We start from the raw sequence: 54744 nt of genomic DNA, 5'->3' as shown, positions 1-54744 counted from the left end.
TATCAAAAGAATAGTGATTCGACGGGCGCTCAGGCCGCGGCAGGCACTGCCAGCGCCGAACCGGCCGCCCGCGCCTTGCGCGCCGCGCGCAACAACAGCATCAATCCCGCGAACTGGAAGGCCGCGCCCACCCAGCCCACCGCGCTGACGCCGACCAGGTCGATCGCCGCGCCGCCGAACACCGAGCCCGCCGCAATGCCGAGGTAGATTGCCGAGGCGTTGAGCGACAGCGTCATCGGCGCGCGCTCAGGTGCCAGCCGGATCAGCCGCACCGCCTGCGCCGGCCCGAAGCCCCAGCCAGCGAAGGCCCACAGCGCCGACAGCCCCACGATCAGCGGCAGCGCCAGGCCGCGCGGCAGCATCTGCGCCGAGAAAGACAGCCCGCCAAGGATCACCACCAGCATCAGCGCGAAGCCCTGCGCCGTGCGGTCGGCGCCGAGGCGGTCGGTGGCCCAGCCACCGGCGGCGGTGCCGATGGCCGCCGCCACGCCGATGGCGAAGAACATCGCGCCCACGCCCTCGGTGCCGAAGCCCACTGTGCCCGAGAGGAACAGCGCGATGTAGGTATAGAAGCTGAAGCCGCCCGTGGTCCACAGCATGGTGGTCAGCAGCGCCGGCAGAACGCCCGGCTCGCGGGCCACGGCGAACGCCGGCGTGCGCTTCGTTGCGACGACTGGCGCTTGCGTCAACTGCCGCGGCAGTCCGAGCGCGAGGCCCCAGGTGGCGAGTGCCGCCACCGCCGCGATCAGCAGATAGGCCGTGCGCCAGCCGCCCCAGCCCGCAATCCACGCGCCCAGCGGGACGCCGAGCGCGACCGCTACCGTGCCGCCGCCGGTCACGATGGCCAGCGCCCGGCCGCGCAGCGCGGGTGACACCATCGCGGCCGCCACGGCGCTCGCGGTCGGCAGGAACACGCCGGCCACCAGCCCCAGCGCGACCCGCGCCAGCGCCAGCTGCGCAAAGCCGTGCGCCATCGACGCCGCCAGCGTCAGCGCCGAGAAGGCCGCGAGGCTGGCGATCAGCAGCGGCCGGCGCCCAAAGCGTGCCAGCAGCGCGGCCAACACCGGCGAGCCGATGGCGTAGCTCAGCGCGAACAGCAGCACAAGCTGCCCGGCCCGCGCGGCGCTGATCTGCAGGTCGGCCGCCAGCACCGGCAGCAGCCCCACGACCATGAAGCTTTCGGTGCCGAGGGCGAAGGCGCCCAGCGCAAGCCAGCCCAGGCTCAGCGGCAGGCGTTCGGTTGCCGGTTGCGGCTGCGATGTCGAGAGATCCGTGTTCATGAGGGACTCCGTGGCAAGTGTGTTCAAGGCCTCCAGAATAGGTTTGCAATTGGCTCTTCAAAAGAACCACAATCGGCGAAGTTCATGGAGCCACTTTTCGAACTCGCCATCAGCCTGCCGGGCGCCGGCTCGCGCGACCTGCTGCGCGAGGTGCACCGCCAGCTGCGCAGCGCCATCCTCGACGGCCGGCTGCAGCCCGGCGCACGCCTGCCCGCCACGCGCGCGCTGGCGCTGCGGCTGGGCGTGTCGCGCAACACCATGCTCGCGGCTTACGACCTGCTGCTGAGCGAGGGCTACCTGCTGGCGCGCCCCGGCGCCGGCACCTACGTGGCCGACACGCTGCCGGCGTCCCGGCGCGGCCGCGCCACCAAAGCTTCGACAGCTCGGCGCGACCCCCGGCTGGCGCCGCTGAACGTCCCGGGCGCCGATCTTGCCCCCACCCCGCAGCCGCAGTCCGCGCGCGACGACTTCCGCGTCGGCCTGCCCGACGTGAGCGCTTTTCCCTTCGACATCTGGCGCCGCCTGAGCGACCGCGCGCTGCGCCGCGTCGCGCGGCAGACGGCCGACTACGCCGACCCGCAAGGCCAGGGCGCGCTGCGCGAGGCCATCGCGAAGCACGTGTCCTTCACCCGCGCGGTCGGTTGCACCGCCGACGACATCGTCGTCACGGCCGGCGCGCAGCAGGCCTTCGGGCTGCTCGCGCGCATCCTCGTCGTGCCGGGGCGCACGGTGGTTGCGGTCGAGCAGCTGTTCTATCCCTCGCTGCGCGAGGCCATGCTGGCCGCGGGCGCGAGAGTGATGACGGTGCCGACCGATGGCGAGGGCCTGTGCGTGGACCGCATCCCGCCCGAGGCGCGCGTGGTCTGCGTGACGCCCTCGCACCAGTTCCCCACCGGCGTCGCGATGTCGCCGCGGCGGCGCGCCGCCCTGCTGGCCTTCGCGCGGGCGCGCAACGCCGTCGTCGTCGAGGACGACTACGACAGCGAATTCCGCTTCGCCGGCCGCCCGCTCGATGCACTGCAGACGCTGGACCGCGCCGAGTCGGTCTTCTACATCGGCACCTTTTCCAAGAGCCTGTTCCCCGCCTTGCGCCTGGGCTTCGTGGTGGCGCCGCCGTGGGCCCGCGCGGCGCTGGTGCGGGCGCGCGAGCTGGCCGACTGGCACGGCCCGGTGCTCGGCCAAGAGGCGCTCGCCGCCTTCATCGCCGAAGGGCACCTGGCGCGCCACATCCGCAAGATGCGCAAGATCTACGGGGCGCGGCGCACCGCGTTGCTCGAAGCACTGGCGCGCCACTGCGCAGGCAGACTCGAAGCGATTCCGTCCGACGCGGGCCTGCACCTGTCGGCCTGGCTGCACGGCGACACGCGCGCAGACACGGTGGTCGAGCGCGCCGCGGCGGCCGGCATCACGCTGCCGCCGCTGTCGCGCTTCGCGCTCGACCCGAACGCGCTTGGCACGCCCAACGGCCTCGCCTTCGGCTACGGCCTCATCGCCGAGCCGCAGATCGACGGCGCCATCCAGCGGCTGGCGCGCCTCTTGTAGCGCGGGCCTACGCCCTGTCCAGCGGCAGCTGCGTCGTGAACTTGGTGGTCGACAGCACGATGTCGCTCGAATAGTTCTCCAGGGCCAGCGCGTCGCCCAGCTGCTCCTGCGCGAAGGCCTGGTAGTCGGGCAGCGAGCGCGCGCAGATCACGAGCACGAAGTCGGTCTCGCCGGCGACGCAGTGGCATTGCAGCACCTGCGGCAGCGCATGTACCTTGCGCTCGAAGGCCCGGAACGCCTCGCGCGTGGTGCTGCGCAGCGAGACGCGCGAGATCACCAGCACCGGGAAGCCGACGCGCGCGGCATCGAGGATCGCGACCTCCTCGCGGATCACGCCCGCGCGCCGCAGCCGCTGCACCCGCTTGAGACAGGCCGAGGGCGAGAGATTCACGCGCTCGGCCAGCGTCTGGTTCTGCAGGCCCGCGTCGGCCTGCAGTTCGGCCAGGATGCATTGGTCGATGCGGTCGAGGGTGCCGGTTTTCATGGTGCCGCCAGTGTGGCGCAACAAGGATGCAATCGGCTTCGTTTCAGGGCCCCTACAACGACAGCCGATTTCCCGCTCGATGGCTACGCTGGCCGCATCCCCCACGACAAGGAGCATTCCATGGGCCAGGACACAGGCTACGACCCCACGGTCGCCCGGCATCTCGTTCGCTACGGCATGGGCCTGAGCCCGCACGTCATCGTCAAGGCGCGAGGCGCCACACTGTGGGACCAGCACGGCCGAGAGATCCTCGACTTCACCTCGGGCCAGATGTGCGCCACCATCGGCCACAACCACCCGCGCATCGTCGCCGCCATGCACAAGGCCTGCGAGGGCGCGCTGCATCTGTACAGCGGCTTCGTCGGACCGGCTGTGCTCGCTCTGGCCGAACGGCTGGCTTCGATGCTGCCGCCGCAGCTGTCGAAATCGATCTTCCTCTCGACCGGCGGCGAGGCCAACGAGGCGGCGGCGCGCATGGCGCGCGTGGCCACCGGGCGCTACGAGATCGTGGGCCTGAACGGCGGCTGGCACGGCGTCACCGGCGGCATGGCCGGGCTCACCTTCGCGGGCAGGCAGCACGTCGACTACGGGCCGCGCAAGCCCGGCACGATGTCGATTCCGCCGCCCAACTGCTTCCGCTGCCCGATCAGGCATTGCCGCGATGCCTGCGACAGCACTTGCCTGGACGTCGGCTTCGACATGGTCGACGCGCAATCCAGCGGCTCGCTGGCCGCCTTCATCGCCGAGCCGGTGCAAAGCTCGGGCGGCGTGATCGTGCCACCCGAGGGCTACCTGCCCAGGCTCAAGGCCAAGTGCCAGGAACGCGGCATGCTGCTGATCCTGGACGAGGCCCAGACCGCCTTCGGCCGCATGGGCAGCAACTTCGCCTTCGAGCAGTTCGGCGTGGTGCCCGACATCCTCACGGTGTCGAAGACGCTGGGCGGCGGCGTGGCCATTGGTGCGGCGATCACCAGCGAGGCGATCGAGCAGGAGTGCCACGACAAGGGCTTCGTGCACGTCACCTCGCATGTGTCCGACCCGTTGCCGGCCGAGGTCGCGCTGGCCGTGCTCGACGTGCTGGAAGAAGAAAAGCTCAACGCCCGTGCCAACGAAATGGGCCTGCGGCTGCGCCATGGGCTGGAGACGCTGCAGGCGCGCCACGAGCTGATCGGCGACGTGCGCGGCCACGGGCTGCTGCAGGGCGTGGAGCTGGTGAAAGACCGCGAGACCCGCGAGCCCGATGCCGAGCGCGGCCGGGCCATCACCGATGCATGCATGGCGCGCGGCCTCAGCATGAACATCGTGTCGGTCGGTGGCATGGCCGCGGTGTGGCGCATCGCGCCGCCGCTGACCGTGACGGCGGTGGAGATCGACCGCGGCCTGGAGATCCTCGACGACGCGATCCGGTCGGTGAGCTAGCCGACTCAGCCGACTCCAAGCATCCGCTTGTTGGCCGCCACGTCGACCCCGCCCGCCGCGAAGTCGTCGAAGGCCCGGTCCGCCACGCGGATGATGTGGTCGGCGATGAACTTCGCGCCTTCGCGCGCGCCGTCTTCGGGGTGCTTGATGCAGCACTCCCACTCCAGCACCGCCCAGCCCGGGAAGTCGTACTGCGCCATCTTCGAGAAGATGGCCTTGAAGTTCACCTGCCCGTCGCCCAGCGAACGGAAGCGCCCTGCCCGGTTGATCCAGCTCTGGAAGCCGCCGTACACGCCCTGCTTGCCGGTCGGGTTGAACTCGGCGTCCTTCACGTGGAAGATCTTGATGCGCTCGTGGTAGTGGTCGATGTAGGCCAGGTAGTCGAGCTGCTGCAGCATGAAGTGGCTCGGGTCGTACAGCAGGCAGGCGCGCGGGTGGTTGTTCACGCGCTCCAAAAACATCTCGTAGCTCACGCCGTCGTGCAGGTCTTCGCCGGGGTGAATCTCGTAGCCCACGTCCACGCCCACGGCGTCGAAGGCGTCGAGGATCGGCCGCCAGCGGCGCGCGAGTTCGTCGAAGGCTTCCTCGACGAGGCCCGGCGGGCGCGGCGGCCACGAATAGAGGTACGGCCAGGCCAGCGCGCCCGAGAAGGTCGCGTGCGCCGTGAGCCCGAGGTTGGCCGAGGCCTTTGCCGCAAAGTGCAGTTGCTCGACGGCCCACTGCTGGCGCCGCACCGGGTCGCCGCGCACCTCGGGCGCCGCGAAGCCGTCGAAGCCCGCGTCGTAGGCCGGGTGCACCGCCACCAGTTGGCCTTGCAAGTGCGTCGAGAGCTCGGTGATCTCCAGGCCGTGCTTTGCCAGCGTGCCCTTCACCTCGTCGCAGTAGGTCTTGCTTTCGGCGGCGCGCTGAAGGTCGAACAGGCGGGCATCCCAGCTCGGGATCTGCACGCCCTTGTAGCCCAGCTCGGCAGCCCAGCCGGCGATGCCGTCGAGCGTGTTGAACGGCGCGGTGTCTCCCGCGAACTGGGCCAGAAAGATGGCGGGGCCCTTGATCGTTTTCATCGGCTTGTCTTCCTTATTCGTTGGGGCAGCGTTGAAAGCATACTTGGCGTGTCGTCCGACCCCGTGCGAGAGGCCAACGAGCCAAAATGGACTTTCCTTTTCGCATCAATCGCCCGGTTCCCACCGACGACAGTCCCGCGATGACACAACCTGTTTCCGCTCGGCTCAAGATCGGCCTGTCCGCCTGCTTCTCGCACGCCGACCCGGCCCGGTCGCTCTTCACCAACAAGACGCTGCAGTACGTTGAGCAATCGATCGCGCACTGGCTCATGTCCGCCGGCGCCATGGTCGTGATGGTGCCCTGCCCCACCGGCGAAACCGCGCGTGGCGACACCAAGCTGTCGCACTACGCCGAATGGCTCGACGGCGTGGTCATGCACGGCGGCGCCGACGTCTGGCCCGGCAGCTACGGCGAGGTGCCGCTGAAGGACGCGTGGATCGGCGACCAGATCCGGGACCTCTACGACCTCGCGCTGGTCGAAGCCTTCGAGCAGGCCGGCAAGCCCATCTTCGGCGTGTGCCGGGGGCTGCAGCTCATCAACGTGGCCTTTGGCGGCACGCTCTACCAGGACATCGAGGCCCAGCACGAGGGCGGCCTGCGCCACCGCGACCCGGTGACCTATGACCAGAACTTCCACGAGATCGAGCTGGTGCAGGGCACGCGGCTGTCGAAGCTCTACCCGCAGGTGGAGAAGGCGCGCGTCAACAGCATCCACCACCAGGGCATCAAGGGCCTTGCGCCCGGTTTCGAGGTCGAGGCCTGGAGCCTGCCCGACCGCGTGCCCGAGGCCATTCGCCGCCGCTCCGACAAGGGCCGCAGCTACATCGCCGCGACCCAGTGGCACCCCGAGTTCCACAAGTACGGCAGCACCGAGACGGTCGACGACACGCCCATCCTGCATGACTTCCTGTGGGCCTGCGCTACCGCGAAGGTCGCGCCCAAGACGCCGCCGCGTTCCAGCTCCGGCAAGATTCGCGACCGCGCCGCGCGCGTGTTGCGGCAGGCGCTGCTGAGACGCTAGCGCCAGGCGCTGTCACGGCAGCTGCGCGGGGCGCTCAGCGCGACGACTTGTTCGTCGTGCTGCTGACGCCGGCGTCGATCGTGCCGAACACCGTGACGCCGCTGCCGCCGGTCGCGCCCGATGTGTTGGCGCCGCTGCTGACCGGGGCCGGACCGGTGCCTGAGCAGCCTGACACCAGCGCGCCCATTGCGATCACGAACACGGCTGCAATGAATGGCTTCACTGGAAACTCCAAAGGTGGTTGACGGTTGTTGCCGGCCCACTATAGGCGGCGGGCCCGCTCGCCCTGTAACAACACACCCGGTGCCGACAAGGTTGTTTCGCGCAGCCAGTCGATCAGCGCGCGCAGCTTGGGCGGCACGCGCCTGCGGTCGGGGTAGTACAGCGTCAGGTCGGGCAGCGGCGTGGTCCAGTCGGCCAGCAGCTGCACCAGCCGGCCGTCGGCGACGTGGCGCTCGGTGTAGCTGCTGATCAGGTTGGCGATGCCGATGCCCTCCACCGCCGCGTCGAGCATCACGGCCACGTCGTTCATCACGAGGCGGCCGCTCACCGCGAGCGTCATGGACTCGCCGTCTTTCTCGAACTCCCATCGCTCCAGCAGACCCGAGCTCTCGAAGCGAAAGCCGATGCAGTCGTGCGCCAGCAGCTCGCGCGGGTGCACCGGCGTGCCGCGCGCGGCCAGGTAGCGCGGCGCGGCGACGACGCTGTTGGCCAGCGGGCCGCCGACCTTCACCGCCACCATGTCGCGTTCGACCATGCCGCCGAAGCGGATGCCGGCGTCGAAGCCCCGGCTCACGATGTCGACCAGCGCGCTGTCGATCGACACCTCCACGTCGATCTGCGGATAGGCGCGCAGGAAGCCAGCCAGCGCCGGCTGCAGCACGAACAGATAGGCCGCACGCGGCAGCGTGAGCCGCAGCAGGCCCGCGGGCCGCTCGGCGCTGTCGCTCAGTTCGTCGGAGGCCGAAGCCAGCTCCTGCACTGCCGGGCGGATGCGTTCCAGAAAGCGGGCGCCGGCCTCGGTGAGATTCACGCTGCGCGTGGTGCGGTTGAACAGCGGCACGCCCACGCGCTTTTCGAGCAGCCGCACCGCCTGGCTCACGGCCGAGGGCGACACGCCCAGCCGCACCGCCGCCGCCGAAAAGCCGCGTGTCTCGGCCACGGCCACGAAGGTGACGAGTCCGTCGAGCTGGTCCTGGCGCATGGATAGGTTCCGGTTGATCTTGAAGAAAAGCTTCAAGGTGCTTCGTCGATTGGGCGGATTATCAAAGCGATGCGGCGCGCGCACAGTCAGGCCATCGGTTCTTCCATCCACCCTTCAAGGACATCGCCATGACGGTTTCTTCTTTCCCCAGGACCTGGTTCATCACCGGCGTCAGCAGCGGCTTCGGCCGCGCGCTGGCGCAGGAGGCGCTGGCCGCCGGCCACCGCGTGGTGGGCACGCTGCGCAACGAGGCCGCGCGCGCCGAGTTCGATGCGCTGCAACCCGGCCGCTCCTTCGGCCGCCTGCTCGACGTGACGCAGGGCGCCGAGGTCGCTCGCGTGGTGGCCGAGGTCGAAGCCTCGGTCGGCCCGATCGACGTGCTGGTCAACAACGCCGGCTACGGCCACGAGGGCACGGTCGAGGAATCGTCGCTCGACGAGCTGCGCCAGCAGTTCGAGGTGAATGTGTTCGGCGCCGTGGCCGTCGCCAAGGCGGTGCTGCCCTTCATGCGCGCGCGCCGGCGTGGCCACATCCTCAACATCACGTCGATGGGCGGCATCGTGACCTTCCCGGGGCTGGGCTACTACCACGGCAGCAAATTCGCGCTCGAGGGCATCTCGGAGACGCTGGGCAAAGAGGTGGCGAGCTTCGGCATCCACGTGACTGCCGTGGAGCCCGGCGGCTTTCGCACCGACTGGGCGGGCCGCTCGATGGTGCGCGCGCCGCAGACCATCGCCGACTACGAGCCGGTGATGGGCCCGGTGCGCGCACGGCGGCTGGCGCGAAGCGGCAAGCAGGACGGCGATCCGGTGAAGGCGGCGCGCGCCATGATCCGCATCACCGAGACGGCCAACCCGCCCGCGCACCTGCTGCTCGGGCCGGACGCGGTGAAGGTGGTGCGCGAGAAGCTCGGCGCGCTGCAGGAGGAGATCAAGGCGTGGGAGGCGCTGTCGGTGTCGACCGACTTCACACCTGCCACGGCCTGATCGGCGCGAAGGATCAGCGCGGGTCCGTGGCCAGCAGCATTTCGACCATCGAGCGCAGATGCGCCTGCAGCCGCGCCGCGCTGGCTTCGTCGAGCGCCAGCGTGCCTTCGTCCATGTACAGCTTGCGGTTGATCTCGACCTGGATGCTGTGCCGGTGCTCGGCGGGCTTGCCGTGCCGGCGCACCAGCTCCACGCCCTTGTAGGGGTGGTTGTAGTCCACGCTGTAGCCGAAGGCGCGCAGGTGCTCGCAGAGCTTCTGCGACAGCGCCGGGTCGGCCGTGCTGCCGTCGCGGTCGCCGATCACGAAGTCGGCATGCGCCAGGCCCGGGAAGTCCGTCGCGTGGCTGGCCGCGATGGCCGGCATCGAGTGGCAGTTGATGTGGATGCTGTAGCCATGGCGCGCATGCGCCTCGTCGACGGCCTGCGCCACCGCCGCGTGGTACGGCCGCCAGCAGGTGTCGATGCGCTGGCGTACTTCGTCCACCGGAAGCTGGCGGTCGTAGATCGGCAGGCCTTCGTCGGTGAGCTTCCAGATCAGGCCCTTGCCCAGGCGCACCTTCGACAGCACGCGCGGGTCGGTCGAGACAGGGTCGGTCCAGGCGCCGTCGAGCATCGTGGTGTCGATCTCGGTCGTGTCGCGATTGGCATCGAGATAGCTGCGCGGAAAGTGCGCCTCGATCCAGGCCGCGCCCATGGCGGGCGCAAAGGCGTAGAGCTTCTCGACGTGCGTGTCCTCGGCCCGGCGCAGCGTGGCCAGGTCGCGCACCGTGCGGAAGTCCTCGGGGTAGACGGTGCCGCTGTGCGGGGAGTCGAGCACCAGCGGGGTATGCCCGGCGACGCTCGTCACCTGGGCGCGGGTTTGAATCAGTTTCAGAACAGGATGCATAGGCAGGTGTCGGTCAGTCCAATCGGATGCGGGCGAATTCGGCCACCTTCTTCATCTTCTCGATCTCGCCCGCGATCTGCTTCGCGAACTCGGCCGGCGTAGTGCCCGAGGCATACAACCCCTGCAGCGCCAGGCGCTCGCGCACCGCGTGATCCTTCAGCGCGGTGGCCACGGCCTGCTGCATGCGCAGCGCGATCTCGGCCGGCGTGCCGGCGGGCGCGACCATGCCGAACCACGAAGGGTCGTTGTTGACCGGATAACCCAGCTCGCCATACGTCGGCACCTCGGGCAGCACGTCGAGCCGGCCGCTCCAGGACACGGCCAGCGCCTTCAGCTTGCCCGACTTCACGTGCGGCAGCGACGAAGCCACCTGGTCGAAGTACACCGGCACCTGGCCGGCGAGCACGTCGTTGATGGCCGGGCCCGCACCGCGGTAGGGGATGTGCACCATCGAGGTTCCGGTGCTGCTCTTGAACAGCTCGCCCCACATGTGGCCGATGGTGCCGTTGCCCGGCGTGGCGTACGACACCTTGCCGGGGTTGGCCTTCAGGTACTTCACCAGCTCCGCGAAGCTGCCGACCGGCAGCACTGAGGGGTTGATGACGATCACGCCCGGCGCCTTCACCAGCTCGGTCACGGCGACGAAACCCTTGATCGGGTCGTAGGGCAGCTTCTGGTACACGGCCGGGTTCACGCCATGCGTGGACAGCGTGGCCACGCCGAAGGTCAGGCCATCGGGCGTGGCGCGTGCCAGCTCGGCCATGCCGATGGAGCCGCCCGCGCCGGCGCGGTTGTCGATCACCACGGGCTGCTGGAGGATCTTGCCGAGGGGCTCGCCGAGCACGCGCGCCGTGATGTCGGTGGCGCCGCCGGGCGGGAATGGCACGACCAGGCGGATCGGCTTGCCTTGGGCAAAGGATATTCCTGGCACGACGGAAGCAGCAGCCAGGGTGGAAATGAAGTGACGACGTAGCATGGGATTCTTCCAATGAAACAGGGAGTGATGGAGCAGTTCGCTGCATCACCTGAAGCAAAGGATAGACCAGCTAACATTCCGATCTGGAATGTTTTAATGGGCATCCTGCCATGTCACTGCGCCGTCTCAACCCGCCCCTGAATCTGCTGCGCGCCTTCTCGACCGTGGTGCGCTTCGGCGGCGTCTCGCGCGCGGCCGAGGCGCTGCACCTCACGCAGGGCGCGGTCAGCAAGCAGGTGCAGGAGCTCGAACGCTGGATCGGCGCGCCGCTGTTCGAGCGCAGTCGCAAGCGCCTGGCGCTCACGCCGGCCGGCGAGCGCTACGAGAAGGCGGTGCGCGCCACCCTCGCGCAACTCGAGGCGGCCACGCTGGAGCTCATCACCAGCGGCGACGGCGGCGGTGCACTGCACCTGTCCGCCCTGCCCACCTTCGGCGCCAAGTGGCTGATTCCGCGGCTGCCCGACTTTCAGCGCGCGCATCCGCAGATCACGCTGCATTTCGTGCCCTTCGTGCATGGCTACGACTTCGAGCGGCCCGAGCTCGACTGCGCCATTCTTTTCGGCGACGGCCACTGGCCCGGCGCCCGCTCGCATTACCTCGCCGGGCAGGACGTGGCGCTGATCGCTCCGCGCGCCGCGCAGGCCGAGGTGGCCATCCGCACGCCGCAGGACGTGGCGCGCTGCACGCTGCTGCGCCACGTGAGCGTGCCGCAGTCGTGGCTGCAGTGGAGCGAAGCGCATGGCGTGCGCGGGCTCGACCCGCTGGCGGGCCCGCAGTTCGACCAGTTCCAGACCATGATCCGCGCGGTGATGGTGGGCATGGGCGTGGCGCTGGTGCCGCGCTGCCTGGTGCAGGACGAGATTGCCTCGGGGCTGGTGGACGAGCCGCTGCCCGGCGGCGGCTACCGCGGCAACGAGGGCTACTGGTTCTGCTATCCCGAAGGGCGCGGCCAGCTGGCCACGCTCGATCACTTCCGCAGCTGGCTGCTTGCGGAGGTGGATCGCGGTAAAGAGGCGCAGGCGCCTGCCTGATGCCTGCTTATTGCCTGCTTATTCGGGCTTCGCGCCCGAGGCCTTCACCGCCGCGCCCCACACCCCGATCTCGCTCGCCACGAAGCGGTCGAACTCGGCCGGTGTCGTGGGCGCGGGCTCGGCGCCGCGCTCGCGGATGAAGCGCGCCATCTGCTCGCTCTTCAGGATGTCCGTCATTTCGCGGTTGAGCCGCTCGACGACCTCGGCCGGCGTGCCGCGCGGCGCCATCAGGCCGAGCCAGCCCACGGCCTCGAAGTTCTTCGTGCCGGCCACGCCGCTTTCGCGCACGGTGGGCACATCGGGCAGTTGCGACGAGCGCGTGGCCGAGGTGACGGCCAGCGCCACCGCCCTGCCCGACTTGATGTGCGGCAGCGCAGCCGTCACCGAATCGACCATCAGCGGCACCTGGTTGCCCAGGAAGTCCGACTGCGCCGGCCCGCTGCCCCGGTACGGAATGTGCGTGATGAACACATGCGCCGCCGACTTGTACATCTCGCCCGACAGATGCTGCGTGCCGCCGATGCCGGCGCTTGCGTAGCTCAGCCGGCCGGGTTCGGCCTTGGCGCGCGCCGTGAGTTCGGCCAGCGTGCGGATGCCGCTCTCGGGCGTTGCAAGAAACACCAGCGGCACCTTCGCGATCAGCGAGATGCCCGTCAGGTCCTTGCGCGGATCGAAGCCCGGCTTGGCATAGAGCGTCTGGTTCACCGCCATCGCGCTGCCGGCCACCACCAGCGTGTAGCCGTCGGGCTGCGAGCGCACCACGAACTCGGTGCCGATGTTGCTGCCGGCGCCGGCCTTGTTGTCGATGATCACCGGCTGGCCCAGCCGCTTGCCGAGCTGCTCGGCAAGCGCGCGGGCGAAGATGTCGGTGGCCTGCCCCGGCGGGAAGGGCACGACCAGCTTGACCGGCCTGTCGGGCCACGCGGCGGCGTGGGCCAGGCCCGCGCCGCCCAGCAGCGCGACGGCCATCGCAGCAACGCTAGCGCCGAAGTGTCTGCGCCGCATGACTCAGGGCGCCGAGAGGTGCTTGCCCACGATGCCCGCGAGTTCGAACATCGTCACCTGGTCCTTGCCGAACACCGGCTTGAGCTTGGCGTCGGCGTTGATCGCGCGCTTGTTCTGCGCGTCCTGCAGGCCGTTGGCCTTGATGTAGTCCCACAGCTTCTTGATGACCTCGGTGCGCGCCACGGGTTCGGCGCCGATCACCGCGGCCAGCGAGTCGCTGGGCTTCAGGCCCGCGCCCGGCTTGCGCGGCGCCGCGGCCTTCTTCGCTGCCGGTGCCTTCTTGGCGGCGGGCGTCTTCTTCGCGGCCACCTTCTTGGCTGCAGCCGTCTTGCCCGCGGGCGCGGCCTTGCCGAAGGTCTTGCGCGGCGGGAACTTGCTGCCGCCTTCGCGCGGCGCGAACTCGAAGGTCACCTTGCCCTCTTCGGCGTTCCACGTCAGGAAGGCCTTGAAGGCGCGGCGCGTACGCATGCTCACGAACTTGTCGAGCAGGTCGGTCTTGCCGGTGGCGAGCAGCTTTTCCATCTGCGCGCGCTCCACCGGCTGCTGCAGGATGATCTTGCCGGTCTTGAAGGTGCAGCTCGGCGTGGGCTGCGCATTGGTCGGCACAGACTTCTCGCAGACGTAGTTGCTGCCGTGCTCGAACACCGGCGCGCCGCAGACCGGGCATGGGCCCACGGTGTCCTGCTCGCTGAAGTCGATGATCTCGCCGCTGTCTTCGTTCTTGTCGTCGCCGAAGTCGAACTCCAGCTTCCAGTTCTTCGCTTCCTCGTCGTACTTGATGACGATCTCGGAGGTGAAGGGCCAGCCGGCCTTGGAGCGGAAGCCTTCCAGCGGGCCGATGTGCTTGTCGTGCAGCAGCGCCTCGGCCTCGGCCACCTCGAAGGTGCGCCCGGCCGGCGATTTGCCGAACGAGAAGCCGCAGGCGTCCTCGCCGGTGCCGCTCTTACCGGTGCAGGCGTAGCGGCGGTAGTTTTCGCGCACGATGCCGCTGCAGTTGGGGCACGGCGTCTGCAGGGTCGCGTAGTCGCCCGGCACGGTGTCGCGGTCGTATTCCTTGGCCTTCTTGACGATGTGCTCCGTCATCGCCGCAATCTCGCGCATGAAGGCGTCGCGGCTGAGCGCGCCCTTTTCCATCTGCGCGAGCTTGTATTCCCACTCGCCGGTCAGCTCGGCCTTGGAGAGTTCTTCCACGCCCAGGCCGCGCAGCAGCGTCATGAGCTGGAAGGCCTTGGCCGTGGGGATCAGCTCGCGGCCTTCGCGCAGCATGTACTTCTCGGAGATCAGGCCTTCGATGGTGGCCGCGCGCGTGGCTGGCGTGCCCAGGCCCTTCTCCTGCATGGCCTCGCGCAGCTCGTCGTCGTCGATGGTCTTGCCCGCGCCTTCCATGGCGCCGAGCAGCGTCGCTTCGGAGTAGCGAGCGGGCGGGCGCGTCTTCAGGCCCTTGGTGTCGACCGACTCGGCCTTCACGATCTCGCCCGGCTTCACCGGCACGAGGCGCTTGCCGTCCTTGTCGTCTTCCTTCTCGTCGTCCTGGGCTTCCTTGCCGTAGATGGCGAGCCAGCCTGGTTTGACCAGCACCTTGCCGTCGGTGCGGAAGGGATACTTCTTGCCGCCCTGCTCCACCGTGCTGATGCGCGTGGTCACCTGGTGTTCTGCGCTCGGGAAGAACACCGACATGAAGCGCCGCACCACGAAGTCATAGAGCTTCTGCTCGGCATCGCTCAGGCCGCTGGGGGCTTGTAGCGTCGGGATGATGGCGAAGTGATCCGACACCTTGGCGTTGTCGAAGATGCGCTTGTTGGGCTTGACGTAGTTGCCGTCTACCGCCTGCTGCGCGAACGGCGCCAGGTGCTTCATGCCGCTCGTGGCGAGCATGCCCATGGTCTGCTTGACCACCGGCAGATAGTCTTCCGGCAGCGCGCGCGAATCGGTACGCGGGTAGGTCAGCGCCTTGTGGCGTTCGTACAGGCTCTGGGCCAGCGCGAGCGTGGTCTTGGCACTGAAGCCGAAACGGCCGTTGGCCTCGCGCTGCAGCGAGGTCAGGTCGAACAGCGCTGGCGAGGCCTGCGTGGTGGGCTTGCTCTCTTCCGTCACCGTGGCGGGCTTGCCGCGCGAGGCGTCGGCGATGGCGCGGGCTTCCTGCTCGTTCCATACGCGGTCGGCGCGCTGCTCGGAGTCGGGCTCGCCGTTGGCCAGCAGCGGCGCGTTGGCCTTCTTCCAGTCGGGGTTGAACCACTTGCCCGGGTACTCGCCGGCCTCGGCCGCGAAGCTGCCGTGAATTTCCCAGTAGTCGCGCGAAACGAACTTGCGGATCTGCTCCTCGCGCTCCACCACCACCGACAGCGTTGGCGTCTGCACGCGGCCCACGGTCGTGAGGAAGAAGCCGCCGTCGCGCGAATTGAACGCGGTCATGGCGCGCGTGCCGTTGATGCCCACCAGCCAGTCGGCCTCGGAGCGCGAGCGCGCGGCGTCGGCCAGGCCCTGCATCTGCTTCTCGGTGCGCAACGCGTCGAAGCCATCGCGAATGGCCTGCGGCGTCATCGATTGCAGCCACAGTCGCTTGACCGGCTTGTGAAGGCCCGCCTTGCCGCCGGCGTATTGCTCGATGAGGCGGAAGATCAGTTCGCCCTCGCGCCCCGCGTCACAGGCGTTGATGAGCTGCGTCACGTCCTTGCGCTTGGCCTGCTTGACCACGGCGTTCAGGCGCGTCTTCGTCTTGTCGACCGGCTTGAGGTCGAAATGAGGCGGGATCACCGGCAGGTTGGCAAAGCTCCATTTGCCTCGCTTGACGTCGAACTCCTCGGGCGCCTGGATTTCGACCAGGTGACCGACAGCGCTGGTCACGACATAGGTGTCGTTCTCGAAATGCTCGTCATGTTTGTCGAATTTCCCTGCAACCGGCGTGAGGGCGCGGACGATGTCCTGTGCCACCGACGGCTTTTCTGCGATTACCAAAGTCTTTGTCATCTAAGGGCTCTCTATACTCTGCGGCTTCCCGCGTGCGCACGCGCACACGCGCATGTGTGCATATTCAAACTAACAGACTTCGGCGATGCCTTCCAAATCCCCACTTTCCGCCGGTCGCCGCATCCAGACGCGGCGCTCGAATGTCCATGGCAACGGCGTGTTCGCCGTGCAGGATCTGGCCGAGGGCGAAACGCTGATCGAATACAAGGGCGAAGTCATCAACTGGAAGGAGGCGCTGCGCCGCCATCCGCATGACCCGGCCCAGCCGAATCACACCTTCTACTTTCACATCGACGACGGGCGTGTGATCGACGGCAACGTCAAGGGCAACGCCGCCCGCTGGATCAACCACTCGTGCGAGCCGAACTGCGAAGCCGACGAGGTCGATGGGCGCGTTTATATCAAGGCGCTGCGCGACATCTCCGCCGGCGAAGAACTCAACTACGACTACGGCCTGATCATCGACGAGCCGTACACGCCGAAGCTCCTGTCCGAATTTCCTTGCTGGTGCGGCTCCGAGCAGTGCCGCGGCACGCTGCTGACGCCCAAGGACGATGAGGACGAAAAGAAGAAAAAGAAGAAGGCCAAGAAAAAGGCTGAAAAGAAAAAGGCCGAGAAGAAGGAAGCCAAGAAGGCCGAAAAGAAGGCCGAGAAAAAAGCCGACAAGAAAGCGGAAAAGAAATCCGCCAAGAAGGACAAGTCCGAAAAGGACTGACGGCGATGAACAGCAGCACGGCCGACTGGTTCCAGGACCGGATCGCCGCGGCGGTCGCTCCGCTGCTGCCCGGCTTCGCGGTCGAGGCCGTGGCCGAAATCGACTCTTCCAACACCGAGCTGATGCGCCGCGCGCGCGCCGGCCGCATCGAGCCCGTGCTGCTCGTGGCCGAGCGCCAGACCGCGGGGCGCGGCCGTCTCGGGCGGCCCTGGCAGAGCGCGCCGCAGCAGGAAGAATCAGCCTCGCTGACCTTCTCGCTCGGCCTGCCGCTGGCGCCTGCCGACTGGTCGGGCCTGTCGCTCGCCGTCGGCGTCAGCGTGGCCGAAAGCCTCGATCCCTCGGGCGCGCACAAGGTCGGCCTCAAGTGGCCCAACGACGTGTGGGTGAACGACTGCAAGCTGGTCGGCATCCTCATCGAAACCGCGCTGCCGTCCGCCGGCCGCGCCGATGCGCCCCGCTATCTCGTGATCGGCATCGGTATCAATATTGGCGCGCGCGAAGGCGACGGCATGCGCACGCCACCGGCCTGGCTGCGCCAGTGGCGCCCCGAGGCCAATGCGCCCGAAGTGCTGCGCGAGCTGGCCGAGCCGCTGGTGCGCAACGTGCTCGAATTCGAGGCCAGGGGCTTCGCGGCCTTCGCCGAGCGCTTTGCCGCGCGCGACGTGCTGCGCGGCCGCGAAGTGGTACTCAGCGATGGCACTGCTGGCCTGTGCGAAGGCGTGGCCTGGGGCGGCGAGCTGCAGGTGCGCACCGACGCCGGCCTGCAGCTGATCTCCAGCGACGAAGTGAGCGTGCGCCCTCGCGGCATGACCCTCTGACACGTATGAAGCTGCGCCTGCTCCTCATCGTTCTGCTGCTGGCCAATGCCGGCTATTTTTTGTGGGCGCGCGGCGATCTTGCCGGCTTCGGCCTGGCTCCGGCCGCGCTCAACGAGCGCGAGCCGCAGCGCATGTCGCGTCAGATCCACCCTGAGTGGCTGCAGATTCGCAAGGAAGCGAAGCCGGCCGCGCCGGCGCCCTGATCCCGCGGATCAAAGAGGCGCTTCGCCCTCGAAGCGCACCGTGAACAGCGCACCCGGCGGCTGCTTGCCGGGATGCGCATCCTCCAGCTTCACCCGCGCGCGGTGCTGGTTCGCAATCTCCCGCACGATAGGCAAGCCCAGCCCCGAGCCGTCGGCCTCGTTGCCGAGCACGCGGTAGAACGGCTCGAACACCAGTTCGCGGTCGGTCTCGGCGATGCCGGGGCCGTTGTCCTCCACCTGCAACAGCAGCACGTGGCCGAAGGGGTCGGTCAGCACGCGCACGGTGATCAGGCCGGGGCGCTCCGGCGTGGAGGGCGTGTAGTTGATTGCGTTGTCGACCAGGTTGCGCACCAGCTCCTTCAGCAGTGTCGCGTTGCCGTCGAACATCACACCGGGCGCGCCCGCTTCGGCTCCGTCGTAGCCCAGGTCGATGCGCTTCTCGATCGCGCGCGGCACCGCCTCGCGCACCACCTCGATGGTGAGCTTCGCCAGGTCGCAAGGCTGGTGGTGCGCGTTGGCGCTGTTGCCCTCGGCGCGCGCCAGCGAAAGCAGCTGGTTCACCGTGTGCGTGGCGCGCTTGCTCGCGCGGCCGATCTGCTTGAGCGACTGCTTGAGCTCGTCGGCATTGGCGCCCTCGCGCTGCGCCAGGTCGGCCTGCATGCGCAGGCCCGCGAGCGGCGTCTTCAGCTGGTGCGCCGCGTCGGCCAGAAAGCGCTTCTGCGTGCCGATCGAATCGTTGAGCTTGTCGAGCAGCTCGTTGACCGACGACACCAGCGGCACCACTTCCAGCGGCACCGACGATTCGTCGAGCGGGCTCAGGTCGCCCGGGCGCCGCTCGCGGATGCGCGCCTCCACCACCGACAGCGGCTTGATGCCGCGCACCAGCGCCAGCCAGATCAGCAGCACCGCCAGTGGCAGGATGGCGAACTGCGGCAGCAGCACGCCCTTGATGATCTCGGCCGCCAGCACCGACTGCTTTTCGCGCGTCTCGGCCAGTTGCAGCAGCGTGGGCGGCACGTCGTCGGTGCCGCTGGCGATCCACATCGAGGCCACGCGCACTTCCTTGCCATGCAGGGCGCTGTTATGCAGGAACACCTGGCCGGCCGGCAGCGGCTCGTCGAGGCCGGGCATCGGAATGTCGCGCTCGCCGCTCAGCAGCGTGTCGTGGCCGTCGAGCAACTGGTAATACACGTGGCCGGCATCGTCGGCCCGCAGGATCTCGCGCGCCGATTGCGACAGCACGAACTGCGTGTGCCCTTCCTTCACCGTCACCAGCTCGGCAAGGGCCTTCACGTTGTGTTCGAGCGCGCGGTCGAAGGGCGCGTTGGCAATGCCCTGCGCCACCAGCCAGGTGACGCCGATGCTCACCGGCACCAGCAGCAGCAGCGGCGTGAGCATCCAGTCGAGGATCTCGCCGAACAGGGAGCGCTGCGCGCGCTGGAAAAGCTTCATCGCGCCGAGTCCTCCGGCGTGCCGCCGCCCACGCGCGGCGGGTGCGTCTTCGTCACTGGATCTTTTCGAGGCAGTAGCCCAGCCCGCGCACCGTCGCGATGCGCACCGGCCCCTTCTCGATCTTCTTGCGCAGGCGGTGGATGTAGACCTCGATGGCGTTCAGGCTCACCTCCTCGCCCCATTCGCACAGGCGGTCGACCAGCTGGTCCTTGCTCACCAGCCGGCCGGCGCGCTGCAGCAGCACTTCGAGCAGGCCGAGTTCGCGCGCCGACAGCTCGACCATCTTGCCGTCGATGGTGGCCACGCGGCCGGCCTGGTCGTACACCAGCGGGCCGTGGCGGATGGCGTTGCTGGTGGTGCCCATGCCGCGCCGCGTGAGGGCGCGCACGCGCGCTTCGAGCTCCTGCAGGCTGAAGGGCTTGGCCATGTAGTCGTCGGCGCCGTGGTCCAGGCCCTTGACGCGTTCCTCGACGCTGTCGGCCGCGGTGAGCACCAGCACCGGCAGCTGCGAGCCGCGCGCGCGCAGGCGCTTGAGGATCTCGATGCCGTGCAGGCTGGGCAGCCCGAGGTCGAGGATCAGCAGGTCGAACTCGTCGTGGGTCATGAGCGCGGTGTCGGCCTGCGAGCCGTTCGCCACGTGGTCTACCGCCGCGCCCGAGGTGCGCAGGCTGCGCAGGAGGGCATCGGCCAGCACCTGGTCGTCTTCGGCAATCAGAATCCGCATGCGTCACCTCCGGCCTGTTCGGGCGCCAAACTGGCGCCGTTCACATTTGTCTCTGGGGCGAGTCTAGCCCGCTGTGTAGGCTTCCAGTCCAATCGTTACCACGGTGGCGATCTCGTCGCCGACGCTGCTTCGGAACTCGCTCTCGGCCTGCGTCACCGCGCTGCGGAAGGCGTCTAGCCAGGCCAGCCCGTCGGCGGTGAAGAGTACGCGCCGCGCCCGCGCATCGAGCGGATCGGGCCCGCGCGTGACCAGACCCCAGGCCTCGCACTGGTCGACCAGCGCGCCCATGGCCTGCTTGGTCATGCCGGCGCGCTCGGCCAGCTCGGTGAGGCGCGAGCCCTCGCGCGCCAGGTGCCGCGTGATGTGGATATGCGCCGCGCTCACCTGCGCGCGCGCCGCGAGGTTCGACAGCGCCAGCGGCACGTCGATGTCGTGCGCCATCAGCTCCAGCACGCGCTCGTCGAAGCGGCGCATGGCGTGGCCGAGCAGTCGGCCCAGGTGGGTCTGGCGCCAGGCATCGGGGTCGGTGGGGAAAGCGGCTTCGGCCATGGCGCCAGATGGTAAAGCAAACTGACCAAAAAATGAGTTTGCGCCAACCTATGAGCCTCTACACTACTGTTCAAGCATCCAGCCTGTAGTTAAAAGCAGATCGGATGAAACCCAACACAAACCGTTGATTTTCAAGGAGTTTCCACATGGACGCAGTCGTCAAGGGCGCAAGCATCTCGGTCGCCAACAGTGAAAAGGCCAAGGCCCTGCAGGCCGCGCTGGCCCAGATCGAAAAGCAGTTCGGCAAGGGCACGATCATGCGGCTCGGCGAAGGCGAGGCGCTGGAAGACATCCAGGTGGTCTCCACCGGTTCGCTGGGCCTGGACATCGCGCTGGGCGTCGGCGGCCTGCCGCGCGGCCGCGTGATCGAAATCTACGGCCCTGAATCGTCGGGCAAGACCACGCTCACGCTGCAGGTCATCGCCTCTATGCAGAAGCAGGCCGGCACCTGCGCCTTCGTCGACGCCGAACATGCGCTCGATGTGCAATACGCCCAGAAGCTCGGCGTGAACCTGTCGGACCTGCTGATCAGCCAGCCCGACACCGGCGAACAGGCCCTGGAAATCGTCGACTCGCTGGTGCGCTCGGGCGCCGTCGACCTGATCGTCATCGACTCGGTCGCCGCGCTCACGCCCAAGGCCGAAATCGAAGGCGAAATGGGCGACTCGCTGCCCGGCCTGCAGGCCCGCCTGATGAGCCAGGCACTGCGCAAGCTCACCGCTACCATCAAGAAGACCAACTGCATGGTCATCTTCATCAACCAGATCCGCATGAAGATCGGCGTGATGTTCGGCTCGCCCGAAACCACCACCGGCGGCAACGCGCTGAAGTTCTACGCATCGGTGCGCCTGGACATCCGCCGCATCGGCACCATCAAGAAGGGCGACGAAGCCATCGGCAATGAAACCAAGGTGAAGGTGGTGAAGAACAAGGTGTCGCCCCCATTCAAGACGGCGGAGTTCGACATCCTGTTCGGCGAAGGCATCAGCCGCGAGGGCGAGATCATCGACATGGGCGTGACCGCCAAGATCGTCGACAAGTCGGGCGCCTGGTATGCCTACAACGGCGAGAAGATCGGCCAGGGCCGCGACAACGCCCGCGAGTTCCTGCGCGAGAACCCCGAGCTGTCGCGCGAGATCGAGAACAAGGTGCGCGAGTCGCTGGGCATCCCGCTGCTGGCCGCCGATGCCGGCGCCACGCCAGAGAAGCCGCAGAAGGCTGCCAAGGCCGAGAAGGCCGACAAGGGCGAATAAGCCAGAGCGCGGCTCCCCGGGGGCCGCGCCAGCGACCCCCGCATGGCATTCAACGCCCCGTCCCTCAAAGGCCGCGCACTGCGCCTGCTGAGCCAGCGCGAACATTCACGCGCGGAGCTGGAGCGCAAGCTGGCCAGGCATGAAGAAGAGCCCGGCACGCTGGCGAAGGCGCTCGACGAGCTGGCCGCCAAGGACTTCATCAGCGAGCCGCGCGTGGTGGCCTCGGTGCTCAACCAGCGCGCCGCCCGCTCGGGCGCGCTGCGGGTGAAGCAGGAACTGCAGGCCAAGGGCATCGCCCCCGAGGCCATCGCTGAAGCGGTGGCCAGCCTGCAGGAAACAGAAGTCGAACGCGCCACGGCCCTGTGGCGCCACCGCTTCGACGCGCCGCCCGCCGACGCGAAGGAGCGCGCCAAGCAGATGCGATTCCTGATGGCGCGCGGGTTCTCCGGCGCCATCGTGTCCAAGGTACTCAGGAGCGATTTCGATGAAACCGACGAATGAAGACCATGCCGCGCAGTCCCGCGTCATCTCGCAGCGCGTGCAGTGCGAATGGCGCCGCGCCTATGTGCTGGCGGCTGATCCGAAGCGGCTGCCCGACTGGGCCAGCGGCTTAGCGAAGAGCGCGCTGGTGCCGCACGGCGACCACTGGATCGTGCGCACGCCCGAGAGCGGCGAGGCCCGCATGCGCTTCGCACCGCGCAACGATCTCGGCGTGCTCGACCACTGGGTCGCGCCCGAAGGCGTGCCCGAGGTCTACCTGCCGTTCCGCGTGATCGGCGTTGCGCCGGACGCCTGCGAGCTGCAGTTCACGCTGCTGCGCCAGCCGCACATGGACGATGCGGCCTTCGAGCGCGATGCGCAGTGGATCGCCCGCGACCTGCAGGCGCTGCGCAACCTGCTCGAAGCAGACTGACCGGCTGGCTCAGCCGCGCACCACGATCGGCGTGAACTTGCGCCGCGCCTTCAGCTGGTCGGCATCCCACTCGATGCCCAGCCCCGGCGTCTCCGGCGCCACCGCGTGGCCGCCTTCGATGCGCAGCCGGCTCGTCGTCAGGTCGTCGAGCTGCGGGATGTATTCCACCCAGCGCGCATTCGGCACCGCAGCGCACAGGCTCACGTGCAGCTCCATCAGGAAGTGCGGGCACATCGCGATGTTGTGCGCTTCCGCGAGGTGCGCGATCTTCAGCCACGGCGTGATGCCGCCCACGCGCGCCACGTCGGCCTGCACGATGGAGCAGGCGCCCTGCTGGATGTATTCCGCGAACTGCGACGGGTGGTACATCGACTCGCCCACCGCGATCGGCACGCTGGTGCTCGCCAGCAGCTGCGCATGCGCGCGCACGTGCTCGGCCGGCATCGGCTCCTCGAACCATGCGAGGTCGAGCGGCGCGTACTGGTGCGCGCGACGAATGGCCTCGGCCGCGGTGAAGCTCTGGTTGGCATCGACCATCAGCTCGAAGTCCGCACCCACCGCTTCGCGCACCGCCGAGAGGCGCGCGATGTCTTGTGCCACATGTGGCTTACCGACCTTGATCTTCGCGCCGAGAAAGCCGTCGGCCTTCGCAGCGAGCGTCTGCTCCACCAGCTGTGCGGGCTCGATGTGCAGCCAGCCGCCCTCCGTGGTGTAGACCGGCACGCGCGACTGCGCGCCACCGGCCAGCCGCCACAGCGGCAGCCCTACAGCGCGCGCGTTGCGGTCCCACAGCGCGGTGTCGATGGCGGCCAGCGCCAGGCTGGTGATGGCGCCCACGGCGGTCGCGTGCGTGTGGAAGAACAGGTCGCGCCAGATGGCTTCGTACTGCTGCGGGTCGCGCCCGATCAGGCGCGGCGCGAGGTGGTCGTTCAGCAGCGCCACGATGGACGAGCCGCCCGTGCCGATGGTGTACGTGTAGCCCGTGCCCGCCGAGCCGTCGTCGCAGCGCACGGTGACCATCACGGTCTCCTGCGTCACGAATGACTGGATGGCGTCGGTACGCTTGACCTTGGGCGCAATGTCGATCTGCGCGATTTCGACCTGGTCGATCTTCGCCATCGTGCTCAGCCTGCGTTGCGCGTCACGTCCGCGGGCAGGTCGGCGCCGTGGAACTTCTTGTAGATGGTGTTGAGCTCACCGCTCTTGAGCTGCGCCTTCACGAACTCGTCGAGTTTGGCCTTCAGGCGCGGCTCGTTCTTGCGCATGCCGATGGCCAGGAAGTTGACCTTCATCGTGAACTTCGGCTCCATCTGCTTGGCCGGGTTCTTCTCGTTGATGGTCTTCAAGAGCGGCGGTGCGGTCGCGAAGATGTCGGCCTGGCCGCTCACCACGGCGGTGATGGAGGTGGCGTCGTCGTCGAAGCGAATCACCTGCGCGCCGGCCGGCAGCACCTTGGTCAGTTCCTGGTCGTTGGTGGTGCCGCGCGTGGCAATCACTTTCTTGCCGGCCAGGTCGGCGGGGCCGGTGATGGTCATGCTCTTGGGCGCACCCACCACGGCCAGGATGGCGGCGTAGGGCACCGAGAAGTCGACGACCTTCTCACGCTCCGGCGTGACCGACATGCTGGAGATCACGATGTCGGCCTTGTCCGTCTGCAGGAAGGGAATGCGGTTGGCGCCGGTGGTCGGCACGATCTCCAGTTCGAGGCCCAGGCTCTTGGCCAGCAGGCGCGCGGTCTCGACGTCGGAGCCGGTGGCGTTGAGCTTCTCGTCCTTCAGGCCGTAGGGCGGCACCGCGAGGTCGATGGCCACGCGGATCTTCTTGGCGGCGGTGATGGTGTCGAGCTGGTCGGCATGCGCCGATGCGCTTGCGAAAGCCAGCGGCAGTGCCAGCACAAGCGCGGACAGCAGCGCGCCGCGGCGCTTGAACGAGAGGGAAGAAGTCATCGAAAGTCTCCTGGAGTTGTCTGAAAAGAAAATCAAAGCCCGGTGCCGATGAACTGGCGCAGCTCGGGCGTCTGCGGGTCGCTGAGGATGCTGGCGTCGCCTTCCTCCCACACCAGCCCCTGGTGCATGTAGATGACCTTGTCGGCCACGCCGCGCGCGAATGCCATCTCGTGCGTGACGAGGATCATGGTCATGCCCTCGGCAGCGAGCTTTTCCATCACCTTGAGCACTTCGCCGGTGAGCTGCGGGTCGAGCGCGGAAGTCACTTCGTCGAACAGCATCAGCTGCGGCTTCATCGCGAGCGAGCGCGCAATGGCCACGCGCTGCTGCTGGCCGCCCGAGAGCTGCTCGGGGTAGGCGTCGGCCTTCTCCGCCAGGCCCACGCGTTCGAGCACTTCCATGGCGATGGCGCCGGCTTGCGCGCTGCTCATCTTCTTGACCGACTGCGGCGCGAGCGTGATGTTCTGCTTCACCGTGAGGTGCGGGAACAGGTTGTAGCTCTGGAACACGATGCCCACGTCCTTGCGCAGGTCGCGCAGGTTCAGTGCAGGGTCGTGCACCGCGTGGCCGCAGCACTGGATGGTGCCGCTGTCGATGGTCTCCAGCCGGTCGATGCAGCGCAGCGCGGTGCTCTTGCCCGAGCCGCTCTGGCCGATGATGGCAACCACCTGCCCGCGCGTGACCGAGAACGACACGCCCTTCAGCACATGCAGCTTGCCGAAGTGCTTGTGGACGTCGTTGAGTTCAACCACGGGCTGCATTGAGCTTCCTTTCAAGGGCGCGACTCCATCGCGAGAGCGGATAACAAAGAATGAAGTACAGGACCACCGCACACCCGAAATACAGGAAGGGCTGGAACGTCGAGTTGTTCAGCACCTTGGCGTTGTAGGAAAGCTCGGCGTAGCCGACCACCAGCGATGCGATCGACGTGTTCTTGATGATCTGCACCAGGAAGCCCACGGTGGGCGGCGTCGCGATGCGCAGCGCCTGCGGCAGGATCACGCGGCGCATGCGCTCCCAGCGTGTGAGCGCCAGGCACTCGGCGGCTTCCCACTGGCTGCGCGGCACGGACTGGATGCAGCCGCGCCAGATCTCGCCGAGGAAGGCGCTCGCATAGATGGTGATGGCCAGCGCCGCCGCGACGATCGCCGGCACCGAGCCGATGCCCGCGATGTTGGGTCCGAAGAAGCACACGCCCATGAGCACCAGCAGCGGCGTGCCCTGGATGACCTGGATGTAGCCCGCCGCGATGCGCCGCACCGCCTTCACGGGCGACACGCGCGCCAGCGCCACCGCCAGCCCGATGAGCCCGCCGCCCACGAACGCGAGTGCCGAGAGCTGCACCGTGCCCCATGCGCCCATCAACAGAAAGCCGAAGTGATCGATTGGCATGAACGTCATGTCGCAGCCTTCTTCACAGCGGCGTGCCGAGCTTGCGCCGGCGCGGGAAGATCAGCATGCCCAGCAGCCAGAAGCCCAGGCGCATGGCGTACGACAGCGCCAGGTACACCACCCACAGCACGATGAAGATCTCGAAGTTGCGGAAGGTGTCCGACTGGATGCGGTTGGCCACGCCGAAGAGTTCTTCCGCGCCGATCGACGACATGATGCTGGAGGCCAGCATCAGCAGCACGAACTGGCTGGCGAGCGCCGGGTACACGCGCTCCACCGCGGGCCGCAGGATCACGTGCCAGAACACCTGCAGCTTCGACAGCCCCAGGCATTGCGCCGCCTCGAGCTGCCCCTTGTGGATCGACTCGATGCCGGCGCGGATGATCTCGCAGCTGTACGCGCCGATGTTCACCACCAGCGCCAGCACCGCGCCCACCATGATCGGCATCGTCACGCCGGCGCTGGAGAGGCCGAAGATGAGGAAGTAGCTCTGAATCAGCAGCGGCGTGTTGCGGATGGCCTCCACGTAGCCGCCCGTCAGACGCCGCAGCCAGCCGTGGCGGCTGTTGCGGCCCAGCGCGCAGACGGTGCCCAGCGCAAAGCCCAGCACCGTCGCGATGAAGGACAGCTGCACGGTGGTCCACGCGCCTTCGAGCAGCAGCGGCCACTGCTCGAGCACGGGCATGAAGTCGAACTGGTAGTTCAATGCGTTGGGCTCCGGAAGTCCAATGGAAGAAAGCGGGGGAGGGCGCCGCTCAAGCAGCGCGAGCAATGCTGGCGAGCGGCAGGCACGAAGGGCCGAGCGGTTCGAAGGCCTTGTAGGTCAGGATGAATTCGCGGTGCCCCAATGCCTCGGACTTGGTGGCAGCGCCGTCGGCAACGCTGCGCACCGCGTCGAAGATCTCCTCGCCCACCTCCTGCAGCGTGCCGCGCCCTTCGAGGATGCGGCCGGCATCGACGTCCATGTCCTCGCCGAGCTGGCGGTAGGTGTCGGGGTTGGCGCAGACCTTGATGACGGGCGACACGGCAGAGCCCACCACAGAGCCGCGCCCCGTGGTGAACAGGATGAGGTGCGCGCCGCAGGCGATCAGCTCGACGATCTCTGCGTTGTCGCTGATGTTCGGAAAGCCGAAGCGCGGCTCGCCGTCGGGCACCACGTCGAGCAGGTAGAGGCCGCCCTGCGGCGGCACGTCGCCTGGCTTCACGATGCCGTTGATGGGCGAGGCGCCGCTCTTCGCATACGCGCCCAGCGATTTCTCCTCGATGGTCGAGAGCCCGCCGTCGGCATTGCCGGGCGCAAAGCTGCCGTGGCCCATGGTGCTGTAGTAGCGCGCGGCCTTGTTCACGCATTCGACGATGGCTTCGCCGAGCTCCGGCGTGGCGGCGCGGCGCTGCATGTGGAACTCGCAGCCGATCAGCTCGCCGGTTTCTTCGAAGATGCAGCGCGCGTCCTGTTCGATCAGCAGGTCGAAGGCGCGGCCCACGGCCGGGTTGGCGGTGATGCCGCTGGTGCCGTCGGAGCCGCCGCAGATGGTGCCCACCACCAGCTCGTTCAGGCTCATGGGCACGCGCTGCTGCTGCGCGAGTTCGGCCAGCGCCCACTGCACCCACTGCGTGCCTTCGCGGATGGTGCTGCGCGTGCCGCCCTTCTGCTGGATGGTGAGCGTGTGCACCGGCCGGCCCGATGCGGCAACAGCCTCTTCGAGCTTGCGCTTGTTCATGCTCTCGCAGCCCAGCGAGATCAGCAGCGCCGCGCCCACGTTGGGGTGCGTGGCAATCGCTTCCATCATGCGTTCGGCGTATTCGTTCGGGTAGCAGCCCGGGAAGCCGACAAGGTGCACTTCCGATTCGCCGTCCTGCTGGCGAAAGTTGAGCGTGATCTCGCGCGCCACGTGGTGCGCGCACTCGACGAGGTAGGCCACGACCACGACATTGCGAATGCCCTTGCGGCCGTCGGCGCGCGGGAATCCGTTGATCTGGAGATTGGGAGCGTTCATGCGGGGAGGGCGCCTCAGGCGTGGCCGACGAAGGTCTTGCCCTCGTCCAGCGTGTAGGTGGGCGTGTAGTCGCTTTCGAGGTTGTGCGTGTGGATGTGCTCGCCCGCCTCGACAGGCGCGTGCAGGCTGCCGATGACCGCGCCGTACTTCAGCACCTTTTCGCCGGCCGCGATGGCGTGGCGCGCGAGCTTGTGGCCCAGGCCGATTTCCTTCGCGAGCGTGACTGTGCCGTCTTCGAGCTGCACGGCCGTGCCGGCGGCAAGGCGGGTGCAGGCGATCAGGCAGTTGTCGCCGGGCGAGAGCAGCACCAGTCGGCTGTCGATGGGTTGCGGGTTCGGCATCCGGCGCTCAGAACTTGCGGTACTTCAGGTAGGCCTCTTGCGGGTCGGTGCCCGCGAGGATGGCGGTGCGCACGAGGTTCTCGCGGCCCATCATGTGTTCGGCCTCGGTGACGATGGCCTCGGCTTGCGCGAGCGGCAGGCAGATCACGCCGTCGGTGTCGGCCAGCAGCAGGTCGCCGGGGTTCACCGTGACATCGCCGATGCGCACCGGCACGTCCATCGCGTCTGGCAGCCAGTAGCCCACGATGTCGCGCGGCGTGAAGTAGCGGTGCCACACCTGGAAGCCCTGCTGCAGGATGAATTCGGCGTCGCGCACGCCGCCGTCGGCGATCACGCCCAGCACGCCTTTGCGGCCCAGCGTCTCGGCCGAGAGCTCGCCCATGTGCGACACCGTCGAGTCGTTCGGCTGGATCACCGCGATGTGGCCGGGCTTGGCGCGCGAGAGAAAACCGGTCCAGGCCATCAGCGTCTCGTGCGGATCGGCCGTGGGGTCGACGCGGCCGTTCACCGTGAAGGCAGGGCCGCACATCTTCTGGCCGGCGATCAGCGGGCGCAGCGTGGGCGGCAGCGTGAAGTCGCGCAGGCCCGCGGCACGCATCACGTCGTGGAGGATGCCCGTGTAGCAGGCTTGCAGGCGGGTGAGCAGCGCAGGTGCTTGGGTCATGGGATGAATCTTATTTTCTTAGATAAAACTACTTTTCATGAATGAGGTTAGCAGTGAGGACTTGGATGAAGGCTGGGGTTTGCGCCTATTCGAGGGTATTTACCAATGATCTAGCGATTGGTTTCGGGTTTTTGAGGGGGTGCAAGGGCTTGCGGGTCGCGTATATTTAATTTCATCAGTGAAATTTATATTTCACATATGTGCCAGCACTCACTCAAAGGACATCGCCAATGACTTCACGCGTTCAGGGAAAGAACATCCTCGTCACCGCCGCCGGCAAGGGCATCGGCCGGGCCAGTGCGCTGGCGCTGGCGCGCGAAGGCGCCGCCGTATGGGCCACCGACGTGGACGAAGCAGCGCTGGCCGAACTCGCCGCGATCGCCCGCGAAGAAGGCCTGGCGGGCCTGAAGACCGCCACGCTCAACGTGCGCGACAGTGCCGCGCTGCAGGCCTTCGTGCAGGTCGCGGGGCGGCTGGACGTGCTCTTCAACTGCGCCGGCTTCGTGCACAGCGGCAACATCCTGGCCTGCGAGGAAGCCGACTGGGACTTCAGCATGGACCTCAACGTGAAGTCGATGTACCGCACCATCCGCACCTTCCTGCCGGCGATGCTCGATCGCGGCGGCTCGATCATCAACATGGCCTCGGCCGCATCGAGCGTGAAGGGCGTGCCCAACCGCTTCGTCTATGGCGCCTCGAAGGCCGCGGTCATCGGGCTCACCAAGGCGGTGGCGGCCGACTTCATCCAGCAGGGCGTGCGCTGCAATGCCATCTGCCCGGGCACGGTCGAATCGCCTTCGCTGCGCGATCGCATCGCGGCCCAGGCCGAGCAGGCCGGCGCCGACGAAGCCGCGGTGCGCGCCGCCTTCGTGGCGCGCCAGCCGCTCGGGCGCGTCGGCAAGCCGGAGGAGATTGCCGCGCTGGTGGTGTACCTGGCTTCCGACGAATCGGCCTTCACCACCGGCGCGATCCATATGATCGACGGTGGATGGTCGAACTGAGCAGGGAACAATGAAGCAAGCACCAGCGCCGGAAGAACAACAGAGCCAGGACGAGGCCGCGCCCGAAGGGGAGGGCGCGCTGCGCTACGCCGCGCCGGCGCTCGAGAAGGGGCTGGACATCCTGGAGGCGCTGGCCGACAGCGCCACCGGCTACACGCTGAACGAACTGGCGCAGAAGGTCGGGCGCAAGGTCAGCGAGATCTTCCGCATGGCGGTGACGCTGCAGCGGCGCGGCTATGTGCAGGTCGACGAGAACGACCGCTACACGCTCACGCTGCGGATGTTCGAGCTGGCGCACCGCCAGCAGCCGCTCAAGAGCCTGGTGAGTGCGGCGCTGCCGCTGTTGCGCGAGCTGGCCAACCGGGCGCGCCAGTCGTGCCACCTCACCATGTACCAGGGCGGGCGCGTGGTCGTCATCGCGCAGGTCGAGAGCCCCGAGCGCTGGTCCTTCGGGCTCAAGGTCGGGGTGGTGATGGGGCTGACGGACACGTCGTCAGGCCACGTGCTGCTGGCGTTCCGCGACGAGATCGACCGCGCCCGCATGCTGCGCGCCCACATCGGCGTGGAAGGCGAGCTCGACATGGACCCGGGCGAGCTCTTCGCCCTTCTGCAGGAAGTGCGCGAGCGCGGCTATTCGGCCATGCCGAGCAAGCAGACGCGCGGCATCACCAATATCGCGTTCCCGGTGATGGGGGCGGCCGACCACGTGATCGCGTCGATCAACGTGCCGTACATCGAGCGCATCGACCAGAAGTCGGCGCCGGATGTGGTGCAGGTGCGCGGCATCGTCGGCAATATCTCCGCGCGCCTGTCGGCGCTGATGGGGGCCAGCGGCTACAACGACAACGAATAGAGCCCGGCGGCTCAGTTCGCCTCGGGCGAGTCGTCGAGCGACGGCGTCTCGCTCTTGTGCGCGGCGATGTCGCGCACGTTCTTCTGCACGGCCACTGCGCCGAACAGGCTCAGCAGGAAGGCCATGGCGTAGAAGCCCTTCTCGCTCGCGGCCAGCGTGGCGTTGAAGAGGCCGACGGCGAGCAGCGCCACCGACAGCAGCAGCGAGATCCAGCACAGACCGTAGTAGATGCCGGTGACGGCGGTGCCTTCGAGGCGGTCGCGCACGGTCTTCTGCAGCGAGACGGCGGCGAACAGGCCATACATCAGGATGGTGAAGTAGTAGCCCTTCTCGTTGAGCTGCATGGAGGCGTTCCACAGCCCGATCAGGTAGACGATGGCGCCGATGAGCAACGCGGCCCAGGATGCAGCGACGAATGCCGCAGTCGGTTTCTGGAATTTGACGGCCATGAAGTCCTCCTCGTGTGGTTGGTGCGCGATTATGGTGTGGGGCGCCGATGGCATGATCCGCGGCAGGCCGCCGGATTGCGCAGCAAGCAGTCGAGCAGAACGGCCGTCAACTACGGAGGAGCTTTTCCATGTCATCCGACCCTGTCGGCCAGCCGTCTCTCGTTCGCACCGGCGCCAAGGCCGGCCTGTCCTTCGCTGGGTCCGTCATCAAGGGCGGTCTGCTCGGCGTCATCCTGGGCGGCGGCGTTTTCTTCTTCTATCTGAGCCAGTTGCAGGGGCCGGGCAACACGGCCGCGCGTGCCGGTGGAGCCGGCGCCATCGTCGCGCTCATTACCTCGCCGCCGCTGCTGGTGGCGGTTCTGCTGCTGCTGTTCGTGGTCGTCTACGTAATGCTGGGCGTGCAGCAAGGGCGCGCGCGTGCGATGCAACATTTGGTCGCGGCGCGTGGCGAGGCCGTGTCGCAGAGGCTCGGTGGCGCGATTGCCGGGCGCATCGAAGCGATGCCGCGCGCCCACGGCACTCTGCAGCGCGCGGCCGACTGGCTGTCGGTCGATGCGTTGAGCAAGCAACTCGCGCCGGTGCTGGGCGAAGGCAAGGCGGTGCGTTCGGTGGTGGGCTTCGTGCTCAACCGGTTGCCGCTGAGCGAGATGCTGGCCGAATGGCAGCAAAGTCGCGCGGAGCACGGCGAGCCGGTGGCAGGCGAGGGCGCTGTGCAAGACCCGGCATTGCGTGTCTTGCTCACGCGCCGCATCCACGAGACGCTGCAGGACATGGCGGCACCTTCGCGCAAGCCGCTGTACATCGCGCTGGGCGTGCACGCGGCCCTGCTGGGCGTCGGGCTCTGGCTGGTGAACTGACGAAGCTGGCGAGGCGTGGCGCTCAGAGCGCCAGCATCAGCTTCAGGTTCTGCACGGCGGCGCCGCTGGCGCCCTTGCCGAGGTTGTCGAGGCGGGCGATCACCACGGCGTGGCGGTGGTCCTCGTTCGGGAACACGCGGATCTCGAGCTCGTTGGTGTCGTTGAGCGCCAGCGCTTCGAGCTTGCCGTCTTCAGTGGGCGGCAGCACCTTCACGAATTTCTCGGGCGTGTTGCTGCGCGCATAGTGCGCGGCCAGTGCGTCCTGCAGGTCGCCGGCCTTCGGCTTGCCGGGCAGCAGGTCGAGGTGCAGCGGCAGCTGCACCAGCATGCCCTGCTTGAAATTGCCCACCGACGGAACGAAGACCGGCCGGCGGGTGAGGCCGGTGTAGGTCATGATTTCGGGGATGTGCTTGTGCTTCAGGCCCAGGGCGTAGATCTCGTACGGCGGCGCTTCGCCTTTTTCGTAGGCCTCGATCATGGTCCGGCCGCCGCCCGAATAGCCGCTCACGGAGGGCAGCGAGACGGGGAAGTCGACCGGCAGGATGCCCGCGTCGACCAGCGGGCGCACCATGGCGATGGCGCCGGTCGCATAGCAGCCGGGGTTGCCGACGCGCTCGGCCTTGGCCACGGCCTGCCAGTGGCCTTCGGTGAGTTCGGGGAAGCCGAACACCCAGCCGGGGGCGATGCGGTGCGCCGTGGAGGCGTCGATGATCTTGGGCTTCTTGCCGGGCAGCTGGTCGATCAGCGCGACCGATTCGCGCGCCGCGTCGTCGTGCAGGCACAGCACTACCAGGTCGACGCCCGCCATCAGGTCGCGCTTGGCATTCACGTCTTTTCGCAGCTCGGGCGCGATGCTCACGAGTTCGATCTGCGGCATCGCCTGGAGCCGTTCGCGAATCTGCAGGCCGGTGGTGCCGGCTTCGCCGTCGATGAAAACCTTGGCCATGATGGAGGTGCCCCAGGGTAACTAGAAGAAAGTACGTATTGCCCGCAACCCCATGTACAGCATTGGTGCGGCGCACCATGATACAGTCCGCGGTTGTTCGCCGCCCCCAGCCGTCAGGTTGCCGTCGCCCGCGAGCAACAGAGCAGAAACACTCTCACCCAGATCTCCCGTTCTCAACCTCCTCCTTCCGAGAGACATCCCTCATGAAGATTCACGAGTACCAAGGCAAGGAAATCCTTGCCAAGTTCGGCGTGCCGGTGCCGCGCGGCATCCCGGCCTATACGGTTCAGGAGGCGGTGGAAGCCGCCCAGAAACTTGGAGGCCCGGTCTGGGTCGTCAAGGCCCAGATCCACGCGGGTGGCCGCGGCAAGGGCGGTGGCGTCAAGGTCGCCAAGTCCATCGAAGACGTCAAGAAGCTCGCCGGCGAAATTCTCGGCATGCAGCTCAAGACGCACCAGACCGGCCCCGAAGGCCAGAAGGTTCGCCGCCTCTACATCGAAGACGGCGCCGACATCAACAAGGAATACTACGTTTCGGCCGTGACCGACCGCGCCACCCAGAAGGTGGCCTTCATCGCTTCGAGCGAAGGCGGCATGGACATCGAGGAAGTGGCTCACTCCTCGCCCGAGAAGATCATCACGGTGTTCGCAGACCCCGAAAAGGGCCTGACCGACGAACAGGCCAAGCAGATCGCCGACGGCATCGGCATGCCGGCCGACTCGACCGCCCAGACGGTCGACATCCTGAAGAAGCTCTACACCTGCTACATGGAGACGGACGCCTCGCTGGTCGAGATCAACCCGCTCAACCGTGACAGCAAGGGCAACGTCATGGCGCTGGACGCCAAGTTCAATTTCGACAGCAACGCGCTGTTCCGCCACCCCGAAATCGTGGCCCTGCGCGACCTCGACGAAGAAGACGCGGCCGAAGTCGAAGCCTCGAAGTTCGACCTTGCCTACATCTCGCTGGACGGCAACATCGGCTGCCTGGTGAACGGTGCCGGCCTGGCCATGGCCACCATGGACACCATCAAGCTGTTCGGCGGCGAGCCGGCCAACTTCCTGGACGTGGGCGGCGGCGCCACCCCCGAGAAGGTCACCGAAGCCTTCAAGATCATGCTGAAGAACAAGAACGTCGAGGCCATCCTCGTCAACATCTTCGGCGGCATCATGAAGTGCGACACCATCGCCACCGGCGTGATCGCAGCCTGCAAGGCCGTGAACCTGCAAGTGCCGCTGGTCGTGCGCATGAAGGGCACCAACGAAGTCGAAGGCAAGAAGCTGCTGGCCGATTCGGGCCTGCCGATCATCAGCGCCGACACCATGGCGGAAGCGGCCCAGAAGGTCGTGGCAGCAGTCAAGAAGGCCTAAGGAACAAGTCATGTCGATCTACATCAACAAAGACACCAAAGTCATCACGCAAGGCATCACCGGCAAGACCGGCCAGTTCCACACCGAGAAGTGCCAGGAATACGCGAACGGCAAAAACGCCTTCGTGGCGGGCGTGAACCCGAAGAAGGCCGGCGAGTCGATCTTCAACATCCCGATCTTCGGCTCGGTCAAGGAAGCTGCTTCGCAAACCGGCGCCACGGTGTCGGTGATCTACGTGCCGCCGGCAGGCGCCGCGGCCGCCATCTGGGAAGCCGTCGAAGCCGACCTGGACCTGGCGATCTGCATCACCGAAGGCATCCCGGTTCGCGACATGCTCGAAGTGCGCAACAAGATGAAGGCCAAGGAAGCGGCCGGCGGCAAGAAGACCCTGCTGCTGGGCCCGAACTGCCCCGGCCTGATCACGCCCGACGAAATCAAGATCGGCATCATGCCCGGCCACATCCACCGCAAGGGCCGCATCGGCGTGGTCTCGCGCTCGGGCACGCTGACGTACGAAGCCGTGGCTCAACTGACCGAAATTGGCCTGGGCCAATCGTCGGCAGTCGGCATTGGCGGCGACCCGATCAATGGCCTGAAGCACATCGACGTGATGAAGGCCTTCAACGACGATCCGGACACCGACGCCGTCATCATGATCGGCGAAATCGGCGGCCCGGACGAGGCTGACGCAGCCCGCTGGTGCAAGGAACACATGAAGAAGCCGGTCGTCGGCTTCATCGCCGGTGTCACCGCCCCTCCCGGCAAGCGCATGGGCCACGCCGGCGCGCTGATCTCGGGCGGCGCCGACACGGCTGATGCCAAGCTCGCCATCATGGAAGAATGCGGCTTCACCGTGACGCGCAACTTCTCGGAACTGGCCAAGCTGCTCAAGGCACAGCTCTAAACCGGAAAACGGCAGCGGCTTGCCGCAGGACCACGCAGAAACAAAAAAGCGCCCGCACTGGATTGCGGGCGCTTTTTTCAATAAAACACAGTGGGATCAGAGACATGGAAATTCTTCAAAGCACAGACTTCTGGTTAGGTCTGCTCAAGATCGTCTGGATCAACATCATCCTGTCGGGAGACAACGCGGTGGTGATTGCCATGGCGGCGCGTTCGTTGCCGCCCGCGCAGCAGAAAAAGGCCGTGCTCTTCGGCTCCGGCGCGGCCGTGGTGCTGCGTATCGTGCTCACGGTGGTGGCTGCCAAGCTGCTCGCCCTGCCTTATCTGCAGATCATCGGCGGCCTGCTGTTGCTGTGGATCGGCCTGCAGCTGCTGAGCGAGGAAGACGAGGGCGACGGCGAATCCAAGGAATACGGCAGCATGATGGCCGCAGTGCGCACCATCCTGCTGGCCGACCTGGTGATGAGCCTGGACAACGTGATTGCCGTCGCGGCCGCCGCGCAGGGCAGCATGGTGCTGCTGGTTCTCGGCCTGGCGATCAGCATTCCCTTGGTGATTTTCGGCAGCACGCTCATGATCAAGCTCATGGAACGTTTCCCGATCATCGTCATGCTGGGCGCCGCGCTGATCGGCTGGGTCGGCGGCGAAACCATCGTGCAAGACGCGGTGCTGCGCGACACGCTGGCGGCCAACCCCTGGTTGCACTACGCGGCTGCTGCCGCAGGTGCGTTGTTCGTCGTGGCCGGTGGCCGCCTGATGCAACGGCGCGCACGCGCCGCTGCGCACTGAGTTTTCGAGAAGTCGGCACTGACAAACCATGGCGAGTGTCGGCGTTTCCCTGTTCTCCACCCGTCCTTCGCTGACCTGGGAATTTGCCGCCCTGACCGACGTCGGGCGGATGCGCGCCCATAACGAAGACGCCGTGCATGTGGACTCCGCCCTCGGGTTGGCCCTGCTGGCCGACGGCATGGGCGGCTACAAGGGGGGCGAAGTGGCGAGCGCGATGGCTGTCTCGCTGATGCACGCCAGTTTCGGCCGGTGGTTCGCCCAGGCCGGGATGCAGGCGCCGACCCGGGTGGTCCGGCGGGCGCTGCAGGCGGCCACGGACGAGGCCAACAGCTCGATCCTGCATGCCGGCATGACCAACCACGAACTGCAGGGCATGGGAACGACCCTGGTGCTGGCGGCCTTCCGGCCGCAGCGCGTGCTGGTTGGCCACATCGGCGATTCGCGGTGCTACCGGGTGCGCAACAACAAGCTGGAGCTGCTCACCCGCGACCACTCGCTACGGCAGCAGCAGCTCGACGCTGGCGCCATCACCGCCGAGGAAGCCCTGAATTCGCCCACCCGCAATCTCGTGACGCGCGCCGTGGGCGTGGAGGCCCAAGTCTTGCTGGAGATGCACGAACACAGCGCAAGACCGGGCGATCTCTATATGCTTTGCTCCGACGGGCTCAGCGAGATGGTTTCGGATGAGCAGCTTTTCACGCTTCTAGGACACGATGTCGGGCTTCAGAAAAAAGCATCACTTTTGGTTTCAATTGCCAATGACAATGGTGGACGGGACAACATCTCGGTTGTCCTGGCCAGCGCGAGCGTTGCAGAAGCGCCTCGTGCGGCCAAGTAGCAGGCCCTGGCGGCAATCCGCCAATGTGCTTGCCGTCGTTCAAGCTCTGGATTCGGGGAGTCGGCAATGCCGAAGATGATCATCTCGGTCGATGGCGTTGTCATCGGGCAAGTGGCGCTTGCCAAGGAACGCACGACGCTGGGACGCCGTGCCTACAACGACATCGTGATCGACAATCTGGCGGTCAGCGGCGAGCATGCCGTGCTGCACATGAGCGGTGGCGAAGTCGAAATTGAAGATCTCAACAGCACCAACGGCACCTACGTCAATGCGCTCGCCATCCAGAAGCAGGCGCTCAAGGACAACGATGTCATCGAGGTCGGTGGCTGCCGCATCCATTTTCGCGCGCGCAGCGAACTGGCAGCCGGCACCGGCTCGGTCCGCTCCCCGTCGGCCGAGTACCCCTCGGGGTCCATGCCGCTGTCGTCGGCGCCAACGGAGTCCGGCGCGTTGGTCGAACTCGGCATTCCGGTGCTGCGCGTGCTCTCCGGCGCCAACGAGGGGCAGGACGTGGCCCTGCAGAAGGTCGTCACCACCATCGGCAAGCCCGGTATCGCGGTGGCCGTGGTCACGCGCCGCCGGCAGGGCTACGTGGCCGCGGGCGTCGAAGGCAACGTCACGCTCAACGGCCTGCAGCTCGGCGCCGAGGCGGTTGCGCTGCAGGAGCGCGACGTTCTCGAGCTGGGCGGCGCCACGCGCATGCAGTTCGTGCGCATCTGAGCAGCTTTTTCTCCTGACCTGCCGCGGCAGCGTCCGCACGGATGCAGCGCCGTGAGGGAGCTGCGGCGGCACTGGCCGCGCATCGCCATCACCTTGCTGCCCGTGTTGCTGGCGCTGGCGCATGCCACCGGCGCCTGGCAGCTGACCGCGATTGAACGCCTTGACCGGCTGATCTACGACATCCGCCTGCGCGCCACCATGCCGGGCACGCCCGATGCGCGGGTGGTGATCGTCGATGTCGACGACGCCAGCCTGGCGCGCCAGGGCCAATGGCCCTGGGCCCGCGACAAGATCGCCCGCCTCACCACGGAACTGATGACCCGCCAGCAGGCGGCCGTGCTCGGCTTCGACGTCATGTTTCTCGAGCCAGACCGCAGCTCGGGCCTCGACAGGCTGCGGGAGATGGCGAGCGGGCCGCTAGGCAACGTGCCAGGCCTGGCCGCCGAAGTCGAGAGACTTGCGCCCGCCCTCGACAACGACGCTACCTTCGCCACGGCGCTGAGCGGCCGGCGCGTGGCACTGGGCTACTACTTCACGCGGACCGAGGCGCCGAGCGCCAAGGGGCAGTTGCCTGCCGCGCCCCTGCTGCTGGCGGGGGCCTTCCCCCCGGGCGGCGTTTACGGCACGAACTGGAACGGCTTCGGCGCCAGCCTGCCGGCGCTGGCCCAGGCCGCGCCGGCTGCGGGTTTCCTGAACACACTGGTCGGTGCCAACGGCGACGGCGTCATTCGCAGCGTGCCGCTCATCGCCCGCTACGAGGGCGACAAGGCGCAGCCGGGTTACTACGAGTCGCTGGGGCTCGCCGTCTACCGCCTCGCGAACGGATCGCCGCCCGTGCAGCCGGCCTTTGCGCCCGGCGGTGCCACGCCGCAACTCGAATCGCTGAGAGTGGGCCGCCTGCGCATTCCGGTCGACGGCACGGGCAGCATGCACGTGCCGTTTCGCGGCCCCGGCGGTGCGGATGGCGGATCGTTCCGCTACGTGCCCGCTGCCGACGTGCTTGAGGGCCGGCTCAGGCCGGGCGAATTGAAGGACAAGATCGTGCTTCTGGGCGCCACGGCCCCCGGGTTGCAGGATCTGCGCGCTACGCCCGTCGAGGCCGCGTTTCCGGGTGTGGAAGTGCACGCCAACGTCGTCTCCGCCCTGCTCGACCATCGCCTGCTCACCGTGCCCGACTACGCGGTGGGATACGAGGTGCTGCTTGTCGGTGTGACGGGGCTCGTACTGGCCTTCGGACTGTCGTTGCTGTCGGCACCGCGCGCCCTGCTGCTGGCGGCGGGGACGATCGCCGCGCTGATCGGCCTCAATGCATGGCTCTACACGAGCCACAGCCTCGTGCTGCCCTTGGCGTCGGCGCTGGCGATGGCAGCGCTTGCCTTCGTGTTCAACATGAGCTGGGGCTATTTCGTCGAATCGCGCGCGCGGCGCGGCCTGGTGCGGCTCTTCGGTACCTACGTGCCGCCACAGCTCGTCAACGAGATGATGGCGCACCCCGGGCGCTACAGCATGCGCGCCGAGAGCAAGCCCATGACCGTGATGTTCTGCGACATGCGCGACTTCACCCGCTTGTCGGAGCAGATGGCACCGGCCGAGCTGCAGGCCTTTCTCAACACCGTCTTCAGCCGGCTCACCAACGTCATCAGCGCGCACCGCGGCACCATCGACAAATACATGGGCGACTGCGTCATGGCCTTCTGGGGTGCGCCCATCGACACGCCCGACCACGCCACGCTCGCCGTACGGGCCGCGCTCGACATGGCCGACGCCGTGCACGACATCAACCGCATTCACCGCGCCAGCGGCCGGCCCGAAATCAGCGTGGGCATCGGCATCAACAGCGGCCTGATGAGCGTGGGCGACATGGGCTCCGCCGCGCGCCGCAGCTATACCGTGGTCGGCGACGCGGTCAACCTCGCATCCCGCCTCGAGGGCCTGAGCGGACACTACGGCGTGGAAGTCGTGGCCAGCGGCGCCACCCGCGAACTGGCGCCCGACTACATCTGGCAGGAACTCGACAGCGTGCGCGTCAAGGGAAAGGCACAAGCCGTTGCCGTTTTTACGCCTCTGGCCGCACGCACACCCGAGGCGGTGGCGCAGACCCAGCAACTGCTCGACCGCTGGAGCGAAGTTCTCGCGGCCTACCGCCGGCAGGACTGGGCGATGGGCCGAAACTTGCTGGCCCCCCTGCTCGCCGCAGATGCCAAAAAAGTCCTTTACCAGCTCTACGCCCAGCGTTTAGCCTCGATGGCGTTGCGACCGCAAGACCCTGATTGGGATGGCGCAACCCGGTTCGAAACCAAATGACGACAGACACATACAAGGGGTCTCTCACAATGCAGGTTCGTGTGCTGGGTTGCTCAGGCGCCATCGCCAAAGACTGCCGCACCACCTCTTTCCTGGTCGACACGGACCTGCTCGTCGATGCGGGCACGGGGGTCGGAGACCTCACGCTCGATGAAATGGTCCGCATCGACGACGTCGTGCTCACCCACAGCCACCTCGACCACATCGCTGCGCTCCCCTTGATGCTCGACGCCGTGGGCAGCCGCCGCAAGCGGCCGCTGCGCGTGCATGCGCTGAGGGCCACCATCGACGCGCTGCGGGCGCATGTGTTCAACAACGTCATCTGGCCGGATTTCGAGAGCATTCCTAGCCTCGAGGCGCCATTCGTGAGCTTCCACGTCATCGCGGTTGGGCAATTGCTGCCGCTGGGCAGCCGCGAGCCCAAGCTGGTCGAGGTGCTGCCTGCGGTTCATACGGTGCCGGCGTGCGGCTTTGCCGTGCGGCGGGCCGAAGGCGGCGCCCATTGGGTATTCAGCGGGGACACCGAGCGCAACGCGCCCTTCTGGGAGCGGGTGAATGCGATCGACGTGGCGATGCTGGTAATCGAAACAGCCTTCAGTAGCCGCGAGCAGGCGCTGGCCGAGCGCAGCCTGCACTTGTCGCCTGCGGTGCTGGCTGACGAGTTGGCGCACATCGGGCCGGGGAAGCAATACCCGATCTACATCACCCACACCAAGCCCACTGAAACCGACGAGATCATGAGCCAGATCGAGGCGCTGATGGACGAGCAGGTGGCGGGGCTGGCGCAGCGGGATATTCGTTGGCTGAAGGCGGATGGGATTCTGACTTGCTGACGGTGGGTGATGCGCTGGCATGACAAATTTGTCACTGCGTGTAGCGTTTGCAAGCGAATCGTGTCACATCATGTAACGCCAAAGTGGGTAAAAGTGACGTGTTCGGTCAGCGGGAGGCTCTGGGGGCGGGTGGCACAGATGCTGCGGAAGGTACCTCGCTCCGGGCAGGTTCCCGGGCGTAACAACCAACCTGGAGTTAGTTAAACATGAACCGTCGTACTCTCGCCCGCCGCGCACAGGCCGGCTTTACCCTTATCGAACTGATGATCGTGGTCGCGATCATCGGCATCTTGGCCGCTATCGCGATTCCCCAGTACCAAACCTACGTTGCTAAGTCGCAAGTGCAACGCGTCGTTTCGGAGTCTGGCGCTCTCAAAACTGCTATCGAGGCTTGCTTGCTTGATGGAAAGGTCGCAGTCGGTAACCCGACCACTGCCACCAACTGTGATCCGCAAGCTACTGGTTCCAATCTGCAAGTGACCGGTGGCAATGCCGCCCCCACAATTGCCACGACCTGGGCAACCGCAGGTTCTGGCGTTCCGGCTGTGACCCTGTCGGCTACTGCTGCATCGACGATTGTTGCGTCGTTCGGCAACAGCGCAGCAACTGTGCTGAAGACCACTCCTGGCACGATTACGTGGAGCCGTTCGCTTGAAGGCACTTGGACTTGTGTTGCCGCGAACGTCGATGCGAAGTACACGACCTCGGCTTGCCCGCTCGCTGCCGCTGCTCCTTAATTTCAGCGCTACTGAATCAGAAGCCGCCTTCGGGCGGCTTTTTTTGTACCCAAAACAATCTTGACATTGCTTATGAGTACCTCAAGCACAAAAGCTCTCGGCTTCATGCTGATCGAATTGATGGTTGTGGTTGCGGTCATTGGCATCCTCGCGGCGATTGCTGTCCCTCAATACTCAACCTACATCTTCCGGGCGCAAGTTCAACGCGTAGTAGGCGAATCGGGATCTATCAAATCCGCGGTAGAAGCCTGCTTGTTGAACGGCAAGACGAATGTTGGAAACCCGGCTGTTTCCGGCAACTGTGATCCTCAAGCGACTGGTTCAAGCCTCCAGGAGACCTCAGGCAACGCAGCGCCGACGATTGCCGAGACGTGGTCAACGACGGGCAGCGGTGTCCCCCAAGTCTCCCTGTCCACCACCGTCTCCTCAACGATCGTGGCGACATTCGGAAATCTCGCAGGAACTCCACTGCAGGGAACAACAGCAGGAACCATCACGTGGACTCGCGACTTGCATGGATACTGGAGCTGCAAGGCCGCCAACATCGATGCCAAGTACGTTTCAGCGGCGTGCCCGCTGTAATGGACGGCCAGTCCCGGTCCAGGAGGCACAGGCAAAATCGCCTGAATGAGTTTCTTCGCAACGTGCGCCAACGCTGACGACACTGCTAAGCAAAATTCGGGATCAGGCTCTGATACGCGAAATTCGATCTGGATTCAACTTGCTTGGATTCTTGGGCCCAGTAATTTCCAAGATGCGGCCCATCCGTAGGCGGCCATGAGAAGGTCGATTCACTCTGAGGTCCGACTCCGGAGCTTGACATTTTTATGGGCGGAATGAGCGCAGCGCGCTTGCTCTGCGATGGCTTCATGACATGCTTTGGTGACATACATACGCGCCATTGGCACGTATCGAATGCAGCCGCCATCTGAGCGGATCTGCGCCAGCGGCTCTGCCAACATGGGTGCATCGCTAGTGATGTTGTCCGTCACCTCGATGCTTCGAATCTCTGCGGTCTGCGCGACCTTGCGCCACTGACGTTGATTTCTCGCCTACTCAGCGTCGCGGCTTCGTTGGCCAGTCTGCATCGACTTATAGCAACGCCGGACGGGCCAACCTGCTAATTGCAGCCGGTGCGCTTCTCGGACGCCTGCTTGCCAAAGCTATGAGAAGCCTGCATTTCTGACAAACGGTCGCTCCAGGAAGGCGAGCGGCCTTCAGGTCGGTAACAGTTGAATGTACAAACATTACCTTCGGAAACGAAGTTCAACTAATTCTGACACCCAAGGTCGATAGCTCCTGCGCCCAATGAAAAAACTAACTTTGTCACCGCAGAGGCAGAAAGGCTTCACGCTGATCGAGATGATGGTCGTTGTTGCCTTGGTGGCTATTTTGGCTGCGCTGGCGATGCCGTCGTTCACGACCATGATCGCCAATCAACGGGTGACTTCTGCAACGCAGGAGTTGCAGACCCTGTTCCAGTTCGCTCGTGCAGAGGGTGTTTACAAGCGCACGCAAAGCACCGTCACCGCGACGGGGCAGAAGTGGGAAGCCAAGGTGGGAGCGCAGGTGCTGCGCGACGCCACGCTGTCCGATGTTGTCAGCGTTGAGCCCAGTTCTTCCGGCGGCGTGATCTTCGAGGTCTCGGGCCAGGCCCGACCTGCTGCCGCCGGTAGCACCTCCTACACAGTGTCAGTTTCCGCGACCAACGCAACGCGCGTGCAGTGCCTCAGCGTGACCCGCGCGGGCTTGGTACGGCTGATGCCAAGTGTGGCAGCTGGGCAATCCTGCCCTTGAGGCCCGGCATTTTTGTCACGGTTTCTTCCCCATGAATGCCCCTCGTTCCTCATCGTCATCCCGGCAAACGGGCCTGAGCCTCATCGAGGTTCTCATGGCTGTCCTGCTGGTGAGCGTCGGCCTGCTTGGCGCCGCAGGCATGCATGTGCGCGCCATCCAATTCACCACCGATACCGAGCGACGCCAGATGGCGTCGATGGTCGCAGCCGAATTGATGGAGACGATGCGCGGCGACACGCTTACCGTGCTGCAAGCCAATGGCACACCCAAGGCAGATCTGGGTGGGTACGCGAAAGCCGCAGGGGCTGAAGTGAGTACCGTCACCACGAACGATTGCCAGCCGTTGACTGCAACTCCGGCCAAGCGGCTGGGCTGCTGGGGTGCACGCGCCAAGCAGCTCATGCCCGAGCTGTCCGATGCTCTTGTCACGAGCAACTTCGTCGTCGGCCTGGATGCTGCGGGAAGCGGTGTGGTCTCGGTCACCGTAGCCTGGCCGGTCAAGAAAGGCCAATGTCTGGATGGAACCGACAATGATTTTTGCTCCTACACATTGCGATCGAGGCTCTGAGCCTATGTCGCACACATGTCCGCGGACGCACGGCAGCGTCATTCACCGCTCTCGAGCGGCCGAGCTGGGCCTTTCGCTGGTGGAGCTCATGGTGGCAATGGCCATAGGCCTCCTCGTCATCCTGATCGCCGCCACGATCTACATAGAAGGTTTGCGCAACTTCGGTTTCCGCACCAGTCAGAGCGAGAACCTCGGCAACAGCCGCTACGCGCTGGGGACCTTGGACAACGAGTTTACGAAGGCCGGCTATCGGCGCGACCCGACGCAGGCCATGGATGAGGCCTTTCCAGCCGACGGCGCTGCTTATCCCAACAACTGCAAGTTCGCCGTGGGCCAGGCGATCTATGCAATCGACGCCAGCACCTTGTGCATCCGCTATCAGGCGCGCGACAACAACGAGAAGGACTGCGCCGGATCTGCGGCGGGCATTGCCGCGCTGGGGGCTTATGAAGCGCCGCCCGCGCCTGCCCTGGGCGCAGGGCTGTTCGTCGAAAAGTACTTTCTCACCCCCCAGGGCGCGCTGGCCTGCCAAGCCGGCAATCAGGCCGAAGACAAGCAGGAAGTGGCCGTCGGCGTGCGCGGCGTGCTCTTCGAGTTTGGCGTCGGCAAGGGCAGTGACTCATTTGCCGAGCGGCGCGTCGAGGAGTTCAAGACCGGCACCCTCGCGGCCGACGACGTCATCCGTTCACTGCGCTACGCCGTCTTGCTGTCGAGTACGGCCGAAAAGGTCACAGGAGGCATGGAGTCGTCCGTGTGCACCCGCTGGGCAGGTGCGGGCGGCGCCAGCGTCAACTGCGATGCCAGCAAGGGCCAGCTTTACCAACTGGCCAGCGGCTCCCTCACGTTAAGAAACCTGATGCCATGAGCGTGCCACGTCACTCTTTGCCTTCTTCCCTGCAAGCGCGCCAGCGCGGAGCCGCGCTGTTCGTCGCGATGATCATGATGTTGCTGGTGCTGGTACTGGCCGTGGTTGGCATGCGCACCGTCACGCTGGAATCGCGCATTGCCGGCAACATGCTTGAAAGCCAGCGCCTACAGGAAACGGCAGACGGCGCGCTGCGGGAGGGTGAGCGCATCATCCAGAAGTACGGCATCTCGCTGTCCAAGTGTGCGGATGGCGCGGCCAGCCCCTATGACGGCACCAAGCCCTGCTTCATTTCCGAGGCCCGCGCCGACCCCCTTGGATTGAACACCTCGTTTGCCACCAAGGCTGCAGCCACCGGTTTCGCGGGCCCCTACGGCTACTGGTATCCACGCTACATCTCTACCGTCTGTCCCAAGGGTTCGAGTGCCACATCCGCCCTCGAAGCCGCAAGCACCGGCTGCACGGAGTTCTACGAACTCAACGCCCAGGCAACCGCCGAAACCAGCGTGCAAACCTGCGGCCCGCTGGCGTTCTGCCTGCGTTCCACGGTCAATCTCTTCATCAAATAGTCGAGGAGGGCTGCAATGGCTCATTCCACAAGTTCAAACCGCTCAACCTTTCGTATCTTCCACACGGTCGGCCTGCTTACGGCCGCAGTGGCATTGCTTTTTGGCCAGCACCTCGCAACCGCGCAAGACAGCGGAGACACGGCCTTGGCACAGACGCCGCTGTTCGTGAGCGAGAGCAATCCGCCGTTGAACATGCTGGTGATGGGGCGCGATCACAAGCTCTACTACGAGGCCTACAACGACGCTTCCGACCTGAACGGCGACGGCGTGATCGACGTGGGTTACAAGCCCGACCAGATCGACTACTACGGCTACTTCAACAACAACGCCTGCTATGAATACAGCAACGACAAGTTCTCGCCTGTCGCGGCTGCTACGGGTGCCAAGAAGAAGATCTGTGGCGGAAGCCGCTGGAGCGGCGACTTCCTGAACTACCTCGCCACATCGCGCATGGATGCGATTCGCCGGGTGCTCTATGGCGGAATGCGCGTGACCGATACCACCAGCAGCACCGTACTGCAGGCGGCCTATGTGCCTCGCGATGCGCATGCTTGGGGCAAGGCCTATGACCCCGCTCGCGATGGCGCTGTCTACAACATCAACGACTACGCGCCACTGGCGCAACCATTGAGTGGCACCCGCCATCTCTTTGCCGTGACCACGCTGGGCGAAACCGGCGACGACGCGATCCCTCGCCTGCGAGTTCTCAACGACTCGAAGTTCCAGATCTGGGACTGGGTATCCAAGGAGGGGACTGCGGGGCAGGACGTCTGCTTGGGTGGAGTGGCATGCACGGCGAATGGCAGCTCGGCATTCGAGATGCTGCCCAGCACCGCGTATCAGAAGATGACCATCATGACGTGGAAGAAGACAAACAACGCGGCGACACCGACGAACGCGACGCAAATGAATAGCTTCTTCACCGCAAACGGAACGACCGCCAATCTGTGTGGCACGAGCGCGATCGGCGTGATCGACACCACCGGCGGAAACAACAACCCGTTCAGCGGCACGAATGGCTGCACCCAGGACAACTACCTGACAGAGATCGCGGGCGAGGTCTACATTCCGACGGCGGGGGCCTACACCTTTGCCGTTGATGGAGACGACGCCGTGGAGGCCACCATCAATGGCACAAGCTGGGGCTGGTATGGCGGCCACGGCGCAGACCGCAGTCAAACCGGCTTGCAAAGTCACTCTAAGGACTTCAATTTCGCGACGGCAGGCTGGAAGACGGTGAGGTTTCGCCACGTCGAGGGAGCGGGTGACGACAACTGGGGACTGGCCCTGAAAGTAACGCGGCCTGCCAGCGCGATTGCGACCCGCAAGATCCGGGTGGAAGCATGCTCCAGCACCGACTCTGCCTTGCGTGAAGCCAGTTGCAAGTCCTATCCGAACAACGGCGGCACGGCCATCTACAAGCCGACCGGCTTGCTGCACGACTTTGGTGAAAACAACAAGATGTACTTCGGCCTGCTCTCGGGCTCGTACCAGAAGAACATCGCGGGCGGCATTCTGCGGCGCAACGTGAGCAGCTTTGCCGACGAAGTCAATCCGCAGACGGGCGCGTTCCAGACCGGCGTCGCCGGTGTCGTTGCCAACATCGACCGCCTGCGCCTGATCGGCTTCAACGGTAGCCAGTACAACGACTGCGGCTGGATCACCGACGGCCCTATCAGCGGCAAGACCGATCCATCGATGTGTTCGATGTGGGGCAACCCCGTGGGCGAGATGATGTTCGAGACGCTGCGCTACTTCGGCGGAGCCTCCGGCGCGCACAGCCAGTACGACTATGGCAGCGGGGCCAAGGACAGCGTGGATCCGCTGAATCTTTCCAAGCCTGACTGGGTGTCGCCTTACGCGGCAAAGCCCAACGGCGGCGGCTACCAGCATTGCGCGCGCCCGGTGATGACGGTTCTCAGCGACATCAATCCTTCGTACGACACGAAGATGACGGGTAGCCGCTATCAGTCCATCGCGCTCAATGCGGACGCCCTGACCGGCTTCAATGTCGCCAACGAGGTGCAAGCCATCGGCGCGGCCGAGGGAATTCATGGCAAGAACTTCTTCATCGGCCAGTCGAACTCGACCAACGCGAATGGTGCGCCGTCGGTGAAGACGGTCGACGATCTCTCCTGGGTGCGTGGACTGTCGCCCCAGGAGCCCAGCAAGGAAGGCAGCTATTACTCCGCGGGGGTATCGCGCTTCGGTGCCAACAATGCCGTTTTCGGCAATGCCAAGGGCAAGAACCGGTTGATGACTTATTCGGTGGCCATCGCCTCCCCACTGCCGCAGATCCGCTTTCCGGTGGGCAATGGCCGGTTCGTGACGATCTCTCCCTTTGCCAAGTCCGTGACCGGCTTCAGCATAGACCCCACGCGCTTCGCACCGACCGATCAGATCGTGGATTACTACGTGGATCGCATCGCCAACACCGGCACAGCCGACCAGAACGCCAGCATCAATGAGGGGCGGCCCTATGCGGAGTTCCGCATCAACTATGAGGACGTGGAGCAGGGTGCCGATCACGACATGGATGCCATCTCGCGCTATATCGTCTCGCTGCAGGCGAACGGCAGCGTGAAGGTCGACATGCTGTCCGAGTACGCGGCGGGCGGCATCGGCCAGCACATGGGCTATGTGATCTCCGGCACTACCCAGGATGGCATGTATCTGGAGGTGCGGGACAAGGACACCGGTTCCGTGTATTACGCGCTGAACACGCCTCCCTCCCGTGCGCCCGGCTATTGCGTGGGGCGATCCACCGATTCGGAGTGCGCCAGCCTGCCGCTCTCGGCCAGTCGGACCTTCACGCCGAGTACGGCGAGCTCCTCGGGCAGCTTCCTCAAGGACCCCCTGTGGTACGCCGCCAAGTACGGCATGCCGGGGCGCGATCCGGCCTCGGTCGTGGGCGACCCGGACAACTATTTCCTGGTCACCAACGCCACCACGCTGAAGGCGCAGATGACCAAGGCCTTCAACGACATCCTGCAGAACACCAACTCGGTGACGGCAGTGTCGGTGGATGTGCCCAGTGGCACGATCTCAGCGGGTGCCGACATCTACCGCACCCGCTTCGAGGCCGATGGCTGGGTCGGCGACGTGATCCGCGAAAAGCTCACCGAGAACGCCACCACCGGACGGAACTACGTGCGGCAGTGGAGCGCTGCGGAGCAACTGGCTGCGCGCGACAAGACGACCCGCAAGATCCTGTATGCGGGCGCTGGTGCCGCCACGCCGACCCTGCGCCCCTTCACCTTTGCCGGCATCACCGCTCAGACGGCCGATGCGGCGTGGCTCACAGCGCTCAACCTGGATCCCTCCACAAGTCCAAGCCGCGCTGATGGCAAGGCAGAGCAGCGTATCGGCTTCCTGCGCGGCGAGACCAACACGCTTCGCGTCCGCAAGAACCTGCCCAGCGGCACCAGTCCCAACGTGCTGGGCGACATCGTCAACTCCTCGCCGCTGCGCGTGAAGGGGGCGCTCTACCGGGCAACAGCCGCAGATCCGCTGGAAGGCACCGGCAGCAACTACGCGGCCTTTGCCGTCGGCCAGGCGAACCAGCCCGAGATGATCTACGTGGGCGCCAACGATGGCATGTTCCACGCCTTCCGCGCCGAGAACGGTGCGGAGGAGTTCGCCTTCATTCCCACTGCGGTGCGCAATACCCTGAACACGCTCACCGCGCCTGATTACGGCAAGAAGGACGGGACGCCCCACCGCTACTACGTCGATGGAACGCCCGTTGCCTCGGACGTGTATTTCGGCGCGGCGTGGCACAAGGTGGTGATCGGCAGCCTGGGCGCGGGCGGCAGGCAGGTGTTCGCGCTGGACGTTACGAACCCCACTTCGCCCCAACTGCTGTGGGAGTTCGGCTCCGATCAGAACGCCAACATGGGCAGCTCGCTGCCGCAGCCGACCATCGCCCGCCTCAATGATCCTGCAACTGGCAAAGGCAAATGGGTCGCGCTGGTACCTGGTGGCTATCAGGGGGGCAACAGCACTGCGGGTGGTGGCGGTGCCAGCCTGTTCGTCCTGGACATCTCCAACGGCAGCGTGATCCGGCGCTTCGATCTGGATGGCGGCATGTCGGCCGCCGAGTTGACGGCTTCAATGCCCCTGGGCAACGGCCTGTCGCGTGTGACCGCCGTTGACAACACCCGTGACGGCAAGGTGGACATGGCCTATGCAGGTGACCTGGCAGGCAATGTGTGGCGCTTCGATATGAGCAGCAGCGATGCCTCGGCGTGGACGGTGCAGAAGTTCTTCACCGCCAAGGACGCGGACGGTAAGCGTCAGGCCATCACGGCGGCTCCCTACGTGATACAGCATCCCACGGGCAAGGGCGATCTGGTGATCTTCGGGACGGGCCGCCTGCTGACGGCCAGCGACAAGAGCAGCACACAGAGGCAGACAGCGTATGGCGTCTGGGACCGCTATAGCGACGGGGGGGTGACGGCGCCCACGCCATTGCCGACGGCGTCCAAGGCGCGCACCGATCTGCAGAGCCAGTCGTTCGCGGAACTGGAGGCCGGTACAGGCAACTTCTCGCTGACGAACAACACGGTGAACTGGTACAAGGCCAACGCCACTGGCACGCGAGACAGCGATGTCGATAAATGGGGCTGGATCGTGGATCTGCCGCGAAACGGGGAGAAGATGATCTACGACATGACGCTGTACGGCCGGGGGCTGTTCCTTACGTCGGTACGGACTTCAGAGGACCCTTGCGCAGCGGGCATGGGTGGCACGATCTACGGCATCGATCCGAACGGCGGCGGCCGCACCGACTACGTCGTGTTCGACATGAACAATGATGGAATTTTCAATTCCACTGACGCGATTGCTGGCGGCCAGGTTAACGGGACGGAAACGGGGGCCGGCAGCCAGACCATTCGTGGGGGGGAGTTGTTCGACCCCAGCGGGAGTGCCCAACGGAAGATCAACCACGGGTTGCAGTTTGGCCGTCAAAGCTGGCGCAAGCAGCCGCCGAACTGATGTTTCAGGCTCTCCCACTGCGATGGTGAAGACGGGGGCGTCGCCTGACGCCTCTCGTGCTCGCCCAAGTGGCGAGAAGCATGTCTTTTGAAGGAGAAACTAGTGCGCAACGCTGAAAAGGGCTTCACCCTGATCGAGCTGATGATCACCGTGGCCATCGTCGCCATCCTGGCGGCTATTGCTTACCCGTCATACACAGAGTACGCGAGGCGGTCCCGGCGGGTGGAGGGGCAGAACCTGCTCAATGACGCTGCCGCACGCCAAGAGCGCTGGAGGGCGCAGAACGGAAGCTATACCAACGTGGCGAGCAACCTAAAGCTACCGAATGGCACTGCGTCGCAAAATGGCTATTACACGCTGGTCCTGAGTGCGGCCGCCGACGGCAGCGACGGTGGCTACACGTTGAAAGCCCAGCGTACGGGGGTGCAGGCCTCGGATAGCAAGTGCGGCGACTTCACTTTGGATGCCAAGGGCATCAAGAACATGGCGGCCGATACCCCGGGTACGGCGGCGAGTTGCTGGCGCTAGGGCTATTGGCATTGCAGATCTCACCGCCACCCAACTCCCCGATTTCCCCCATGCTTCTCCAACACATGCACATCGGCAATCCGCATCCCCGGTCCATCGCCTTGCACATGTTGTAGATCGTCAATAGAGCCATCTGTACGGCCGTCAGCGCTTCAAACTCTACGTCGACCGGCCCGACACTCTCGACAGTGGCTGTGCAAGCCACCTGCGGCGAACTCCCGCCCCCGGCCAGCGGCCGTGTGAGCTTGCCCCTGCGCGTCGCGGCACTGCACAATTCCGTCGATGCCCTTTTTCAGCGCGGCACTGATCGCCCTCCCTTTTCTGTTCCCGTGGGTGGCCGGTCCGTCCGTCAATGTCTGGCAGTTGCTTTGTGCTTGGGCTTGCATTGCATTCCTGCTGTTCTCGTGCGACGCCCGAGGAAAAACGCTCGACCGCCGTGTGCTTGGCTGGCTGATGCTCAGCGCGGGCTGCATTGCGCTGTTTCACGGTGATGTATGGGGCTTCTGGGTGCCTGCCTGCACTGCGACGGCGGCAGTTGCGGTGGCGGCGCTGATAGGCGCTCGCATGTCGAGCGCCGCCCAGGGGGCTGTAGCATTGGCCTGGGGAGTGCTGGCTGCCGGACTCGTCAGCGCGGTCCTGGGCCTGTTGCAGTACTACGGCCTCGCCGAACCCCTCGTCCCCTGGACCACCTCCCCCGCCCTCGGTCAGGCCTACGGCAATCTCCGCCAGCGCAACCAGTTCGCCACGCTGATCAGCATGGGCTGGGTTGCTGCGCTGTGGCTCTATGCCATGCATCCATCGGCACGCGCACGGCGCGGGCTGATGGCGGCGGCGCTGCTGCTCCTTGTTGCCGCAGCCGCTTCGACGTCCCGCACGGGGTTGCTTCAACTGCTGTCCATCGTCGGCGTGGCCGCCTTCATCGCAAGGCGGGAGCGTCAGGGCTGGCACGCTGAAGAAACTGGGTCACGATTGCTCCTGCCTTCGCCGCTGCTCCTGCTATCGACCATCCCGCTCTACTTCGCCATTGCCTGGGCGTTGCCTCAATTGGTCGGCGGCGGCAGTGGAGGCGTCGAAAGCATGCTCCAGCGCCTGCACAGCGGCGCGCCCGATGACCACAGCAGGCTGATCCTGTGGCGCAACGTGCTCACGCTGATCGCAGAGCGTCCCTGGACCGGCTGGGGATGGGGCGAACTCAGCTTTGCGCACTACAGCACCCGGTATGACGGGGCCCGGTTCGTCGAGATCCTGGACAACGCGCACAACCTCCCCCTGCATCTGGCAGTGGAGCTGGGCATCCCCGCCGCAGTGCTGATCTGTGGTGGTTTTCTCTGGATGGTGTTTGCCGCGCGGCCCTGGCGCGAGCGCGATCCCACCCGTCTGATGGCGTGGGGCATGCTGGGAGCGATCGTGCTGCACAGCCTGCTCGAGTACCCGCTTTGGTATGGCCCGTTCCAGCTGGTTTTCGGTCTGTGTCTCGGCATGCTGTGGCCGGCCAAGCCCAGTCTTGCGATTCGGCCAGCGCTGTCATCCATCGCGGCTGGCGTCCTGCTGCTGATCGTCGGATGCGCCAGTTGGGACTACATCCGCGTCAGCCAGATTTATCTCCCGCGCGACGAACGGTTGCCGGCCTACGAAGAAGATACGCTCGCCAAAGTAAAAGGAACGTGGCTGTTTGCTCGCCAAGCGGAGTTTGCGGAGCTGACGCTGACCACTGTGACACCTGCCAACGCCGCAGCGATGCATGCGCTCGCGCAGCGCGTGATTCATTTTTCACCCGAGCCACGCGTCATCGTCAAGCTGATCGAAAGCGCTGAATTGCTCGGCCTCGAAGACGAGGCCAGGGCGCAGGCTGAACGCTTCAGGGACGCGTTCCCGTCGGATTTCGCCCGCTGGATGAGAGAGGATGCCGGCGAAGGCACCGCTCCCTAGCAGTGCGATTACGGCGCCACCCAACTCCCCGACTTCCCCCCATGCTTCTCCAACACATGCACATCGGTAATCCGCATCCCTCGATCGACCGCCTTGCACATGTCATAGATCGTCAATAGCGCCACCTGCACCGCCGTCAACGCCTCCATCTCCACCCCTGTCGGCCCGACAGTCTCGACGGTCGCCGTGCAAGCCACCTGCGGCACGTTCCCCGCATCGGCAAGAGCAAACGCCACCGCCACCCGCGTCAACGCCAACGGATGGCACAGCGGAATCAGATCACTCGTCTTCTTCGCTGCCTGAATGCCGGCGATTCGCGCGATGCCCAGCACATCGCCCTTCTTCGCCGTCCCCGATTCGATCAGCGCCAGCGTCGCCGCCTGCATCTCGATGCGGCCTGTGGCCACGGCCACGCGGTGGGTGGCGGGCTTGCCGGCCACGTCGACCATGTGGGCCTGGCCCTGGGCGTCAAAATGGGTGAGAGTGCTCATGGTGAACGTTCGTTTTGAAGATGCATCATACGAGCCCGAGCCACAGACGAGGAATGCCGCGCTTGACTCTCCATCACCCCACGAAAAGCTTGCCAATGCCTGCCTTGCGGTCGTTGTGCGCTACTTTTTTAATAGCTTCCCAGGTGCTGCTGCCGGTGCCCGCGCTGGCGCAGATGCAGCAGATCCTGCCCGGCCTGGGCGACGGCGGCGAGATGACCGCCAGCGCGGAGCGCCACCTCGGCGACCAGATTGCCCGTGAGCTCTATCGCGACACGGACTACATCGACGATCCGGTGATCGCCGCCTACGTGCAGGACATCTGGCAGCGCCTGCTGGTGGCGGCCCGCGCGCGCGGCGAGCTCACGCCTGAGCTCGACGAGCGTTTCGCCTGGACGATCTTGCTGGGCCGCGACCGCAACATCAATGCCTTTGCACTGCCCGGCGGCTACCTGGGGCTCAACCTTGGCCTGGTGGCGGTGGTCGGCAGTCGCGACGAGCTGGCCACGGTGCTCGGGCACGAGCTCTCGCACGTCACGCAGCGCCACATCTCGCGCATCATGAGCAAGCAGGGCAAGCAGATGCCGTTGATGATTGCCGGCCTGATCCTCGGGATGATCGCGGCCGGCAAGAGCCGCAACGGCGACGCAGGCCAGGCCGTGATCATGGGCAGCCAGGCGCTGTTCATGCAGAACCAGCTGAGCTTCTCGCGCGACATGGAGCGCGAGGCCGACCGCATCGGCTTCGGCGTGATGACACAGGCGGGCTTCGCGCCGCAAGGCGCGGCCGCGATGTTCGAGAAGCTGCAGTACGCCTCGCGCCTCAACGACAACGGCTCGTACCCTTACCTGCGCAGCCACCCGCTGACCACGGAGCGCATCTCCGACATGCAGGGCCGCTTCCAATTCCGAATGGACGCGGCGCCGCCGGTTCCGCTGGCGATGGACCACGCGATGATTGCTGCGCGCGCACGCGTGCTGACGCGCCCGGGCGTCGACGTGCTGCGGCTATGGATCGAATCAGCTTCCAGCGGCGAGTTCGCGAAAAGCTCGCCAGCCCAGCAGGCCGGCACGCTCTACGCGGCGGCGCTGTCGGCCAAGGAAATGCGCGACTACAAGACCGCGCGCACGCTGGTCGAACGGCTGGTTGCGCGCACGGCGGAAGACCCGGCCGCGGCGAAGCAGGCGCGTTGGCTCAACGCGGAGATCGAGCTCGCCGCAGGCGCCGCACCCAAGGCGGCCGCGCTGCTCGATGCCAAGTCAAAGGAGCGACCCGAGATGATGCTGGCCGCCGAAGCCGCTACCGCAACGCGTCAGCCCGCGCCGATGATTCCCGTGCTGCGCGACTGGGTCGCCGCGAACCCACGCGACGCCACGGCGTGGCGCACGCTCGCCAATCTCTACGGCGCCCAGAACGACACGCTGCGCGCGGTGCGCGCCGATGCCGAGGCGAACGTGGCGATCCTCGACTACCCGGCCGCGCGCGACCGCTTCAAGGCCGCGCAGGAACTCGTGCGCCAGTCCAGGGTGGTCGATCACTACGAGGCGTCGATCATCGACACCCGTGCGCGGG

54 protein-coding genes and 1 pseudogene (1 of these 55 cut by a window edge) are annotated in these 54744 nt (G+C 66.2%); 31 read left to right on the top strand and 24 right to left on the bottom strand.

Translation table 11 applies throughout. From position 1 onward, the window contains the following. Positions 1-29 precede the first annotated feature (29 nt). Positions 30-1280 carry an MFS transporter gene (locus ACSFBF_RS18540; protein ID WP_435469442.1) on the bottom strand — a complete coding sequence of 417 codons (1251 nt, stop codon included), beginning with the start codon at positions 1278-1280 and terminating at the stop codon, positions 30-32. Between the two features lie 84 nt (positions 1281-1364). Here ACSFBF_RS18540 and pdxR point away from each other — a divergent pair, with 84 nt between their 5' ends. Next, on the top strand, positions 1365-2822 hold the full coding sequence (gene pdxR / locus ACSFBF_RS18535) for a MocR-like pyridoxine biosynthesis transcription factor PdxR (protein ID WP_435469440.1): 1458 nt from the start codon (positions 1365-1367) through the stop codon (positions 2820-2822). Positions 2823-2829: 7 nt separating this feature from the next. On the opposite strand, the gene ACSFBF_RS18530 is transcribed toward pdxR, so the two are convergent. Beyond that, a complete protein-coding gene (locus ACSFBF_RS18530; RefSeq protein ID WP_093055172.1) occupies positions 2830-3306 on the bottom strand; it encodes an Lrp/AsnC family transcriptional regulator in 477 nt (158 codons plus the stop codon). A gap of 120 nt (positions 3307-3426) precedes the next feature. On the opposite strand from ACSFBF_RS18530, the gene ACSFBF_RS18525 reads away from it, so the two are divergent. Further along, positions 3427-4725 carry an aspartate aminotransferase family protein gene (locus ACSFBF_RS18525; RefSeq protein WP_435469438.1) on the top strand — a complete coding sequence of 433 codons (1299 nt, stop codon included), beginning with the start codon at positions 3427-3429 and terminating at the stop codon, positions 4723-4725. 5 nt (positions 4726-4730) lie between these two features. Here ACSFBF_RS18525 and ACSFBF_RS18520 read toward each other — a convergent pair whose 3' ends face one another. Next, the gene (locus ACSFBF_RS18520) at positions 4731-5786 is read right to left on the bottom strand and encodes a sugar phosphate isomerase/epimerase family protein (protein WP_435469436.1); all 1056 of its coding nucleotides are present in this window, start codon (positions 5784-5786) and stop codon (positions 4731-4733) included. Between the two features lie 140 nt (positions 5787-5926). Between ACSFBF_RS18520 and ACSFBF_RS18515 the strand changes: the two genes are divergently transcribed. After that, entirely contained in the window at positions 5927-6808 is an 882-nt protein-coding gene (locus tag ACSFBF_RS18515; RefSeq protein ID WP_435469434.1) for a gamma-glutamyl-gamma-aminobutyrate hydrolase family protein, read from the top strand. 34 nt (positions 6809-6842) lie between these two features. On the opposite strand, the gene ACSFBF_RS18510 is transcribed toward ACSFBF_RS18515, so the two are convergent. Further along, a complete protein-coding gene (locus ACSFBF_RS18510; protein ID WP_435469432.1) occupies positions 6843-7031 on the bottom strand; it encodes a hypothetical protein in 189 nt (62 codons plus the stop codon). Between the two features lie 39 nt (positions 7032-7070). Beyond that, positions 7071-8012 (bottom strand): LysR family transcriptional regulator, encoded by a 942-nt coding sequence (locus tag ACSFBF_RS18505; protein WP_435469430.1) that lies wholly within the window; start codon positions 8010-8012, stop codon positions 7071-7073. A 128-nt stretch (positions 8013-8140) separates the two neighbouring features. On the opposite strand from ACSFBF_RS18505, the gene ACSFBF_RS18500 reads away from it, so the two are divergent. After that, positions 8141-8998, top strand: coding sequence for an oxidoreductase (locus ACSFBF_RS18500; RefSeq protein ID WP_435469428.1), 858 nt, complete (start codon positions 8141-8143; stop codon positions 8996-8998). Between the two features lie 13 nt (positions 8999-9011). Here ACSFBF_RS18500 and ACSFBF_RS18495 read toward each other — a convergent pair whose 3' ends face one another. Continuing rightward, positions 9012-9884 carry an N-formylglutamate amidohydrolase gene (locus tag ACSFBF_RS18495; RefSeq protein WP_435469426.1) on the bottom strand — a complete coding sequence of 291 codons (873 nt, stop codon included), beginning with the start codon at positions 9882-9884 and terminating at the stop codon, positions 9012-9014. Between the two features lie 13 nt (positions 9885-9897). After that, positions 9898-10860 carry a tripartite tricarboxylate transporter substrate binding protein BugE gene (locus ACSFBF_RS18490; RefSeq protein ID WP_435469424.1) on the bottom strand — a complete coding sequence of 321 codons (963 nt, stop codon included), beginning with the start codon at positions 10858-10860 and terminating at the stop codon, positions 9898-9900. Positions 10861-10970: 110 nt separating this feature from the next. On the opposite strand from ACSFBF_RS18490, the gene ACSFBF_RS18485 reads away from it, so the two are divergent. Then, positions 10971-11891 carry a LysR substrate-binding domain-containing protein gene (locus ACSFBF_RS18485; RefSeq protein ID WP_093055186.1) on the top strand — a complete coding sequence of 307 codons (921 nt, stop codon included), beginning with the start codon at positions 10971-10973 and terminating at the stop codon, positions 11889-11891. An 18-nt stretch (positions 11892-11909) separates the two neighbouring features. Here the strand turns inward: ACSFBF_RS18485 and ACSFBF_RS18480 are convergent, their stop codons facing one another. Together ACSFBF_RS18480 and ACSFBF_RS18475 are read right to left on the bottom strand one after the other, a co-directional pair. After that, the gene (locus tag ACSFBF_RS18480) at positions 11910-12896 is read right to left on the bottom strand and encodes a tripartite tricarboxylate transporter substrate binding protein (RefSeq protein WP_435469422.1); all 987 of its coding nucleotides are present in this window, start codon (positions 12894-12896) and stop codon (positions 11910-11912) included. A 3-nt stretch (positions 12897-12899) separates the two neighbouring features. Beyond that, entirely contained in the window at positions 12900-15863 is a 2964-nt protein-coding gene (locus ACSFBF_RS18475) for a DNA topoisomerase III (protein WP_435469420.1), read from the bottom strand. An 85-nt stretch (positions 15864-15948) separates the two neighbouring features. Between ACSFBF_RS18475 and ACSFBF_RS18470 the strand changes: the two genes are divergently transcribed. The 3 genes from ACSFBF_RS18470 to ACSFBF_RS18460 are packed head-to-tail and all read left to right on the top strand — an operon-like array spanning position 15949 to position 17599. Beyond that, positions 15949-16578 (top strand): SET domain-containing protein, encoded by a 630-nt coding sequence (locus ACSFBF_RS18470; protein ID WP_435469418.1) that lies wholly within the window; start codon positions 15949-15951, stop codon positions 16576-16578. 5 nt (positions 16579-16583) lie between these two features. Then, positions 16584-17396 carry a biotin--[acetyl-CoA-carboxylase] ligase gene (locus tag ACSFBF_RS18465; protein WP_435469416.1) on the top strand — a complete coding sequence of 271 codons (813 nt, stop codon included), beginning with the start codon at positions 16584-16586 and terminating at the stop codon, positions 17394-17396. 5 nt (positions 17397-17401) lie between these two features. Next, positions 17402-17599, top strand: a complete 198-nt coding sequence (locus ACSFBF_RS18460; protein ID WP_435469414.1) for a sporulation protein — start codon at positions 17402-17404, stop codon at positions 17597-17599. A 9-nt stretch (positions 17600-17608) separates the two neighbouring features. Here the strand turns inward: ACSFBF_RS18460 and ACSFBF_RS18455 are convergent, their stop codons facing one another. From ACSFBF_RS18455 to ACSFBF_RS18445, 3 genes are all read right to left on the bottom strand, one after another. Continuing rightward, positions 17609-19051: a sensor histidine kinase gene (locus ACSFBF_RS18455; protein WP_435469412.1), complete on the bottom strand. Its 1443-nt coding sequence runs from the start codon at positions 19049-19051 to the stop codon at positions 17609-17611. A gap of 52 nt (positions 19052-19103) precedes the next feature. Then, the gene (locus ACSFBF_RS18450) at positions 19104-19775 is read right to left on the bottom strand and encodes a response regulator (protein ID WP_435469410.1); all 672 of its coding nucleotides are present in this window, start codon (positions 19773-19775) and stop codon (positions 19104-19106) included. A 63-nt stretch (positions 19776-19838) separates the two neighbouring features. Beyond that, positions 19839-20324 carry a MarR family winged helix-turn-helix transcriptional regulator gene (locus ACSFBF_RS18445; protein ID WP_435469408.1) on the bottom strand — a complete coding sequence of 162 codons (486 nt, stop codon included), beginning with the start codon at positions 20322-20324 and terminating at the stop codon, positions 19839-19841. A gap of 146 nt (positions 20325-20470) precedes the next feature. Between ACSFBF_RS18445 and recA the strand changes: the two genes are divergently transcribed. Genes recA through ACSFBF_RS18430 form a run of 3 tightly spaced genes read left to right on the top strand, consistent with a single transcriptional unit; the run spans position 20471 to position 22490 of the window. Beyond that, positions 20471-21577 (top strand): recombinase RecA, encoded by a 1107-nt coding sequence (gene recA / locus ACSFBF_RS18440; protein WP_435469406.1) that lies wholly within the window; start codon positions 20471-20473, stop codon positions 21575-21577. A gap of 42 nt (positions 21578-21619) precedes the next feature. After that, on the top strand, positions 21620-22078 hold the full coding sequence (gene recX / locus ACSFBF_RS18435; RefSeq protein ID WP_435469404.1) for a recombination regulator RecX: 459 nt from the start codon (positions 21620-21622) through the stop codon (positions 22076-22078). Further along, positions 22062-22490, top strand: coding sequence for an SRPBCC family protein (locus ACSFBF_RS18430; protein ID WP_435469402.1), 429 nt, complete (start codon positions 22062-22064; stop codon positions 22488-22490). The genes recX and ACSFBF_RS18430 overlap by 17 nt, the downstream gene beginning before the upstream one ends. 9 nt (positions 22491-22499) lie before the next feature. Here the strand turns inward: ACSFBF_RS18430 and ACSFBF_RS18425 are convergent, their stop codons facing one another. The 8 genes from ACSFBF_RS18425 to ACSFBF_RS18390 are packed head-to-tail and all read right to left on the bottom strand — an operon-like array spanning position 22500 to position 28830. Beyond that, positions 22500-23609: a mandelate racemase/muconate lactonizing enzyme family protein gene (locus ACSFBF_RS18425; RefSeq protein ID WP_435469400.1), complete on the bottom strand. Its 1110-nt coding sequence runs from the start codon at positions 23607-23609 to the stop codon at positions 22500-22502. A 5-nt stretch (positions 23610-23614) separates the two neighbouring features. Further along, a complete protein-coding gene (locus tag ACSFBF_RS18420) occupies positions 23615-24436 on the bottom strand; it encodes a transporter substrate-binding domain-containing protein (protein WP_435469398.1) in 822 nt (273 codons plus the stop codon). Between the two features lie 32 nt (positions 24437-24468). Continuing rightward, positions 24469-25197 (bottom strand): amino acid ABC transporter ATP-binding protein, encoded by a 729-nt coding sequence (locus ACSFBF_RS18415; protein WP_435469396.1) that lies wholly within the window; start codon positions 25195-25197, stop codon positions 24469-24471. Then, complete coding sequence (locus tag ACSFBF_RS18410) at positions 25181-25837, bottom strand: amino acid ABC transporter permease (RefSeq protein ID WP_371127368.1); 657 nt, start codon at positions 25835-25837, stop codon at positions 25181-25183. Before ACSFBF_RS18410 ends, ACSFBF_RS18415 begins: the two co-directional genes overlap by 17 nt. Before the next feature lie 13 nt (positions 25838-25850). Beyond that, positions 25851-26534: an amino acid ABC transporter permease gene (locus ACSFBF_RS18405; RefSeq protein ID WP_097197622.1), complete on the bottom strand. Its 684-nt coding sequence runs from the start codon at positions 26532-26534 to the stop codon at positions 25851-25853. Positions 26535-26583: 49 nt separating this feature from the next. Then, positions 26584-27825 (bottom strand): UxaA family hydrolase, encoded by a 1242-nt coding sequence (locus ACSFBF_RS18400; protein WP_435469393.1) that lies wholly within the window; start codon positions 27823-27825, stop codon positions 26584-26586. A gap of 14 nt (positions 27826-27839) precedes the next feature. Next, a complete protein-coding gene (locus ACSFBF_RS18395) occupies positions 27840-28166 on the bottom strand; it encodes a UxaA family hydrolase (protein ID WP_435469391.1) in 327 nt (108 codons plus the stop codon). A gap of 7 nt (positions 28167-28173) precedes the next feature. Next, entirely contained in the window at positions 28174-28830 is a 657-nt protein-coding gene (locus ACSFBF_RS18390) for an RraA family protein (RefSeq protein ID WP_435469389.1), read from the bottom strand. Between the two features lie 230 nt (positions 28831-29060). Here ACSFBF_RS18390 and ACSFBF_RS18385 point away from each other — a divergent pair, with 230 nt between their 5' ends. Next, the gene (locus ACSFBF_RS18385; RefSeq protein WP_435469387.1) at positions 29061-29831 is read left to right on the top strand and encodes an SDR family oxidoreductase; all 771 of its coding nucleotides are present in this window, start codon (positions 29061-29063) and stop codon (positions 29829-29831) included. Positions 29832-29841: 10 nt separating this feature from the next. Next, a complete protein-coding gene (locus tag ACSFBF_RS18380; protein ID WP_435469385.1) occupies positions 29842-30684 on the top strand; it encodes an IclR family transcriptional regulator in 843 nt (280 codons plus the stop codon). 11 nt (positions 30685-30695) lie between these two features. On the opposite strand, the gene yiaA is transcribed toward ACSFBF_RS18380, so the two are convergent. Further along, positions 30696-31133 carry an inner membrane protein YiaA gene (yiaA, locus tag ACSFBF_RS18375; RefSeq protein WP_435469383.1) on the bottom strand — a complete coding sequence of 146 codons (438 nt, stop codon included), beginning with the start codon at positions 31131-31133 and terminating at the stop codon, positions 30696-30698. 128 nt (positions 31134-31261) lie between these two features. Here yiaA and ACSFBF_RS18370 point away from each other — a divergent pair, with 128 nt between their 5' ends. Further along, positions 31262-31990, top strand: coding sequence for a hypothetical protein (locus ACSFBF_RS18370; protein ID WP_435469381.1), 729 nt, complete (start codon positions 31262-31264; stop codon positions 31988-31990). A gap of 22 nt (positions 31991-32012) precedes the next feature. Here ACSFBF_RS18370 and argC read toward each other — a convergent pair whose 3' ends face one another. Further along, entirely contained in the window at positions 32013-32936 is a 924-nt protein-coding gene (gene argC / locus ACSFBF_RS18365; RefSeq protein ID WP_435469379.1) for an N-acetyl-gamma-glutamyl-phosphate reductase, read from the bottom strand. Positions 32937-33139: 203 nt separating this feature from the next. On the opposite strand from argC, the gene sucC reads away from it, so the two are divergent. From sucC to ACSFBF_RS18290, 15 genes are all read left to right on the top strand, one after another. After that, on the top strand, positions 33140-34306 hold the full coding sequence (gene sucC, locus ACSFBF_RS18360) for an ADP-forming succinate--CoA ligase subunit beta (RefSeq protein ID WP_042577345.1): 1167 nt from the start codon (positions 33140-33142) through the stop codon (positions 34304-34306). A gap of 10 nt (positions 34307-34316) precedes the next feature. Further along, positions 34317-35210 (top strand): succinate--CoA ligase subunit alpha, encoded by an 894-nt coding sequence (sucD, locus tag ACSFBF_RS18355; protein WP_007828710.1) that lies wholly within the window; start codon positions 34317-34319, stop codon positions 35208-35210. A gap of 104 nt (positions 35211-35314) precedes the next feature. Then, complete coding sequence (locus tag ACSFBF_RS18350) at positions 35315-35998, top strand: TerC family protein (protein ID WP_435469376.1); 684 nt, start codon at positions 35315-35317, stop codon at positions 35996-35998. Between the two features lie 28 nt (positions 35999-36026). Then, a complete protein-coding gene (locus tag ACSFBF_RS18345; protein ID WP_435469374.1) occupies positions 36027-36836 on the top strand; it encodes a Stp1/IreP family PP2C-type Ser/Thr phosphatase in 810 nt (269 codons plus the stop codon). A 66-nt stretch (positions 36837-36902) separates the two neighbouring features. Continuing rightward, positions 36903-37556, top strand: coding sequence for an FHA domain-containing protein (locus ACSFBF_RS18340; RefSeq protein ID WP_435469372.1), 654 nt, complete (start codon positions 36903-36905; stop codon positions 37554-37556). A 51-nt stretch (positions 37557-37607) separates the two neighbouring features. Next, positions 37608-39860 carry a CHASE2 domain-containing protein gene (locus ACSFBF_RS18335; RefSeq protein ID WP_435469370.1) on the top strand — a complete coding sequence of 751 codons (2253 nt, stop codon included), beginning with the start codon at positions 37608-37610 and terminating at the stop codon, positions 39858-39860. Between the two features lie 29 nt (positions 39861-39889). Then, the gene (locus ACSFBF_RS18330) at positions 39890-40693 is read left to right on the top strand and encodes a 3',5'-cyclic-nucleotide phosphodiesterase (protein WP_435470053.1); all 804 of its coding nucleotides are present in this window, start codon (positions 39890-39892) and stop codon (positions 40691-40693) included. Positions 40694-40899: 206 nt separating this feature from the next. Next, positions 40900-41430 carry a pilin gene (locus ACSFBF_RS18325; RefSeq protein WP_435469369.1) on the top strand — a complete coding sequence of 177 codons (531 nt, stop codon included), beginning with the start codon at positions 40900-40902 and terminating at the stop codon, positions 41428-41430. 105 nt (positions 41431-41535) lie between these two features. Next, a complete protein-coding gene (locus tag ACSFBF_RS18320) occupies positions 41536-42012 on the top strand; it encodes a pilin (protein WP_435469367.1) in 477 nt (158 codons plus the stop codon). A 726-nt stretch (positions 42013-42738) separates the two neighbouring features. Next, on the top strand, positions 42739-43227 hold the full coding sequence (locus ACSFBF_RS18315) for a GspH/FimT family pseudopilin (RefSeq protein WP_435469366.1): 489 nt from the start codon (positions 42739-42741) through the stop codon (positions 43225-43227). A 31-nt stretch (positions 43228-43258) separates the two neighbouring features. Then, positions 43259-43795 (top strand): type IV pilus modification protein PilV, encoded by a 537-nt coding sequence (gene pilV / locus ACSFBF_RS18310; RefSeq protein WP_435469364.1) that lies wholly within the window; start codon positions 43259-43261, stop codon positions 43793-43795. A gap of 88 nt (positions 43796-43883) precedes the next feature. Beyond that, a complete protein-coding gene (locus ACSFBF_RS18305) occupies positions 43884-44660 on the top strand; it encodes a PilW family protein (protein WP_435469362.1) in 777 nt (258 codons plus the stop codon). Next, on the top strand, positions 44657-45229 hold the full coding sequence (locus tag ACSFBF_RS18300) for a pilus assembly PilX family protein (RefSeq protein WP_435469360.1): 573 nt from the start codon (positions 44657-44659) through the stop codon (positions 45227-45229). Before ACSFBF_RS18305 ends, ACSFBF_RS18300 begins: the two co-directional genes overlap by 4 nt. Positions 45230-45244: 15 nt before the next feature. Next, a complete protein-coding gene (locus ACSFBF_RS18295; protein WP_435469358.1) occupies positions 45245-50227 on the top strand; it encodes a pilus assembly protein in 4983 nt (1660 codons plus the stop codon). A 102-nt stretch (positions 50228-50329) separates the two neighbouring features. Further along, positions 50330-50755, top strand: a complete 426-nt coding sequence (locus ACSFBF_RS18290) for a type IV pilin protein (protein ID WP_435469356.1) — start codon at positions 50330-50332, stop codon at positions 50753-50755. Positions 50756-50775: 20 nt separating this feature from the next. On the opposite strand, the pseudogene ACSFBF_RS18285 reads toward ACSFBF_RS18290, so the two are convergent. After that, positions 50776-50960: pseudogene (locus ACSFBF_RS18285) on the bottom strand (cyclic pyranopterin monophosphate synthase MoaC); the annotation flags it as partial. Between the two features lie 77 nt (positions 50961-51037). Between ACSFBF_RS18285 and ACSFBF_RS18280 the strand changes: the two are divergent. Next, a complete protein-coding gene (locus ACSFBF_RS18280; RefSeq protein ID WP_435469354.1) occupies positions 51038-52684 on the top strand; it encodes a PglL family O-oligosaccharyltransferase in 1647 nt (548 codons plus the stop codon). A gap of 8 nt (positions 52685-52692) precedes the next feature. On the opposite strand, the gene moaC is transcribed toward ACSFBF_RS18280, so the two are convergent. Then, positions 52693-53175, bottom strand: coding sequence for a cyclic pyranopterin monophosphate synthase MoaC (gene moaC / locus ACSFBF_RS18275; protein ID WP_435469352.1), 483 nt, complete (start codon positions 53173-53175; stop codon positions 52693-52695). A gap of 53 nt (positions 53176-53228) precedes the next feature. On the opposite strand from moaC, the gene ACSFBF_RS18270 reads away from it, so the two are divergent. Further along, positions 53229-54744: the 5' portion of a M48 family metalloprotease gene (locus ACSFBF_RS18270; protein WP_435469350.1), read on the top strand. It continues 50 nt past the right edge of the window; only the first 1516 of its 1566 coding nucleotides appear in the window; the start codon lies at positions 53229-53231; its stop codon lies beyond the right edge, outside the window.

Origin of the sequence: Variovorax nivicola (assembly GCF_051216475.1) — a bacterium.
GTDB lineage: Bacteria > Pseudomonadota > Gammaproteobacteria > Burkholderiales > Burkholderiaceae_C > Variovorax.
Note: the sequence above shows the minus strand (reverse complement) of the source record. Positions and strands in the feature narration are given on the sequence as shown.

Excerpts from the sequence above, each read along its gene's own strand:
- ACSFBF_RS18525 (WP_435469438.1), top strand. The coding sequence starts at position 3,427 with ATGGGCCAGGACACAGGCTACGACCCCACGGTCGCCCGGCATCTCGTT.
- ACSFBF_RS18410 (WP_371127368.1), bottom strand. The coding sequence starts at position 25,837 with ATGACGTTCATGCCAATCGATCACTTCGGCTTTCTGTTGATGGGCGCA.
- ACSFBF_RS18325 (WP_435469369.1), top strand. The coding sequence starts at position 40,900 with ATGAACCGTCGTACTCTCGCCCGCCGCGCACAGGCCGGCTTTACCCTT.
- sucD (WP_007828710.1), top strand. The coding sequence starts at position 34,317 with ATGTCGATCTACATCAACAAAGACACCAAAGTCATCACGCAAGGCATC.
- ACSFBF_RS18490 (WP_435469424.1), bottom strand. The coding sequence starts at position 10,860 with ATGCTACGTCGTCACTTCATTTCCACCCTGGCTGCTGCTTCCGTCGTG.
- ACSFBF_RS18445 (WP_435469408.1), bottom strand. The coding sequence starts at position 20,324 with ATGGCCGAAGCCGCTTTCCCCACCGACCCCGATGCCTGGCGCCAGACC.
- pdxR (WP_435469440.1), top strand. The coding sequence starts at position 1,365 with ATGGAGCCACTTTTCGAACTCGCCATCAGCCTGCCGGGCGCCGGCTCG.
- ACSFBF_RS18470 (WP_435469418.1), top strand. The coding sequence starts at position 15,949 with ATGCCTTCCAAATCCCCACTTTCCGCCGGTCGCCGCATCCAGACGCGG.
- ACSFBF_RS18370 (WP_435469381.1), top strand. The coding sequence starts at position 31,262 with ATGTCATCCGACCCTGTCGGCCAGCCGTCTCTCGTTCGCACCGGCGCC.
- ACSFBF_RS18385 (WP_435469387.1), top strand. The coding sequence starts at position 29,061 with ATGACTTCACGCGTTCAGGGAAAGAACATCCTCGTCACCGCCGCCGGC.
- ACSFBF_RS18395 (WP_435469391.1), bottom strand. The coding sequence starts at position 28,166 with ATGCCGAACCCGCAACCCATCGACAGCCGACTGGTGCTGCTCTCGCCC.
- ACSFBF_RS18460 (WP_435469414.1), top strand. The coding sequence starts at position 17,402 with ATGAAGCTGCGCCTGCTCCTCATCGTTCTGCTGCTGGCCAATGCCGGC.
- ACSFBF_RS18300 (WP_435469360.1), top strand. The coding sequence starts at position 44,657 with ATGAGCGTGCCACGTCACTCTTTGCCTTCTTCCCTGCAAGCGCGCCAG.
- ACSFBF_RS18430 (WP_435469402.1), top strand. The coding sequence starts at position 22,062 with ATGAAACCGACGAATGAAGACCATGCCGCGCAGTCCCGCGTCATCTCG.
- ACSFBF_RS18515 (WP_435469434.1), top strand. The coding sequence starts at position 5,927 with ATGACACAACCTGTTTCCGCTCGGCTCAAGATCGGCCTGTCCGCCTGC.
- pilV (WP_435469364.1), top strand. The coding sequence starts at position 43,259 with ATGAATGCCCCTCGTTCCTCATCGTCATCCCGGCAAACGGGCCTGAGC.
- ACSFBF_RS18345 (WP_435469374.1), top strand. The coding sequence starts at position 36,027 with ATGGCGAGTGTCGGCGTTTCCCTGTTCTCCACCCGTCCTTCGCTGACC.
- ACSFBF_RS18540 (WP_435469442.1), bottom strand. The coding sequence starts at position 1,280 with ATGAACACGGATCTCTCGACATCGCAGCCGCAACCGGCAACCGAACGC.
- ACSFBF_RS18505 (WP_435469430.1), bottom strand. The coding sequence starts at position 8,012 with ATGCGCCAGGACCAGCTCGACGGACTCGTCACCTTCGTGGCCGTGGCC.
- sucC (WP_042577345.1), top strand. The coding sequence starts at position 33,140 with ATGAAGATTCACGAGTACCAAGGCAAGGAAATCCTTGCCAAGTTCGGC.
- ACSFBF_RS18495 (WP_435469426.1), bottom strand. The coding sequence starts at position 9,884 with ATGCATCCTGTTCTGAAACTGATTCAAACCCGCGCCCAGGTGACGAGC.
- ACSFBF_RS18480 (WP_435469422.1), bottom strand. The coding sequence starts at position 12,896 with ATGCGGCGCAGACACTTCGGCGCTAGCGTTGCTGCGATGGCCGTCGCG.
- moaC (WP_435469352.1), bottom strand. The coding sequence starts at position 53,175 with ATGAGCACTCTCACCCATTTTGACGCCCAGGGCCAGGCCCACATGGTC.
- ACSFBF_RS18350 (WP_435469376.1), top strand. The coding sequence starts at position 35,315 with ATGGAAATTCTTCAAAGCACAGACTTCTGGTTAGGTCTGCTCAAGATC.
- ACSFBF_RS18530 (WP_093055172.1), bottom strand. The coding sequence starts at position 3,306 with ATGAAAACCGGCACCCTCGACCGCATCGACCAATGCATCCTGGCCGAA.
- argC (WP_435469379.1), bottom strand. The coding sequence starts at position 32,936 with ATGGCCAAGGTTTTCATCGACGGCGAAGCCGGCACCACCGGCCTGCAG.
- ACSFBF_RS18485 (WP_093055186.1), top strand. The coding sequence starts at position 10,971 with ATGTCACTGCGCCGTCTCAACCCGCCCCTGAATCTGCTGCGCGCCTTC.
- ACSFBF_RS18315 (WP_435469366.1), top strand. The coding sequence starts at position 42,739 with ATGAAAAAACTAACTTTGTCACCGCAGAGGCAGAAAGGCTTCACGCTG.
- ACSFBF_RS18420 (WP_435469398.1), bottom strand. The coding sequence starts at position 24,436 with ATGACTTCTTCCCTCTCGTTCAAGCGCCGCGGCGCGCTGCTGTCCGCG.
- recX (WP_435469404.1), top strand. The coding sequence starts at position 21,620 with ATGGCATTCAACGCCCCGTCCCTCAAAGGCCGCGCACTGCGCCTGCTG.
- ACSFBF_RS18380 (WP_435469385.1), top strand. The coding sequence starts at position 29,842 with ATGAAGCAAGCACCAGCGCCGGAAGAACAACAGAGCCAGGACGAGGCC.
- ACSFBF_RS18390 (WP_435469389.1), bottom strand. The coding sequence starts at position 28,830 with ATGACCCAAGCACCTGCGCTGCTCACCCGCCTGCAAGCCTGCTACACG.
- ACSFBF_RS18475 (WP_435469420.1), bottom strand. The coding sequence starts at position 15,863 with ATGACAAAGACTTTGGTAATCGCAGAAAAGCCGTCGGTGGCACAGGAC.
- ACSFBF_RS18330 (WP_435470053.1), top strand. The coding sequence starts at position 39,890 with ATGCAGGTTCGTGTGCTGGGTTGCTCAGGCGCCATCGCCAAAGACTGC.
- ACSFBF_RS18340 (WP_435469372.1), top strand. The coding sequence starts at position 36,903 with ATGCCGAAGATGATCATCTCGGTCGATGGCGTTGTCATCGGGCAAGTG.
- ACSFBF_RS18320 (WP_435469367.1), top strand. The coding sequence starts at position 41,536 with ATGCTGATCGAATTGATGGTTGTGGTTGCGGTCATTGGCATCCTCGCG.
- ACSFBF_RS18425 (WP_435469400.1), bottom strand. The coding sequence starts at position 23,609 with ATGGCGAAGATCGACCAGGTCGAAATCGCGCAGATCGACATTGCGCCC.
- ACSFBF_RS18500 (WP_435469428.1), top strand. The coding sequence starts at position 8,141 with ATGACGGTTTCTTCTTTCCCCAGGACCTGGTTCATCACCGGCGTCAGC.
- ACSFBF_RS18520 (WP_435469436.1), bottom strand. The coding sequence starts at position 5,786 with ATGAAAACGATCAAGGGCCCCGCCATCTTTCTGGCCCAGTTCGCGGGA.
- ACSFBF_RS18305 (WP_435469362.1), top strand. The coding sequence starts at position 43,884 with ATGGTGGCAATGGCCATAGGCCTCCTCGTCATCCTGATCGCCGCCACG.
- ACSFBF_RS18415 (WP_435469396.1), bottom strand. The coding sequence starts at position 25,197 with ATGCAGCCCGTGGTTGAACTCAACGACGTCCACAAGCACTTCGGCAAG.
- ACSFBF_RS18465 (WP_435469416.1), top strand. The coding sequence starts at position 16,584 with ATGAACAGCAGCACGGCCGACTGGTTCCAGGACCGGATCGCCGCGGCG.
- yiaA (WP_435469383.1), bottom strand. The coding sequence starts at position 31,133 with ATGGCCGTCAAATTCCAGAAACCGACTGCGGCATTCGTCGCTGCATCC.
- ACSFBF_RS18280 (WP_435469354.1), top strand. The coding sequence starts at position 51,038 with ATGCCCTTTTTCAGCGCGGCACTGATCGCCCTCCCTTTTCTGTTCCCG.
- ACSFBF_RS18400 (WP_435469393.1), bottom strand. The coding sequence starts at position 27,825 with ATGAACGCTCCCAATCTCCAGATCAACGGATTCCCGCGCGCCGACGGC.
- ACSFBF_RS18450 (WP_435469410.1), bottom strand. The coding sequence starts at position 19,775 with ATGCGGATTCTGATTGCCGAAGACGACCAGGTGCTGGCCGATGCCCTC.
- recA (WP_435469406.1), top strand. The coding sequence starts at position 20,471 with ATGGACGCAGTCGTCAAGGGCGCAAGCATCTCGGTCGCCAACAGTGAA.
- ACSFBF_RS18295 (WP_435469358.1), top strand. The coding sequence starts at position 45,245 with ATGGCTCATTCCACAAGTTCAAACCGCTCAACCTTTCGTATCTTCCAC.
- ACSFBF_RS18455 (WP_435469412.1), bottom strand. The coding sequence starts at position 19,051 with ATGAAGCTTTTCCAGCGCGCGCAGCGCTCCCTGTTCGGCGAGATCCTC.